42 protein-coding genes (1 of these 42 running past the window's edge) are annotated in these 57671 nt (G+C 70.7%); 22 read left to right on the forward strand and 20 right to left on the reverse strand.

Annotated features, from left to right (window positions below; genetic code table 11):
• On the reverse strand, nucleotides 1–1713 hold a 1713-nt coding region (locus PPSIR1_RS07540; RefSeq protein ID WP_157595296.1), incomplete at its 3' end, for a tetratricopeptide repeat protein.
• Nucleotides 1714–2015: 302 nt separating this feature from the next.
• Between PPSIR1_RS07540 and PPSIR1_RS07545 the strand changes: the two genes are divergently transcribed.
• Nucleotides 2016–2882 (forward strand): decaprenyl-phosphate phosphoribosyltransferase, encoded by an 867-nt coding sequence (locus tag PPSIR1_RS07545; protein WP_045115584.1) that lies wholly within the window; start codon nucleotides 2016–2018, stop codon nucleotides 2880–2882.
• A 17-nt stretch (nucleotides 2883–2899) separates the two neighbouring features.
• On the opposite strand, the gene PPSIR1_RS07550 is transcribed toward PPSIR1_RS07545, so the two are convergent.
• On the reverse strand, nucleotides 2900–4114 hold the full coding sequence (locus PPSIR1_RS07550) for a succinylglutamate desuccinylase/aspartoacylase family protein (protein WP_006970424.1): 1215 nt from the start codon (nucleotides 4112–4114) through the stop codon (nucleotides 2900–2902).
• Nucleotides 4115–4168: 54 nt separating this feature from the next.
• Entirely contained in the window at nucleotides 4169–6088 is a 1920-nt protein-coding gene (locus PPSIR1_RS07555) for a CBS domain-containing protein (RefSeq protein WP_006970425.1), read from the reverse strand.
• A gap of 162 nt (nucleotides 6089–6250) precedes the next feature.
• On the opposite strand from PPSIR1_RS07555, the gene dtd reads away from it, so the two are divergent.
• The 5 genes from dtd to PPSIR1_RS07580 all read left to right on the forward strand — a co-directional run bounded on the left by dtd (nucleotide 6251) and on the right by PPSIR1_RS07580 (nucleotide 10997).
• A complete protein-coding gene (dtd, locus tag PPSIR1_RS07560) occupies nucleotides 6251–6703 on the forward strand; it encodes a D-aminoacyl-tRNA deacylase (protein ID WP_006970426.1) in 453 nt (150 codons plus the stop codon).
• 170 nt (nucleotides 6704–6873) lie between these two features.
• Nucleotides 6874–8277 (forward strand): right-handed parallel beta-helix repeat-containing protein, encoded by a 1404-nt coding sequence (locus PPSIR1_RS07565; RefSeq protein WP_157595297.1) that lies wholly within the window; start codon nucleotides 6874–6876, stop codon nucleotides 8275–8277.
• Nucleotides 8278–8282: 5 nt separating this feature from the next.
• Nucleotides 8283–9080 (forward strand): formylglycine-generating enzyme family protein, encoded by a 798-nt coding sequence (locus PPSIR1_RS07570; RefSeq protein ID WP_006970428.1) that lies wholly within the window; start codon nucleotides 8283–8285, stop codon nucleotides 9078–9080.
• Nucleotides 9081–9121: 41 nt separating this feature from the next.
• Nucleotides 9122–9445, forward strand: a complete 324-nt coding sequence (cutA, locus tag PPSIR1_RS07575) for a divalent-cation tolerance protein CutA (RefSeq protein ID WP_006970429.1) — start codon at nucleotides 9122–9124, stop codon at nucleotides 9443–9445.
• Nucleotides 9446–9464: 19 nt separating this feature from the next.
• On the forward strand, nucleotides 9465–10997 hold the full coding sequence (locus PPSIR1_RS07580) for a metallophosphoesterase family protein (protein ID WP_006970430.1): 1533 nt from the start codon (nucleotides 9465–9467) through the stop codon (nucleotides 10995–10997).
• A gap of 80 nt (nucleotides 10998–11077) precedes the next feature.
• Here PPSIR1_RS07580 and PPSIR1_RS07585 read toward each other — a convergent pair whose 3' ends face one another.
• The 5 genes from PPSIR1_RS07585 to PPSIR1_RS07605 all read right to left on the reverse strand — a co-directional run bounded on the left by PPSIR1_RS07585 (nucleotide 11078) and on the right by PPSIR1_RS07605 (nucleotide 16332).
• A complete protein-coding gene (locus tag PPSIR1_RS07585; RefSeq protein WP_006970431.1) occupies nucleotides 11078–11350 on the reverse strand; it encodes a hypothetical protein in 273 nt (90 codons plus the stop codon).
• Between the two features lie 8 nt (nucleotides 11351–11358).
• A complete protein-coding gene (locus PPSIR1_RS07590) occupies nucleotides 11359–13626 on the reverse strand; it encodes a prolyl oligopeptidase family serine peptidase (protein ID WP_006970432.1) in 2268 nt (755 codons plus the stop codon).
• Nucleotides 13627–13754: 128 nt separating this feature from the next.
• A complete protein-coding gene (locus PPSIR1_RS07595) occupies nucleotides 13755–14750 on the reverse strand; it encodes a cation diffusion facilitator family transporter (protein ID WP_006970433.1) in 996 nt (331 codons plus the stop codon).
• Nucleotides 14751–14812: 62 nt separating this feature from the next.
• The gene (gluQRS, locus tag PPSIR1_RS07600; RefSeq protein ID WP_006970434.1) at nucleotides 14813–15754 is read right to left on the reverse strand and encodes a tRNA glutamyl-Q(34) synthetase GluQRS; all 942 of its coding nucleotides are present in this window, start codon (nucleotides 15752–15754) and stop codon (nucleotides 14813–14815) included.
• Nucleotides 15751–16332: a hypothetical protein gene (locus PPSIR1_RS07605; RefSeq protein WP_006970435.1), complete on the reverse strand. Its 582-nt coding sequence runs from the start codon at nucleotides 16330–16332 to the stop codon at nucleotides 15751–15753. Before PPSIR1_RS07605 ends, gluQRS begins: the two co-directional genes overlap by 4 nt.
• A 323-nt stretch (nucleotides 16333–16655) precedes the next feature.
• Here PPSIR1_RS07605 and fni point away from each other — a divergent pair, with 323 nt between their 5' ends.
• The 9 genes from fni (at nucleotide 16656) to PPSIR1_RS07650 (ending at nucleotide 28105) form a co-directional block, all read left to right on the forward strand.
• Nucleotides 16656–17714 (forward strand): type 2 isopentenyl-diphosphate Delta-isomerase, encoded by a 1059-nt coding sequence (gene fni, locus PPSIR1_RS07610; RefSeq protein ID WP_045115597.1) that lies wholly within the window; start codon nucleotides 16656–16658, stop codon nucleotides 17712–17714.
• Between the two features lie 7 nt (nucleotides 17715–17721).
• On the forward strand, nucleotides 17722–18684 hold the full coding sequence (mvk, locus tag PPSIR1_RS07615) for a mevalonate kinase (protein WP_006970437.1): 963 nt from the start codon (nucleotides 17722–17724) through the stop codon (nucleotides 18682–18684).
• Between the two features lie 37 nt (nucleotides 18685–18721).
• Nucleotides 18722–19756: a diphosphomevalonate decarboxylase gene (mvaD, locus tag PPSIR1_RS07620; RefSeq protein ID WP_006970438.1), complete on the forward strand. Its 1035-nt coding sequence runs from the start codon at nucleotides 18722–18724 to the stop codon at nucleotides 19754–19756.
• A gap of 27 nt (nucleotides 19757–19783) precedes the next feature.
• The gene (locus PPSIR1_RS45775; protein ID WP_006970439.1) at nucleotides 19784–22216 is read left to right on the forward strand and encodes a hydroxymethylglutaryl-CoA reductase, degradative; all 2433 of its coding nucleotides are present in this window, start codon (nucleotides 19784–19786) and stop codon (nucleotides 22214–22216) included.
• A gap of 59 nt (nucleotides 22217–22275) precedes the next feature.
• Nucleotides 22276–23262 (forward strand): squalene synthase HpnC, encoded by a 987-nt coding sequence (gene hpnC / locus PPSIR1_RS07630; protein ID WP_086001102.1) that lies wholly within the window; start codon nucleotides 22276–22278, stop codon nucleotides 23260–23262.
• A gap of 29 nt (nucleotides 23263–23291) precedes the next feature.
• On the forward strand, nucleotides 23292–24251 hold the full coding sequence (locus PPSIR1_RS07635) for a phytoene/squalene synthase family protein (protein ID WP_006970441.1): 960 nt from the start codon (nucleotides 23292–23294) through the stop codon (nucleotides 24249–24251).
• Nucleotides 24252–24333: 82 nt separating this feature from the next.
• Nucleotides 24334–25638 (forward strand): FG-GAP repeat domain-containing protein, encoded by a 1305-nt coding sequence (locus PPSIR1_RS07640; protein WP_157595298.1) that lies wholly within the window; start codon nucleotides 24334–24336, stop codon nucleotides 25636–25638.
• A gap of 9 nt (nucleotides 25639–25647) precedes the next feature.
• Nucleotides 25648–26637: a hypothetical protein gene (locus PPSIR1_RS07645; protein WP_157595299.1), complete on the forward strand. Its 990-nt coding sequence runs from the start codon at nucleotides 25648–25650 to the stop codon at nucleotides 26635–26637.
• Between the two features lie 85 nt (nucleotides 26638–26722).
• Nucleotides 26723–28105 carry a transposase gene (locus tag PPSIR1_RS07650; protein ID WP_006970444.1) on the forward strand — a complete coding sequence of 461 codons (1383 nt, stop codon included), beginning with the start codon at nucleotides 26723–26725 and terminating at the stop codon, nucleotides 28103–28105.
• 85 nt (nucleotides 28106–28190) lie between these two features.
• On the opposite strand, the gene PPSIR1_RS07655 is transcribed toward PPSIR1_RS07650, so the two are convergent.
• A complete protein-coding gene (locus PPSIR1_RS07655) occupies nucleotides 28191–30077 on the reverse strand; it encodes a hypothetical protein (protein ID WP_157595300.1) in 1887 nt (628 codons plus the stop codon).
• 146 nt (nucleotides 30078–30223) lie between these two features.
• Nucleotides 30224–31567 (reverse strand): hypothetical protein, encoded by a 1344-nt coding sequence (locus PPSIR1_RS07660; RefSeq protein ID WP_157595301.1) that lies wholly within the window; start codon nucleotides 31565–31567, stop codon nucleotides 30224–30226.
• Nucleotides 31568–31669: 102 nt separating this feature from the next.
• Here PPSIR1_RS07660 and hpnE point away from each other — a divergent pair, with 102 nt between their 5' ends.
• Together hpnE and PPSIR1_RS51045 are read left to right on the forward strand one after the other, a co-directional pair.
• A complete protein-coding gene (hpnE, locus tag PPSIR1_RS07665; RefSeq protein ID WP_086001103.1) occupies nucleotides 31670–33061 on the forward strand; it encodes a hydroxysqualene dehydroxylase HpnE in 1392 nt (463 codons plus the stop codon).
• An 81-nt stretch (nucleotides 33062–33142) separates the two neighbouring features.
• Nucleotides 33143–34165, forward strand: a complete 1023-nt coding sequence (locus PPSIR1_RS51045) for an FKBP-type peptidyl-prolyl cis-trans isomerase (protein WP_006970448.1) — start codon at nucleotides 33143–33145, stop codon at nucleotides 34163–34165.
• A gap of 43 nt (nucleotides 34166–34208) precedes the next feature.
• Here the strand turns inward: PPSIR1_RS51045 and PPSIR1_RS47505 are convergent, their stop codons facing one another.
• The 3 genes from PPSIR1_RS47505 to ygfZ all read right to left on the reverse strand — a co-directional run bounded on the left by PPSIR1_RS47505 (nucleotide 34209) and on the right by ygfZ (nucleotide 36587).
• The gene (locus PPSIR1_RS47505; RefSeq protein ID WP_157595302.1) at nucleotides 34209–35000 is read right to left on the reverse strand and encodes a hypothetical protein; all 792 of its coding nucleotides are present in this window, start codon (nucleotides 34998–35000) and stop codon (nucleotides 34209–34211) included.
• Nucleotides 35001–35014: 14 nt separating this feature from the next.
• Complete coding sequence (locus tag PPSIR1_RS07680) at nucleotides 35015–35476, reverse strand: hypothetical protein (RefSeq protein ID WP_006970450.1); 462 nt, start codon at nucleotides 35474–35476, stop codon at nucleotides 35015–35017.
• A gap of 133 nt (nucleotides 35477–35609) precedes the next feature.
• On the reverse strand, nucleotides 35610–36587 hold the full coding sequence (gene ygfZ, locus PPSIR1_RS07685; protein ID WP_157595303.1) for a CAF17-like 4Fe-4S cluster assembly/insertion protein YgfZ: 978 nt from the start codon (nucleotides 36585–36587) through the stop codon (nucleotides 35610–35612).
• Nucleotides 36588–36663: 76 nt separating this feature from the next.
• On the opposite strand from ygfZ, the gene PPSIR1_RS07690 reads away from it, so the two are divergent.
• The 3 genes from PPSIR1_RS07690 (at nucleotide 36664) to PPSIR1_RS07700 (ending at nucleotide 40068) form a co-directional block, all read left to right on the forward strand.
• Nucleotides 36664–37692: a TolC family protein gene (locus PPSIR1_RS07690; RefSeq protein WP_006970452.1), complete on the forward strand. Its 1029-nt coding sequence runs from the start codon at nucleotides 36664–36666 to the stop codon at nucleotides 37690–37692.
• A 96-nt stretch (nucleotides 37693–37788) separates the two neighbouring features.
• Nucleotides 37789–38370 carry a TolC family protein gene (locus tag PPSIR1_RS07695; protein ID WP_006970453.1) on the forward strand — a complete coding sequence of 194 codons (582 nt, stop codon included), beginning with the start codon at nucleotides 37789–37791 and terminating at the stop codon, nucleotides 38368–38370.
• Between the two features lie 45 nt (nucleotides 38371–38415).
• Complete coding sequence (locus PPSIR1_RS07700) at nucleotides 38416–40068, forward strand: WGR domain-containing protein (protein ID WP_006970454.1); 1653 nt, start codon at nucleotides 38416–38418, stop codon at nucleotides 40066–40068.
• A gap of 31 nt (nucleotides 40069–40099) precedes the next feature.
• Here the strand turns inward: PPSIR1_RS07700 and PPSIR1_RS07705 are convergent, their stop codons facing one another.
• The gene (locus PPSIR1_RS07705; RefSeq protein WP_006970455.1) at nucleotides 40100–41668 is read right to left on the reverse strand and encodes a vWA domain-containing protein; all 1569 of its coding nucleotides are present in this window, start codon (nucleotides 41666–41668) and stop codon (nucleotides 40100–40102) included.
• A gap of 280 nt (nucleotides 41669–41948) precedes the next feature.
• Between PPSIR1_RS07705 and PPSIR1_RS07710 the strand changes: the two genes are divergently transcribed.
• A complete protein-coding gene (locus PPSIR1_RS07710; protein WP_086001105.1) occupies nucleotides 41949–44618 on the forward strand; it encodes a cytochrome c biogenesis protein CcdA in 2670 nt (889 codons plus the stop codon).
• A 213-nt stretch (nucleotides 44619–44831) separates the two neighbouring features.
• Here PPSIR1_RS07710 and PPSIR1_RS42090 read toward each other — a convergent pair whose 3' ends face one another.
• From PPSIR1_RS42090 to PPSIR1_RS07730, 4 genes are all read right to left on the reverse strand, one after another.
• Nucleotides 44832–46331: a Vgb family protein gene (locus PPSIR1_RS42090; protein WP_232296446.1), complete on the reverse strand. Its 1500-nt coding sequence runs from the start codon at nucleotides 46329–46331 to the stop codon at nucleotides 44832–44834.
• A gap of 113 nt (nucleotides 46332–46444) precedes the next feature.
• Complete coding sequence (locus PPSIR1_RS07720; RefSeq protein ID WP_157595304.1) at nucleotides 46445–47923, reverse strand: NHL repeat-containing protein; 1479 nt, start codon at nucleotides 47921–47923, stop codon at nucleotides 46445–46447.
• Between the two features lie 32 nt (nucleotides 47924–47955).
• Nucleotides 47956–49587 (reverse strand): hypothetical protein, encoded by a 1632-nt coding sequence (locus PPSIR1_RS07725; protein WP_045115586.1) that lies wholly within the window; start codon nucleotides 49585–49587, stop codon nucleotides 47956–47958.
• Nucleotides 49588–49596: 9 nt separating this feature from the next.
• Nucleotides 49597–52431: a BamA/TamA family outer membrane protein gene (locus PPSIR1_RS07730; protein WP_006970460.1), complete on the reverse strand. Its 2835-nt coding sequence runs from the start codon at nucleotides 52429–52431 to the stop codon at nucleotides 49597–49599.
• A gap of 843 nt (nucleotides 52432–53274) precedes the next feature.
• Between PPSIR1_RS07730 and PPSIR1_RS07735 the strand changes: the two genes are divergently transcribed.
• Entirely contained in the window at nucleotides 53275–55644 is a 2370-nt protein-coding gene (locus PPSIR1_RS07735; protein WP_157595305.1) for an OmpA family protein, read from the forward strand.
• Between the two features lie 65 nt (nucleotides 55645–55709).
• On the opposite strand, the gene PPSIR1_RS42095 is transcribed toward PPSIR1_RS07735, so the two are convergent.
• Both PPSIR1_RS42095 and PPSIR1_RS42100 read right to left on the reverse strand, forming a co-directional pair.
• Nucleotides 55710–56999: a M23 family metallopeptidase gene (locus tag PPSIR1_RS42095; RefSeq protein WP_006970462.1), complete on the reverse strand. Its 1290-nt coding sequence runs from the start codon at nucleotides 56997–56999 to the stop codon at nucleotides 55710–55712.
• 238 nt (nucleotides 57000–57237) lie between these two features.
• On the reverse strand, nucleotides 57238–57671 hold the 3' portion of the coding sequence (locus PPSIR1_RS42100) for an FHA domain-containing protein (protein ID WP_157595306.1). It continues 325 nt past the right edge of the window; the window shows 434 of its 759 coding nt (coding positions 326–759); its start codon lies beyond the right edge, outside the window; its stop codon occupies nucleotides 57238–57240.

The raw sequence follows: 57671 nt of genomic DNA on the forward strand, positions 1-57671 counted from the left end.
CACGCGGCCGACGGCGAACAGGCGGTTGGCGTGCTCGCGCATCACCGTCGCCGAGTGGGGGTAGCGGCCGCGCAGATCCTCGATCCACGCCAGTGCGGCCAGGGCGAGCCCGTCCTGGCCGAGCTCGTCGAGGCGCGCGAGCTCGATCAGCGCGTCGTCGGGGGCGAGCTGGGCGGCCTCTTCGACCAAGGCCTCGGCGCGCCGGTTCAGGCCCAGGTTGGCGTTGGCGTAGGCCAGCTCGATGAGCATCTGGGCCACGAGCGCGGCCTCGTGCCGGGCCTGCTCGGGCGAGGCGGGCTGCCCGGGCCCCTTCCCCGCCAGCCGCTCGCGGCCCCGGGCGACGCCCGCCTCCAGGGCCTGGCGGGCCCGGGCGGGGTCGTCCTCGGCGAGGGCCAGGAACAGGGCGCTGCGCGTCGAGGCCGAGGCCGCGTGGGCCGCTCGGGCGGCGTCCCGGGCCGTGAAGTCGTCGGCGCCGAAGGGCGCGATCCAGTGGTAGAGCTCGGTCAGAGCGACAGCGTCGGCCCCCTGGCGACCGTCGCCGCTGGGCAGGGCGAGGCGCTCCTTGTTGGCGTAGGTCCGCTTGGCTTCCTTTTCGGCGGCGGCCTCGAACAGCTCGAGCAGGGACTCGGGGGCCTGCTTGCGCAGGCGCTCGGCGTCGGCGTCCGGATCCTCCTCGATGCTCACGTCGAGGCCCTTGGGGTTGACCGCGGCGACCGGCAGGGCCCCCTTGGCCACGGCCGGCGAACCGACGATCTGCGCGCCCTCGAGGGGCGCCCCCTTGGCGTCGCTGACGCGCGCGAACAGCCCCCAGGAGCCGAGCTCGCAGCCGACCTTGACCAGCACGCGGTTCCAGCCCGCGTCGAGCTCGACGGCGTAGGCCTCCTGCCAGGGCGTGGGTCGGCGGTAGGCCCTCCCCTCCCCGACCAGCGCCTCGTTCACCCACACCTTGTGGGCCCCGCCGGTGCCCATGTGGAGCACGGCGCGGGTCTTCTTGGGCACGCGGATCCACGTGGTCGCGTAGGCGGTGACGTACTCGTTGGGGCGCAGGAACTCGTCGAAGGACAGGTAGCCCCCGGCGAGGGTGTTCTCGGCCTCGTAGGCCTGCCAGGCCACGGGCTCGCCCACGCGCTTGCCGTCGGCGAAGCTCTGGCCCACTTCGTAGGCCTCGCGCTCGGGCCCGTAGGCCTGGCCGTGGCCCCCGCGGTTGCCGTTGTCGAAGGGCCCCGCGACCTGCCACGAGAGGATCCGACCGTTGTCGGCGTAGGCTTTCCAGGCCTGCTCGAGCTCGCCCGCGTCCTCGTGGAGCTGGGCGCGCCCGTCGGCCGCCACGGCCCGGACCAGCGGGTGGCGCTTGCGGTCGTCGCGGACGCCCTCGACGAAGGCGACGAGCTCGTCCCGGGGCAGCTCCCCGCCCAGGGCCGGGACCAGGCCCAAGAGCGCGAGGGCTGCGCGGTGGTCCTTGCCCTTGGCCTCGTCGAGGATCGCCTGGCGCCGCTCGAGCTCGCGTCGCCAGCGGCCGGGATGGCCCGCCTCGGCGTCGAGCACCCCTGGGGTCCACAGCGGCGCGGCGAGGTCCGTAGTCGTGGCGGAGGGAGGTCCCGAGTCCCCCGTCGTCGGGGGCTGGGCGCCGAGCAGGGAGAGGCAGGCCAGGCTGAGGAGGCCGGCGGCGCTGCGGGGGAGTCGAGGGCGTGCGGGATCTGCGAAGGGGCTCACGGGCGCGGTTCGTCTCGGGTGGGCGCCGCGCAAACGCTCGAACCCCGCCATTCTTTCTACCGGGGTTCGCCGTCGACGCGGCGAGCCATGATGGAGGATCCCAGCCCAGCTGTGTAGGGCGGCGAGTGCCAGGGATCCGCCCGGGCGCCCGGGCGGCTCGGGAGATCCCCCACTTTGGGCCCACCAACGAGAGCAAAAGGGGTGATGGAGAAGGCCGCGGATCGCCCGTGACTGGCGAAATGCCCCGCCCAGACTCGGAAGGCGTCGCCTTCGCCCACGCCGGCTGCTAGCCTCCGCCGACCGTGTTCCTTGGCTTGCTCAAGACCTTGCGGCCCAAGCAGTGGATCAAGAACGGGGCCGTCCTTTTCCCGCTGATCTTCGGTCAGCTGCTCTTCGATCTCGACGCCCTGTGGCGCGCCTTCGCGGCCTTCGGCCTATTTTGCCTGGTCTCGGGCTGCGTCTACGTCATCAACGACATCGTCGACGTCGAGAAGGACCGGGCGCACCCCAAGAAGAAGCACCGCCCCATCCCCTCGGGGACGCTGCCGCCGAAGGTCGCGCGCAACTTCACCATCGGCGCGGTCCCGCTGGCCCTGGTCGCCGCCTTCTTCCTGGCGCCGTGGTACGCCGCCGCCCTGGGTGGCTACTTCACCCTGAACATCCTCTACTGCTTCTACACCAAGAAGATCCCCTACCTGGACGTGGTGTCCATCGCCACGGGCTTCGTGCTCCGGGTGCTCGCCGGGGCCCTGGTCATCGCCGTGCCGGCCTCGCCCTGGCTGCTCATCGTGACCGCGCTGCTGGCCATGTTCCTCGGCTTCGGCAAGCGCGCCCACGAGCTGGCCCAGTCCGGCGCCAAGACCCGCTCGGTCCTCGCCCACTACTCCGAGGGCGCGCTGCGGTGGATCCTCCACACCCTGGCCCTGCTGACCGCCGTGGTCTACGGGCTCTACACCCAGAGCGACCACGTGGCCGCGACCTTCGGGGACGCGCCGCTGATCTACACCCTGCCCTTCCCGATCATCGGCATCCTGCGCTTCATCCACCTGGTGACCTCCCGCCCGGACGCGGAGAGCCCCACGGAGGAGATGCTCAAGGACTGGCTGTTCATGGGCAACTTCGTGATCTGGCTGGTGATCACGGTCGCCGTCCTCTACTGGTTTGGTTAGGCCGGCGCGACGGGGCTTCAGTCGCCGTCGCCGAAGCGAGCGTTGGGGCGCTTGCCGCGGGCGCCGCTCTCGATCTGCCGCCGCCGAGTCAGGCGCATGCTCCCGCCGTCGCTCAGGTCTCGGCGGAAGCCCATGAGCCGCAGGGCGTCCTTGATGGGCCCGCGCTCGGCGAGCTGGCGGGCGAGGCCGTAGACCTCGACGGCGTCGCCTCCGGACTGGGTGGGATCGCCGTCGTGGGCGAGCCCCGGGACGTAGTCCAGCAGCCGATCGACCCCGAGCTCGCGCAGACCCGCGGCGAGCTGCATGCGCCGGGGGCTCAGGTCTCGGGCCAGGAAGAAGCCGTCCTCGCCCTGGCCCTGGTACAGCGGCATCAGCATGCGCGCGGCGTAGGGCGAGTGGATGTGCCCCTCGCCGTCGGCGGCCAGGCGCTGGCCCCTGCGCACGGGCTGGAAGTTGTGGAAGCCCGGATCCATGCGGAAGCGGTCCTCGGGCACGATGGCGTGGCGGTAGACCAGCTCGACCGCGGCCGGCAGCCCGTCGGCGGCCTCTTCCAGGCGCGCCTCGAAGCTGCGCAGCTCGGGCACGTCGGCGCGCTCGAGCACGCCCGCGCGGACCATGGCGATCCACACCGCCGCGGCGTGGTTCTCGACGGTCCGCGGGTCCTCGTGCTGGCCGGCCTCGAAGCCCACGGCGATGTGCCCCCGGTCGGCCAGGTAGCCCAGCAGCGTGCCCTGCACGGCCTCCTCGAGCCCAAAGATGATGGGCGCGCGGAGCTCGAGGGCGATGGGGCGGTTGCGCAGGGTGTCGGCGATGACCGAAAAGGGCGGGCCCTCGGCCGAGAAGCTGTGCAGGTCCATGACCACCAGGGGGTGGTCGTAGGCCTCGTCGAGCTGGTTGAAGATCCGCAGCAGCTCGCGCTGCTCGATGTCCTCGGGGCTGCCCTCGTCGTCAGCCTGGGCGAGCAGGGCCTCGAGGTGATCGGGGTACCAGCTGCGGTTGAGGTCGCGGTCGAGGAAGCGGACGTCCTGGCGCAGGGCCCCGAGGTTTCCGCCCAGGGCGATGAAGCGGCCGCGCAGGCGTTCGCGCAGACCCGGGCGGCTGTCGAGCTCGGCGAGCACGCGCTGGAGGGCGAGCACGCCCGAGGGCTCGTTGCCGTGGATGCCCCCGACGACGACCATGGTGGGTCCGGGCAGCCCGCCCTCGACGACCCCCAACCAACGATCGACCGCCATGCCCGAAGGCACGGCGACCCTGTCTGCTTGGCTCGGAGAGCTCGAGTCCAGCACTCACCCTCCCCGCAGGTAGTTCTCGAGCAGCTTGCTCGACACCGCGATGAGGTCGTGCTCGGTCACGATACCCACCAGGCGGTCGCCCTCGACCACCGGCAGCGCCGCGATGTTCTTGTCCCGCATGATCTGGAGACACTCGAGGGTCGAGGTCTCCGGCTTGATCGTGATCGGGTCGGCGCGCATGATGTCTCGCACAGCCACCTTCTCCGAATCTGCCCGACTCAGGTGGCCGCGAGCTACCAGACGTAACACGGCCCGGTGAGAGATCAAGCCGACCAGCTTGCCCTCGTCCTCGACGGGGACGTGGCGGATCCGCTCCCAGTCCATGAGGCTCGCCGCGAGATCGACCAGATCCTCGGGGTGGACCGTGAGCAGGTCCGTGGTCATGAATTGGCCGACTTGGAGGTAGTTCTCGCGGACGTCGCTGACCTTCTCGTAGGCGGCCAGATCCCACGCGGAGACCGGCGACTTGGCCTGCTGCTGCTCGAGCATGGCGTTGACCAGCGCGCGGGACCGCGTGTCACGGGGCGCGTTGGGCGGCATGGTCGAGATCGAGCGCATGGCCCAGCTCGCGCCGGTTTGGTCGCGCCTAGTGCGCTCTTCGACCACGCCGAGGTAGCGGTCGATGTCCGCCGAGGCGATGTTCGATCGCTCGAGCCCCTCGCGGGCCATGGGCAGGAGCTCGGCGAGGATCAGATCGCGGACGCTGTGCTCCTTGCGATCGAACCAGGTCACCCGGGCGTCGAGGCCGTAGCGCGCGGCCGAGAAGAAGTTGTGCTTGCAGTCGTCGAAGTCCATGGCCTCGCGGACGTCGCCGACCTGGTCGCTGACCGAGGCCATGAGCCCAAAGTAGAACGCGGCGCTGCCGACCTCGTCCGCGGTGCTCGGCCCGGCCGGGAGCACGCGGTTCTCGATGCGCAGGTGCGGGATGTTGTCGGCGACGCCGTAGCAGGCCCGGTTCCACCGGTAGACCGTGCCGTTGTGCAGGCGCAGGGCCTTGAGCTCCGGGGCCTTGCCCTGGCGCAGGGCCTCCATGGGGTCGCCGTCGAGGGCCGTGGACAAAACCACGCGAAAGCGCGCGATGTCTTCGCGGAAGATCTCGACGACGCCGTCGTCGACCCAGCGCTCGCCAAAGCCCACGCGCGGCCGGGCGTTGCGGGCCTTGTGGGCCTCGTTGCGGGTGTCGACGGAGTGGTGGAAGAGCGCGACGCGGGTCTCTTGCCACAGCCGCTTGCCCATGAGCACGGGCGAGTTGACCGAGGTCGCCAGGATCGGCGCGGTCACGATCTGGGCGAGGTTGTAGAGCGAGGCGAAGTTCTCGGCCGAGACCTGGAAGTGGACCTGGAAGCTGGTGTTCGCGGCCTCGAGCATCACGTTGTCGTGGTGCAGCTCGAGCTCGTCCTTGCCCTTGATGAGCACGTGGAAGTCCTGCCCGCCGCGCATGCGCTGCATCGCCCTGTTGAGGGCGTAGTAGCGGGGCATGGGGGTCATGCTGTCGAGGCCCAGATCGGGCTTGCGCAGGGTCGGGAGGATGCCGCACAGCACGATCTTGGCGCCGTGCCGCGCCGCGGCCACGCGGGCCACGTCGACGACCTCGTCGAGCTCCGTATGCATCTTGCTGAGGCAGTCGCCGTCGAAGGTCAACGGCGAGAGGTTGGCCTCGAGGTTGAACTGGGCGAGCTCGGTGGTCAGCCGGTCGTCCTTGGCGGTCTCGAGCACCTGGGGGCCGACGCAGGCCGCCGAGAGCGTGTCATCGACGAGGAACATCTCCTGCTCCGCGCCGATGCGGCGGATGCCCTTTTCGATCATCCCGCTCTCGATCATCTCTTCGAGCGCATGCAGATCGGCGAGGATCGCCCGCATGAAAGACCTGAGCGCCGCGTCGTCGCCCGCTTCCTTGACCTTGTGTTCGCCCATGCTCGATTACGGTACGCACACGGGTGGGGGCCGTGCAAGCTGCGAGATTGGGCCTCCCAAACAATTCTCTGACCTGTCGCACGCCCCTCGGGATGAGCTCGATTCACCCGTAGAGCCAAGGCCAGTGGCCTGTCCCAATGACCAGCGCGTACCATTTCGACCATGAAGACCGTGCTCCAGCGGGTCACGAGGGCGGCCGTCCAAGTCGACGGCGAAGTGGTCGGCAGCATTGACAAGGGCATCGTCGCTCTGGTTGGGGTCGAGCGCGGCGACACGGAGGCCGACGCCCACATCACCGCCCGCAAGATTGCCGGGCTGCGCATCTTTCCAGATCGCAAGCCCATGGACCTCAACGTCATGGAGGTCGGCGGGGGCGTCCTGGTGATCAGCCAGTTCACCCTCGCGGGCAACGTCCGCAAGGGTCGGCGGCCGAGCTTCGACCGGGCCGAGGACCCCGCGCGGGCCGAGCCGCTGTACCTGGCCGTGGCCGAGGAGCTGCGCGCTCGGGGCATCCCGGTGGCCACGGGCCGCTTCGGCGCGAACATGGCCGTGGACCTGATCAACGACGGGCCCGTGACCTTGATGATCTTCACCGAGGGCGGGGCCATTGTCTGACTCCGCCTCTCCCCTGCGCGGCGTATGGACGCGGGTCTTTGGCGTGGCCCTGGTCGTCGCGGCTTGCTCGCGACCCCACCGAGGCTCGTCTGATTCCCGACGAGTCGTGGTGAATGTGATGCCAGTTTTTCGAACTGTGCACTTTCGTGAACGAGGGCATATTGTTCGGCGTGACTGCAGTACTGGGTTCACGACGGGGTCCTGGGGGCAGCGGGTGCCTGTTGCTGTGCGCCTTGATCGGGTCGGCGTGCGCGGGTGCGCGAGACGAAGGGGGCACGGACGAGGCCGACGGCCAAGGGGACGAGTTTGGGGGGTCGCAGGAGTGCGAGCCGGATCCGCGAGGAACCGAGCCCGAGGTCGCGCTCCCGAGCCCGCACGAGCAGCTCTACGAGCTCGAGCTCGACACCTGGGGAATCTCGAACGCGGGGGGCGACCCCGTGGAGACGCGGACCCGCATGAACGAGGCCCTGGCCTGGGCCCTCGACAACGGCTTCGAGGGGGTCCGCATCCCGGCGGGCACCTACCGCGTGGGCGAGAAGACCTCCGACATCTACACCGCGGGCATCGAGCTGCCCGGCAGCATGGATCTGATCCTCGACCCGGGGGCGACCCTCGAGATGGCGCCGAACGACACCTGGAACTACTGCGTGGTCGCGGTCCGTGGCCTCGAGGACGTCCGCATCGCGGGCGGACGCATCGTCGGGGATCGGGACGAGCACAGCTACGGCGGCGCCGACGACGAGGGGCACGGCGTCTGCGTCGAGGGGGCGAGCAAGCGGGTGCTCATCGAAGACATCGAGCTCACCAAGCTCACCGGGGACGGCGTGCTCATCGTCGGTCAATCGGAAGCGGGCAGCTGCGAGGACATCACGATCCGCAACAGCGAGCTCCACGAGAACCGGCGCCAGGGGGTCTCCATCGTCGGCGGTATCCGGGTGCTGATCGAGGGCAACGAGATCCACCACATCCACGGAACCGCGCCGCAGTTCGGCGTGGACATCGAGAGCCTCTCGTTCACGTCGAAGGACATCATGATCCGCGACAACAGCTTCCACGACAACCAGGCCGGGGACTTCGTCAACACCGACGGGACCAACGTCTGGTTCCAGGGCAACACCCTCGACCAAGGCGACGTGACGGATCAGGTCGACGGCCCGATCGTGTTTTGGAAGCGGACGGATCAGACGATCCGCGACAACGTCGTGATCATGCACTCGCCCACGGTCAACGGGCTGTGGGGGGTGATCGGCTACACCAACGACGACGAGCCGCGGGCCAACCCCGTGCCCAACTACATCGAAGACAACGTGTTTGAGGGCGGCGGGATTCACCTGGCGCGGAACCACGGCAACGCGGTGATCCGCGCCAACCAGATCGACGGCTGGATGATCCTCGGCAGCCGGCTGTCCTGCCTGAGGCTGAGCGACAACGCGGTCAACAAGGCCGAGGGCGAGTCCTACAAGTTCCGCGAGGTCCAGGGCGTGGCGTCGGGCAACCTGCTCAACGGGGCCCCGGTCGCGCTCCCGATGTCGGATGACGCCCCCTTCACCAACTCCCCTCCGCACCTGTGGTGAGGCCGATGACGCGCAAACTGAAGGTCCTGGTGGTGAGCCTGGTGCTCGCGGCGTGCGGGCAAGACGGCGCGGCAGGCTCGGGGGACGAGGCCACGCTCCCCCCCGAGGGGGGCCTGTGTCCGGCGGGAGACGGCCCCGCCATGGTCCGCATCCCCGAGGGGTGCATCGACTCCACGGAGGTGACCCGAGCCCAGTACCAGGCCTGGCTCGAGGCGGGGCCCGGGACGGACGGCCGCGCCTCGGCGTGCGACTGGAACCAGAGCTTCGAGCCCACCTGCGGCTGGCCGCCCGGGTCGAACCCGGACAAGCCCGTGGTGTGCGTGGACTGGTGCGACGCGGCGGCCTACTGCGAGGACGCGGGCAAGCGGCTGTGCGGGGCGATCGGCGGCGGCGCCTACGACTGGGAGGCCTACGACGATCCGCTGGTGAGCGAGTGGCACGCGGCCTGCTCTTCGGGCGGGAGCTACGACTACACCTACGGCAACGACCACGATCCCGCGGCTTGCCGGGGCGCCGACGAGGACATGTGGGCCTGGGTCGACGTGGGCAGCCTGTCCGGCTGTCAGTCTCCGGATGCGGCCTACGCGGGCGTGTTCGACCTGAGCGGAAACGTGCTCGAGTGGGAGGACGCGTGCGCGGGGTCGGGCTCGGCCGCCGACGCTTGCCGGGTCCGCGGCGGGGGCTTCAACTACGGGGGCCCCGGCCTGCGCTGCGACATGGGCGGGGGGCTCGAGTGGGCCCGCAGCGAGGTGCACGTGGGCCTCGGCTTTCGCTGCTGCGCGACCCCCGAGCCGCCCGAGTAGCGCGAGTCGCCTGAGTCGCGCGAGCTGGTAGGCTCCCCGCCATGCCCGACGCCGCGCTCCGCGTACTGCTGTGCACCGCCCCGGAGGCCGAGGCCCCTGCCCTGGCCCGGACCCTGCTCGAGGCCCGGCTGATCGGCTGCGCCAACTTGCTCCCCAAGGCGCGCTCGCTGTACTGGTGGGAGGGCGCGATCCAGGACGACGCCGAGGTCCTGATGGTCATGGAGACACCCGCAGACAAGGCGCCAGCGGCCATGGAGGCCCTCGCGGCCGCCCACCCCTACGAGGTCCCCAAGATCCTGTGCCTGCCCGTCGAGGCCGTGAACGCGCCCTACCGCGCCTGGCTCGAAGCAGCCTGTTCGTCCTAGTTCGGGCTATGCTCTGGGCGTGCACGACATCGTCGTCGTCAGCGATCTGCACCTCGGCCGGGGCAAGAACGCCGAGACCGGGCGCTACCACGAGCTGGAGGCTTTCTTCTACGACGAGGACTTCCACAGCTTCTGCGCGTGGCTGCTCGACGACGCGACCAAGCGCAACGTCAACCTGCGGGTGATCCTCAACGGCGACGCCTTCGACCTGCTGCGCATCGATCGTCCCCCGCGCACGCCCGAGGCGACCATCGTCGAGCGCCGCTTTGGCCCGGTCATGACCCCCGATCGGGCGGCCCGGGACATCACCGAGATCCTCGACGGCCACCCGGTGTTCGTCGACGGCCTGGCGATGATCCTGGCCGCGGGCCACGAGCTGATCATCTTGCCTGGCAACCACGACGTCGAGATCCAGTGGGCCCCGGTGCGCCGGCAGATCGAGCGGGGCATCCTGCGCCGCGTGGCCGAGCGCGTCGCCTCGCAAGAGGGCGACCGCGAGGTCGAGGCCGCCCGGGCGCGGCTGCGCTTCCCGCCGTGGTTTTGGCACGAGCCCGGCCGCTGCTGGATCGAGCACGGCTGCCAGTACGACCCCGAGAACGCCTTCCACTACTACCTGCGCGGCGACCTGGCCGACGCCCCCCGCAAGGTCCACGAGGCCGAGTACGACATGCCGCTGGGTAATTTTTTCCAGCGCTACCTGTTCAACGGCTTCGGCGCGATCACCTTCATCGTGCCCAGCACCCGGGCGCACACCCGCTACGCCAAGTGGCTGGTCAGCAACACGCCGCACCTGATCACCCGGGTGGTGCTGAGCCACGCCCGCTTTTGGCCGCAGGTCATCCGCCGCATCGCCCGGAACCAAAAGTACGCCCGCAACGCTCACCGCGAGGCCCACGAGCAGGCCCTGGCCGAGCTCGCCGAGTCCTCGGGGCTCGGCGATGACCTGAAGGCCATCGACTCCTTCAAGGAGCGGGGCGCGAGCGCGGTCGAGGCCGTGTCGACCCTGACCCGCCAGGTGCTCTCGGTGCTGCTCGGCGTCGTCGCCCTGGCCGGGTTGGCCTTTGGGCTGTGGTTCGCGGGCTTCCACGCCATCGCCGAGATCAAGGGCGGCTTCATGTTCAAGGCGATGCTGTTCCTGATGCTCGACTTCGCGTTCTTGATGGCGGCGATCTTCGGCATTGGCTGGGGCCTGTTCCGCTCGCCCCGCGAGGCCTCGAGCCCCCTGCGCCGGGCCGCCCAGCGCATCATCGAGCGCATCGACGTGCCCATCGTCTGCTTTGGCCACACCCACGACGAGGTCCTGTGGCGCATGCGTCGACCCAGCGGCGGTCCGGCCTGGTACTACAACACCGGGACCTGGCTCGCGGTGTTCACCCACGACGTGCTCTTGCCCCGCGAGCGCGTGCAGTTCACCCACCTGCGCATCCACGGCCACGAGGCGGAGCTGCTGTACTGGAGCCCCGGGCGGCACAAGGCCGTGCCGGTGATCTTGCTCGACGAGCGCAACCCCCAGGCCGAGCCGCGGCGCCAGGCCAACGTCGAGCCGCGCTAGGGGTCGCTCCGTGAGCTCCGAGGACCCTCGCCAGCGCCTCGCCACCGAGCGCGAGGCTGCCCGGGTCGAGGCGAACAGCTCTACTCGGACCGGCTGAGGCGCCAGTGGCCGACGAGCTGGATGGCCACGCCCGTGGGCACGAGCAGGATCATCACGCACAGCAGGTAGGCCAGGAGGTGACGAAGGTCGGCGCCCTCCCCCGCCATGGAGGTGATCCAGGCCAGGGTCCAGTCGAAGATGTTGTCCTCGCCGATGACCCACACCAAGGGCACGACGAAGACGGCGGCGACGCTCAGACCGGTGAGAGCCTTGGGCACCGCCGCGGCCCGTCGCTGCATCTGCTCGACGCCCATGGGGCTGCTCAGAAGCCTTCCGGCAGCTGGAAGTCGAGCTGGGCCTGGAGGAAGCCCCACAGGTCCGCCCACTCCTCGATCTGCTTGGCCGTGGGCTTGCCCGCGCCGTGGCCCGCGTCGGTGTCGATGCGGATCATGACGGGCTTTTCGCCCACGTGGTTGGCCTGCAGCTGGGCGGCGAACTTGTAGCTGTGCGAGGGCACGACGCGGTCGTCGTGGTCGGCGGTGTAGACCAGCGTGGCCGGGTACTCCGTGCCCGCTTTGATGTTGTGGTAGGGCGAGTAGGCGTGCAGGGCCGCGAATTCCTCGGGGTCGTCGGCGCTGCCGTAGTCGCTGACCCAGGCCCAGCCGATGGTGAACTCGTGGAAGCGCAGCATGTCCATGACGCCGACGCCGGCCAGGGCCGCGCCGAACAGGTCCGGGCGCTGGGTCATGGTCGCGCCCACGAGCAGGCCGCCGTTGCTGCGCCCGCCGATGGCCAGGTGGGGCGCGCTGGTCCAGCCCTCGTCCACGAGGTACTCGGCCGCGGCGATGAAGTCGTCGAACACGTTTTGCTTGTCGAGCTTGGTGCCCGCGACGTGCCACTCCTCGCCGTACTCGCCCCCGCCGCGCAGGTTGGGCTGGGCGTAGAGGCCCCCCATCTCGAGCCAGACCAGGTCCGGCACGCTAAAGCGCGGGGTCAAGGAGATGTTGAAGCCGCCGTAGGCGTAGAGGTAGGTGGGCGTGCTCCCGGACGGCTGGAGGCCCTTTTTGTGGACCAGGAACATGGGCACCCTGGTGCCGTCCTTGCTGGTGTAGAACACCTGCTTGGTCTCGTAGCGGCTGGGGTCGAAGGCCAGCTTGGGCTCGCGCCACAGCTCGCTCTTGCCGGTGGCGATGTCGTAGCGGTAGATGGTGTAGGGCCGAGTGAAGCCCATGAGCCCGTAGAAGGTCTCCTTGGTCTTCTTGGGGTCCCCCTTGCCGCCGAAGCCGTAGACCGTGGCGATGGACTCGGGCAGGGTCAGGGTCGACTCGAGCTTGCCGTCGAGGCCGTGGACGCGGACCTCGTGCTTGGCGTCGACCATGTACTTGGCGAACAGCTTGCCGCCGGTGTAGTTGGCCGAGGCGAGGGTGTGCTCGGTCTCGGGGATGACGTCCCTGGCGGTGAAGCGGGCCTTGGGGTCCTTGGCCCGGGCCTTCTCGAAGGCGTCGACGTCGATCTCGATGACCTTGCCCTTGGGCGCGTCCTTGTTGGTGAAAAAATAGAACTTGCTGCCGACGTTGGCGATGAAGGCGTAGGTCGCGTCGAGCTCGGGGATGAGCTTGACGACCGCGGACTCGGCGATGGGCTTTTTGCCCGTCAGCTTCTTGGGCAGCTTGGCGTAGTAGAACATCGTCCGCACGTCGGTTCCGGCGGACACGTCGATGAGCAGGTACTTGCCGTCCTCGCTGACCCCGCCGTCGAACTGCCAGTCGGGCTGGCTGGCGTCGGCGTAGATCAGCGCGTCCTGGCGCTGCTTTTGGCCCAGGCGGTGGTAGTAGAGCTTGGGGCTCTTGTTGACCTGCTCGTACTCGTCGCCGGCCTTGGGCGGGTCGTAGGCGCCGTAGAAGAAGCCCTCGTTGTCGGGGCTCCACGACACCCCGGTGAACTTGCTCCACTCGATGAGGTCGGGCAGGTCCTCGCCGGTCTCGACCTCGCGCACCTTCCAGCGCTTCCAGTCCGAGCCCGCGTCGGACAGGCCGTAGATGACGTGCTCGCCGTCGTCGCTGACCGCGAAGCCGGACACGGCGGTGGTGCCCTCGGCGTTGAGGGCGTTGGGGTCGAGGACGACCTTGGGCTCCCCGTCGAGGCTGTCGGCGTAGTAGTAGACCGACTGGTTTTGCAGGCCGTCGTTGCGGGTGAAGAAGTAGCGCCCGCCCTTGACCCACGGGGTCCCGTAGCGCTCGTAGTTCCACAGCTCCTCGAGGTGCTTGGCGATGGCCCCGCGGCTCTCGATGGTCTCGAGGTAGCCGAAGGTCACGGCGTTCTCGGCCTCGACCCAGGCCCGGGTCTCCTCGGAGTCGATGGACTCCATCCACCGGTAGGGATCGGGCACGGCGACGCCGTGGAGCTCGTCGACCTGCGCGGACACGCGGGCCGCCGGGTAGTCGTAGGCGGGCTTGGGGGCTTGGGACACGGGGGTCTCGGCGACGGGCTGGGGCTCGGGGCAGGTCGTGGTCCCGGAGTCGCAGCTGGCCAGCAGCGCGAGGGGAAGAGCGAGGACGAGGGAGCGAGAGCGGGGGCGGCGCGAGGTCATGGGCGAGGGGCCGCGAGCGGGCGCGGTGACCTTGTGTATCGCTGCCGCGCGTCCAGGCGCAAGCCAGACCGACTTGAACGGTTGTTCGAGGTTCTGAGGGCGGCGGCCCCCTGCCCCTGCCCTCTGTTCTAGTCCGCCTCGATGTCGACGTGCACGAGCTCTGGGTAGCGCTTTCGCAGCTCGCGCTCGATCTCGTCGACCTCGTCACCCACCAGCGTGACGAGGCGTTCGCCAAACTCTCCGGCGAAGGCCTTGCGTCCGGCGACCTCGGCCAGGGCGTCGTTGGCGACGTGCTCGTCGACCACGCCCACGAGCTTCTCGCCGAGGTAGCGGCCGTCAAACTCGATCTCGGCGGCGAAGCGGAACTGCCCCGCCCCGACCACGCGGCTCTTGGGCTTGCGGACCTTGCCCACGGCCGGGTGCTGCTCGAGGTAGGCCATCACGCCCTCCCAGATCCGCTTGGGGATGGCCGGGCCCAGGAGCAGCTCGCGGTTCTTGACGCCCAGCCAGATGGCGACCAGGCCGAGCATGCCGCCGATGGCGATGGCCCCGATGGCGTCGAAGAGGCTGTTGCCGGTGACCTCGGTCAGGGCGATGGCCCCGGCGGCCACGAGCACGCCGAGGGTTGCGACGGCGTCCTCGAGCAAGACCGCGGCGACGGTCGGATCGCTGGTCGTGCGCAGGTAGGCGAACAGGCTCTGGCTGCCCTTCTTGGCCCAGATCGCCCGGACCGCCCCCGCCAGGACCACGCCGTCGACGAGCAGGGAGATGCCGAGCACGGCGTAGCTGATCCAGCTGGACTCGACGGGCTCGGGGTGCAGGGCCGAGTGCACGCCGTGGTAGACGGTCAGGCCGCTGCCGAACACGAAGATGCCGACGGCCGAGAGCAGCGAGAACAGGTAGCGGTCGTAGCCGTAGCCGTAGTGGAAGGCGTTGTCGGCGGGGCGCTCGCTCGAGCGGATGCCGACGAACAGCAGGCCCTGGTTGGCGGCGTCGGCGGCCGAGTGGATCGCCTCGGAGAACATCGCCCCCGAGCCGGTCAGCCAAAAGGCGGTGAACTTGATCACCGTGAGCACCGAGTTGCCGATCAGCGCTCCGAGTACGGCACCCTTGGACGAAGCCATGGGTCGCGATTAGGCGAGGATGCAGCCTGCGGTCAAGCCCCAAGGCTCCCTCGATTTGGCCGTCACAGCACGAGCACGCCTGGCTCCCGGGGGACCTGGGCGAGATCGAAGTCCGGAATCAGCTCCTGGGCGGACACGCGCTCGACCCCCGGCCCGACCAGGCCGGCAGACCGGGCCAGGGCCGCGACGACCCGGCGGGGATCCTCCCCGCCCTCCCGCAGGGCGCTGAGATCGGGGGCGCCGTGGCGCTTGTTGAGCTTGTTGCCGTCGGGGCCGACGACCAGGGGCGCGTGGGCGTAGCGGGGCGTGGGCAGGCCCAGGGCGCGCTGGAGCAGGATCTGGCGGGGCGTGCTGGCCCACAGATCGGCGCCGCGGAGGACCTCGGTGATGCCCATGGCCCCGTCGTCGACGACCACGGCGAGCTGGTAGGCCCAGGCCGCTGGCGCCCCGCCCGTGGCCGAGTGGTCTGCCCGCAGCAGCACGAAGTCCCCGACCTCCGCGGAGACGTCCTGGCTGCAGGGGCCGAGGATGCGGTCCTCGAACGCGACCGCGGCGTCCTCGGGCAGGCGCCAGCGCGTCGAGGCCGGTCGCTCGGGGTGGCAGGATCCGTCGCGGCAGGTCCCCGGGTAGACCGCCCCGCCCATGCCGTGGGGCGCCGAGGCGGCCTCGCGCAGCTCCTTGCGGGTGCAGGTGCAGGGGTAGGTGTCGAGGCCCTCGAGGGCGGCGCGGTAGAGCTCGAAGCGCTCGGACTGGCGGTAGGGCCCGTGCGGCCCGCCCACGTCCGGGCCCTCGTCCCAGTCGAGGCCCAGCCAGCGCAGATCCTCGAGCTGCCGGCCCTCGAGGGCGGCCTTGCTGCGCTGGGGGTCGAGATCCTCGACGCGCATGACGTAGGCCCCGCCTTGGGCGCGGATCTGCAGCCAGCTCAGCAGCGCCGTGCGGGCGTTGCCGAGGTGCAGGCGCCCCGTGGGGCTCGGCGCGTAGCGTCCGCGGACCCTCGCGGTCATGAGCGCGGCTGGTAGCGGGAGGGCAGCGGCCCGTCGTCGGTCTCGTCGGTCCACGACAGCGAGACGATCCACCAGCGCTCGCCGTCCTTGACCATGGCCATGGAGTTGACCCCTCGGCGCACGCCTTCGGCCTCGGCGCTGCGCTCGTAGGTGCTGAACACCTGGGCGACGTCGGCGAACACCTCGGTGCGCCGGGTCAGCTCGCGCTCGGTGAAGCCGCGCAGCGCCCCGCCCTCGATAGCCGCCGTGGTCCGGGCGATGTAGTCGTCGATGGAGCTGACCCGCAGGGCCTCGGGCTGGTCGTCGGAGTGCGGGGACGCGCCGCCCTCGTCCGCGCCGGTCTCCGAGGTCGCCGGGCGTCCCCAGCTGCCCGAGCGCGCGGCGACCTCGCGGGTCACCCGCGGGTTGACCCGGACCATCACCGCGCTCGGCTGAAACAGGCTGCGAAAGCGCTCCCAGGTCGGCCGCTCGCCCTCGGCGAAGGACACCGAGTCGTAGAGCGCGTTGACGATGCCGTCGATGGAGTCGACGTCGTGGGGATCGGCAGGGGGTACAGCAGGAGGTGGGTCGTCGGCCATCGTTCGAGGAGCGGACGCTCAGGCTACCACGAGGGCGCGGGCGCTCTCCTCCCCCGTCTGGCCCACCGCGCCTGGCACCCTCCCGACAGCGTGTGCGCCGTTGCACGCCCCCCGTCGGCGTCGCTCGGGGTGTGGCGTAGTGCACGAGGGCGCGGGCCCGAAGTCACCAGGCCCCCGATCGCGCGCTGGCGCCCGAGGCGGACGCTGCCCGTCGCCAACGGGCGTCTCGGCCCGAACGCGGGTGGACCCAGGCGCGCCCTGTCGTGAGCCGGCTGGCTCGCCGGGGGATTGTCGCGGCCCGCGAAAGGTGGCACATGCCGGCCATGGCGGACCGGCTCGACATCTCGCAACGCAAGAAGGACCACCTGGCGCTGTGCGCTGGCGACAACGTCGGCTTCCGCGAGAAGTCCACCCTGCTCGAGCAGGTCGAGCTGGTCCACGACGCCCTGCCCGAGATGCACGCCGACGAGGTCGACTCGCGGGTCGAGCTGCTCGGCAAGACCCTCCAGGCGCCGGTGGTCATCTCGGCGATGACGGGGGGCACCGACGAGGCCGCGAAGATCAACCAGGACCTGGCCCAGGTCGCCGAGGAGCTCGGCCTGGCCATCGGCCTGGGCAGCCAGCGGGCGATGTTCGAGCGCCCGCACACCGCCTGGACCTTCCAGGTCCGCGAGCGCGCCCCCAAGGTCCTGCTGTTCGGCAACCTCGGCCTGGTCCAGGCCCGGGTGATGACCACCGACCAGATTCGCCAGCTGTGCGCCGACGTGGGCGCCGACGCCCTGTGCATCCACCTCAACCCGGCCATGGAGATCGTCCAGCCCGGGGGCGACCGCGACTTCAGCGGGGGCCTCGACGTGTTCCGGCGCCTCGTCGCCGAGCTCGGCATCCCGGTGATCGCCAAGGAGACGGGCTGCGGCATCTCGCGGACGGTGGCCAAGAAGATCCTCGACACGGGCGTGACCCACTTCGACGTGTCGGGCTCGGGCGGGACCAGCTGGGTGGCCGTGGAGGCCCACCGCGCCGCGGACGACCAAAAGGCCCTGGCCGAAGAGCTGTGGGACTGGGGCATCCCGACGGCGGCCTCGCTGCTCCAGCTCGAGGGCCTCGGCGCCAAGGTGATCGCCACCGGCGGCCTGCGGCGGGGCTCGGACGTCGCCCGGTCCGTGGCCCTGGGCGCGACGGCCGGCGGCCTCGCGGGCGCGGTCCTCAAGGCCTACCGCCACGAGGGCGGCATCGACGGGGCGCGCCGCTTCCTGACCCGCGTCGTGGCCACGGTCCGCGCCATCATGCTGATCACCGGCTCGCGCACCGTCGCCGAGCTGCAGGGCGCCGAGCGCATCCTCGGCCCGGACCTGAGCCGCTGGCAGCCCAAGCAGGACTAACGAGGCGATGACGCTCGAGCTGCGATCCGAGGCCGAGGCATGCGGCAAGATCATCTTGCTGGGTGAGCACTCCGTGGTCTACGGCCACCCGGCGCTGGCGGCCGGGCTGAGCCGCGGGCTGATCTTGCGCGCGCGTCCCCTCGACGGGCGCGGGGGGGCCATGGAGCTGAGCATCCCGGCCTGGGACCTGGACCTGCGCCTGACCGCCGACAGCGAGCACCCCGTGGCCCGGGCCTGCCTCGAGGTCCTGGCCTACTGCGACGGTCCGGTGACCGGCTGGCGCATCGAGGGCGAGGCCAAGATCCCGGCGCGCGCGGGGCTGGGCTCGTCGGCGGCGCTGTCCGTGGCGCTGGCCCGCCTGGCCCTGCCCGAGGCCGACGCGCGCACCGTCGAGACCGTCGTCGCCGCGTCCATGGCCGGCGAGCGGGTGTTCCACGGCGACCCCTCCGGCATCGACAGCGAGGTCGCGGCTCGGGGCGGGGTCATCGCCTTCGCCCGGGGCGAGGGCGTCGAGGCCGTGCGCCTGCGCAGCCCCCTGCACCTGGTGGTCGTGCCCAGCGGCATTCCGCGTCAGACCGGCGTCCTGGTCGCTGGCGTGCGAGCCCGGCGGGACCGCTTCCCCCAGGTCATCGAGCCCGTGCTCGAGGCGCTGGGGGCCCTGGTCGTGCGCGGCCGGGCGGCCCTCGAAGCCGGAGACACGGCCGCCCTCGCCGAGCTCATCGCCGTCGCGCACGAGCTGCTCGGCGCCCTCGGAGTCTCGCGTCCGCCCCTCGACGCCCTGGCTGCCCACGCCGTGGGCGAAGGCGCGCTGGGGGCCAAGTTGACCGGCGCGGGTGGAGGCGGCTGCCTCTTCGCGCTGTGCGACAATCCCGGCGCCGCGGCGTCCGTCATCTCCGCCATGGCCGAAGGCTTCCCCGAGCTGGCCGCCTCTCCCCGCACGCGGGCCTTCGCCGTCGAGGTCGAGGCCTAGCCCCACTCCCCGCCGCCCTCCTCCTCGAGGCCTCTCCATGCCCAAGCTCCGCGCTGCCCGAGCCGTCGCTCACTCGAACATCGCCCTGGTCAAGTACTGGGGCAAGCGCGCGGGGGTCGACCCGGCGCTCAACCTCCCGGCCGTGGGCTCGCTGTCCATGACCCTCGGCGAGCTGCGCACGGACACGACCGTGGCCCCGGCCCCCGCGGGCGGCAGCGACCGCTTCGAGCTCGACGGCGCCCTCGTCGAGGGCAAGCCGGCGGCCAAGGTCTTCGCCCACCTCGATCGCCTGCACGCCCTCGCGGGCCTCGAGGGCGCGCGCCCGGCCTGCGTCGTCACCTCCATCAACCACCTGCCCACGGCGGCCGGGCTGGCCAGCTCGGCCTCGGGCTTCGCCGCGCTCACGGTCGCGGCCGCGGGCGCCTACGGCCTCTACGACAGCCTCGATGGAGCCGCGCGCACGCGGCTGTCGGGGTGGTCGCGGCAGGGCTCGGGCAGCGCCGCCCGCTCGCTGTGGGGCGCCTTCGTGCGCCTCGACGCGGGCGCGGCCGAGGACGGCAGCGACTGCATCGCCCGGCCCCTCGAGGTCCCCGCGGCCCTGGCCGCGGACCTGCGCCTGCTCGTGGTCCACACCGCCCGCGGCGCCAAGAAGGTCGGCTCCACCGGCGGCATGGAGTCCTCGCGGCTGACCTCGCCCTACTACGGCCCGTGGGTCGAGAGCTCCCCGGCCGACCTCGACGCCGCCGAGGCGGCCCTGAACGCCCAGGACTTCGACGCCCTCGGCGCGGTCATGGAGCACTCTTGCTTCAAGATGCACGCGTGCATGCTGGCCACCGTGCCGCCGCTCATCTACTGGAACGGCACCACCCTCGAGGTCATCCGCGAGGTCCAGAGCGTGCGCGCCGACGGAGGCCCCAAGGGCTTCGTGACCTCGGACGCGGGCCCCCACGTCAAGGTCCTGGTCCGCGCCGCCGAGGCCGAGGACCTCGCCGCTGGTCTCGCCGCCGTCCCCGGGGTCCACGAGGTCCAGGCCGTCGCGCCCGGGCCCGCGGCCAGCCTCGAGCTCCTCTGACTTCTCTCCTCCCGTGACGCCCCTGCGATGAGCCACGCCGACGACGACTTCTTCAAGCCCACGGACGTGCCCGAGCCCGGCGCGCCCGTCCCGCTCAACCGCGACGACTCTGGCGCGCGCTCGGGGGTCTGGCCGTGGCACGCCAGCCAGACCTACACCGGGACCGTGTCCGCCCCGGGCAAGGCCTTCCTGATCGGGGAGTACGCCGTGCTCTACGGCCACTCCGCCATCGTCACCGCCGTCGATGTCCGCGCCCACGCCCACGCGGCCCGCAAGCAACACGGCGAGCGGCCCATGCCCGACAGCCCCTTCGTCGCCGCGGCCGTCGAGGTCGTCCGCAAGTGGCTGCTCGACAAGGGCTACGACATCAACCTGCCCGGCCCCGAGGTCCTGCCCGTGGTCACGACCGTGGGCTTCACCGCCGGCAACCGCAAGCTCGGCCTGGGCTCGAGCGCGGCCGTGACCGCGGCCGTGGTCGGCTGGTACTTCGCCGCCGTCGGCCTCGACCCCGAGCTCCCGAGCCTGCGCGCCGCCGCCGAGACGCTGGCCCGGGACGCCCACGCCATCGCCCAGCACGGGCGGGGCAGCGGCGCCGACGTGTCGACGGCCTGCTTTGGCGGGACCGTGCGCTTTTCCAGGCCCGGCGGGGTCGAGCCCGTCGAGCTGCCCGAGTGGCTCGCGGTCGGCTTCTTCGACGCGGGCGCCCCGGCCAGCACGGGCTCCTTCGTGGCCGCCGTCGAGGCCGGCGCCGCCCGGGACCCCAGCACCCACGCCGCGGCCATCGACGCCATCGCGGGGGCCAGCGAGCGCTTCCAGGCCGCCATCGCGCCCGGCTTTGCCGGGGGCAAGGACGCGGTCTTCGCCGAGATCGCCGCGGCCTGCAAGCAGCACAACGCCGGCCTGCGCAAGCTCGAGGTCCTCGGTGACATCACCATCTTGCCGCCGCGGATCCAGACCATCATCGAGACCGCCGAGTGGGCGGGCCTGGCCGCGAAGCCGTCCGGGGCCGGCGGCGGCGATCTGGTCGCCGTGTTTGCCAAGGACGCGGCGGCCCTCGATCACCTCGGCGTGGAGCTCTACTACGAGCACCAGATCGCCTTCATCCGCAAGCTCTCGATCCGCGCGCCGGGCCTGCGCTCCGAGGCCCGGCCGCCGGTCAACTCGCGCATCCGCGGGCTGTTCAAGCGCTCCATCGCCGAGCGCCGGGTGGCCATCTCCGTGGCCTCGGGCCTCGATCACGCCCGCTTCTCGGCGGCCGAGGCGACGGCCCTCGGCTCCGAGCGGGCCGACCACATGATCGAGAACGTCATCGGCGCCCTGACCCTGCCCCTGGGGGTCGCGACCAACTTTTGCATCAACGGCCGGGACTACCTGATCCCGATGTGCGTCGAGGAGGCCTCCGTGGTCGCGGCGGCGTCCAACGCCGCCAAGATGATCCGCTCGGGCGGCGGCTTCGCGGGCTTCTCCGACCCGCCGTGGATGATCGCCCAGATCCAGCTCGTGCGCGACGCGGCCTGCGACCAGGGCAAGTCCCAGGCCGAGGTCATCGCGGCCATCGAGGGCGCGAAGGCGGAGCTCCTGGCCATGGGAGACGAGGCCCACCCGCGCCTGGTCGCCCGCGGCGGCGGCAGCCGGGACGTCGAGGTTCGCCGTCTCGACGAGGACACCCTGGTGGTCCACGTGCTCGTCGACTGCCGCGACGCCATGGGGGCCAACCTCATCAACACCGTGGCCGAGGTGGTCTCGCCGCGCCTGGCCGCGCTCTCGGGCTGGCGGCCGGTGCTGCGCATCCTCTCCAACCTCGCCGATCGCCGGGCTTCGCACATCAGCGCCCACGTGCCCGTCGAGGCCCTCGCCACCGGGAAGCTCGACGGGCCGACCGTGGCCTCGCGCATCGAGGAGGCCTCGCGCTTCGCCGAGCTCGACCCCTACCGGGCCACGACCCACAACAAGGGCATCATGAACGGCGTCGACGCGGTCGTGCTGGCCACGGGCAACGACTGGCGGGCGATGGAGGCCTCGGCCCACGCCTACGCCGTCAAGGACGGGCGCTACGGCCCCCTCGCCATCTGGCGCACCGAGGCCGACGCGAGCGGGGCCATCGTCAGCCTGCGCGGCGAGCTGAGCCTGCCGACGGCGGTCGGTGTCGTCGGCGGGGCGACCCGGAGTCACCCGACGGCGCGCCTGGCCATCGAGCTCCTCGGCCACCCCTCGGGCACCGAGCTCGGCCTGATCATGGGCGCCGCCGGGCTGGCCTCGAACCTCGCGGCCCTGCGCGCGCTCGCGACCGAGGGGATCCAGCGCGGGCACATGTCCTTGCACGCACGCGCCGTGGCCGTCGCCGCTGGCGCACGGGGCGCGGAGGTGGAATCCATCGCACAGCGCCTCATCGATGTGGGAGAGATCAAGCCTGAGCGGGCCAAAGCTCTGTTAGACGAACACCGCGCACCCAAGCGCTGATCGCTGGCCTACCCTAGCGTTGTCGCCCTGCGCCCACCGCCGCGTCGAGACCTGTCCCAATGGCCACTGGAAGTCCGCCCCTCACGACCCGACTGTTCGCCGTCCCCCCCATGGACGACGGTCAGGACGAGTTCGACCGCCTGCCCGATCCGCCCGACGGCGCCCCGCCGGGGCCGTGGACCAAAGAGGCCGCCTACCGCTACTGCGAGCGCCTGGCGACGAGCCACTACGAGAACTTCCCGGTGGCCTCGCGCTTCGTGCCCGCGCCGCTGCGCCCCCACGTGTGGGCCATCTACGCGTTCGCGCGCACGGCCGACGACTTCTCCGACGAGCCGCGCTTCCAGGGCCGCCGGCGCGAGTGCCTGGACGGGTGGGAGCAGTACCTCGAGGCCGCGTACCACCGCGACGTCGACCACCCCATCTTCCTCGCCCTGCGCGACACGGTCCGCCGCCACAACATCCCCATCGGTCCGCTCAAGGCCCTGCTCACGGCCTTCCGCATGGACCTGACCAAGCACCGCTACGCCTCCTTCTCCGAGCTGCGCCACTACTGCAAGCACTCGGCGAACCCCGTGGGCCAGCTGGTGCTGTTCGTCCACGGCCACCGGCAGACCGAGCTGCACCGCTTCTCCAACGAGATCTGCACGGCCCTGCAGCTCGCCAACTTCCTCCAGGACCTGAGCGTCGACATCCCCCGGGGCCGCTGCTACCTGCCGCAAGAGGACCTCATCCACTTCGGGGTGACCTGGGACCAGCTCCAGGCTGGGCGGCACACCACGGAGTTCAAGGAGCTGATGCGCTTCGAGATCGAGCGGGTGCGGACCATGTTCCTGCGCGGGCAGCCGCTGATCCGCAAGGTCTCGCCGGGCCTGAGCCTGGAGCTCGAGGCGACCTGGCGCGGCGGCATGAAGGTCCTGGATCTGGTCGAGGCCCAGAACTTCGAGGTCCTGTCCTACCGCCCCACCCTCGATCGCCGCGACGTGGTCAGCCTGGCCGGTCGCTCGCTCGTCTCCTTTGGTCGCCGCTTCTTCCGCGGCGAGGTCTGAACCGGGGAACCAGGGAAAGGGAGGCGGCCATGGCCCACAGCCTGTCCAAGACCATGGCGCAGCGCTTCGAGCAGCTGCGCTCGGCCAGCGTCAAGCTGGTCCGCAAGCGATCCAAGCGGTCGAGCTCCAACTTCAAGTTCGCGTTCTTGTTTTTGGCCGCGAACCAGCGCAAGGGGCTCGAGTACGTCTACAAGTTCTGCCGGGTCGTCGACGACATCGTCGACGAGCGCCCCCCGGGCGAGGCCGGCCGGGCCCAGGCCGAGCGGGAGCTCGACGAGTGGATGGCCGAGCTCGCGCGCATCTACGACCCAGAGCAGCGCCCGACCTCCAAGCTCGGCGTGGGCCTGCAGCAGACCGTGGCGACCTTCAACCTGCCGCGCTTCGCCTTCGAGGAGATCGTGGCGGGCTGCGCCATGGACCTCGACACCTCGACCTACGCCGACCTCGAGTCCCTCGAGCTCTACTGCTACCGGGTGGCGTCCTGCGTCGGGATCTTGTGCATCGGCTTGTTCGGTGACCAGAGCCCCGCCGCCCAGCGCTACGCCCGGCACCTGGGCCTGGCCCTGCAGTACACCAACATCCTCCGGGACATCGGCGAAGACGCGTCCCGGGCTCGGGTCTACGTGCCCCGGGACCTCCTCGCCCGCCACCGCCTCAACGAGCGCGACATGCTCGAGTGCCGCTACGACGCGCGCTTTTTGACGATGGCGGAGGAGTTTGCGGATATTGCAGAGGCCGAATACCAGCGCGCCTGGGCCGAGCTACCCCACGTGGAGAACCGCCGGGCCCTGCTGCCCGCCGAGGTCATGGGGCGGACCTACTACGAGCTGCTCGGCGAGGTCCGAGCCCACAACTACAACGTGTTCACCCACCGGGCGGCGCTGCGACGCGTGGACAAGCTCAAGGTCGCCGGGGTGTCGCTGGCGCTCACGGCCCTGCCCGTCGATCTGCCTGGGCCCTTCGGGGCCATGCGCTCGGCGCTGACCTAGACCTAGACCTGGAGCGGGGGCGCGCGCTCGACCGCGCGGGCAAAGCGGGGCGCAGGGCCGCGGACTCCGGTACCATGCGGCCGTGCGGCGCTCGCGTTGGCCCATCCCCATTCTACTCGCCGGAGTCGCCGGGCTGTCCTGGGGCTGCTTCGTGGGCGAGGGCACCCTCGGCGCGATCTGCCTCGACGACAGCCAGTGCGGGACGGACCAGCGCTGCCGGGACTCGGTCTGCGGCCAGTGCGGGGACAACGTCGTCCAGCCCGGGGAGCTGTGTCTTGGCGACTCCTCCGAGGAGAGCGTGTTCGGCGAGGTCTCGGACCTGGAGAGCTTCCAGCCCTCGGACGACTTCCCGCCGCGGATCGGCGCCGTCGCCAACGGCGATTGTCCCAACGACCCCGATAACCCGTGCTGGGGCCTGTTCCTGCTCGAGCTCGACGAGGAGGGCAACGGGGGCCTCGAGACCATGGCGCCGCTGGGCGTGGATGAGCCGGGGACCGTGCCGCAGATCGCCCAGGGCAGCTTCGACGGCGAGGACACCCGGGACGTGGCCCTGGCCGTCATCCCGCCCGGGGACGTGCCGGACATCTCCTTCATCGCGGTGCTGCACAACTTCCCCTTCGAGGGCTCGTCCTTCGACATCGACGTCAGCTTGATCGCCGAGACCCTGCACGCCGCCGACCTCAACGGCGACGGCCTCGACGACCTGATCGCGGGCGGGCGGGTCGCGGGCTTGATGTCCGTCAACTTCGCCGAGCCAGGGGTCGGGTTCGCGGCCGAGCAGCTCATCGTGACCGACCCTGGGCCGCGCCTGGCCCCCCCGGCGGACATGGACGGCGACGGCGACCTCGATCTCATCATCGCCAGCGCCGCCGATGCCACGGTCGGCGTCAACCTCAACGACGGCTCGGGCTCCTTCACGCCCCTGGGCCGCGTCGCCCTCGACGAGCAGCTGACCCCCTCGGCCGTGGAGACCGCAGACTTCGACGGCGACGGCAACCTCGACGTCGCCGTGTTCGCGCCCTCGCGGACCACCGGCGGCCCCGGCAACCTGATGTACCTGACCACGCCCTCGGTCGTCGTGCTGTATGGCGACGGCGCGGGCGGGCTGACCCTCGGCGCCTCCTTGGCCGCGGGCGAGTCCCCGGTCTCGGGCCTGGCCACGGACATCAACAACGACGGCGCGATCGACATCGTGGTCGCGGACGCGGGCGAGGACAAGCTCCCGGTGTTCCTCAACCGCGGGGGCGAGTTCCCCGACCAGATCAACATCGACGTGGCGGCTGGGCCCCAGACCCTGCTGCTCGAGGACTTTGACGGAGACGGCGTCGACGACATCGTGGTCGGCAACGCCAACGGGGTCGTGGCCGTGGTGCCGACGGAGAACTGAGCGATGACCATGCGCACGACTGCACTCGAGCTCGGCTCCCGGGCGACCAGCCTCACCCTGGCCGCCGCTTTGCTGGCCCCCTCCCCCGCGCTGCTGGGCTCGTCGACGGCGCGAGCGGCCGCCCCCGCTCCCGAAGCCGAAGCCGAAGCGCCCGCCGAAGGGGCAGAGGAAGCGCCGGCGGGGGAGGACCCCACCCTCGCCGAGGCCAAGGCCAAATTCGAGGCCGGAGCCGCCCGCTACACCGCCGCGGACTACGGCGCCGCCATCGACCTGTGGCTCGAGGCTTACGCCCTGCTCCCGGCCACCGTCGACAACCAGTTCATCAAGGCCCAGCTCATCTACAACGTCGCCCGGGCCCAGCAAAAGTGGTTCGACATCGACCAGGACATCAAGCACCTGCGCCAGTCCCGGGAGATCCTGGTCCGCTACGCCGACGAGCTCGACGCCCTCTACGAGCCCAGCCAGGCGGCCATCGAGCGCGAGAAGATCGAGGACCAGATCGGCGAGCTCGACGCGCAGATCGCCGAGTGGGAGGCGGAGCAGCGCCGCCGCGAGGCCGAGCTCGCCGAGCGCATGCGCCCCACCTTTGACTTCGAGGCCGACGCTCGGGAAGAAAAGCGCAACAAGGCCATGCTCGGCGCGGGCGCGACCTTGACCCTGCTCGGCCTCGGCGGCGGGGTGATGATCCTCGGCGGCTCGCTCATGGCCAAGAACGCCGAGGAGCAGATCGGCAACTACCCCACGGAGGCCGACGTGCTCGAGCGCGAGGGCTACCTCGAGCAGGGCGTCGCCGGCAACGCGCTGATGATCGTCGGCACGCTCTCGGCGAGCATCTTCTTGACCGCGGGCCTGCCCCTGGTCGGGGTCGGAGCGGCCGCGGAGAAAAAGCGCCGCCAGCGACGGCGCGACGCCGGGGTCGAGGACGTGGCCCAGGTCCGCGCCGTCGGGCCCATGCTCCTGCCCCAGGGCGGGGGCCTCTCGCTCTCGGGCCGCTTCTAGCAGCCCGTGGTGGAACGCGCGGCAACCACGCCGGGCGACAACCACGCATGGCGACGAATCCACGAAGACCACGTAGTCTCCGCCCATGTCCATGGGCCACAAGGGTGACGACCAGGCCGGCCTCTTCCTGACCTACAAGGACGTCCCGCGCTCCGCCGGACACCCTTTCTATCAGGCCCTCGACAAGGTCCTCCACGCCAAGGGCTTCGACCGCTTCGTAGAGCGCGAGTGCGAGCGCTTCTACTCGCCCATCGGCCGGCCCTCCCTCGCCCCAGGCGTCTACTTTCGCTGCCTGCTCATCGGCTACTTCGAGGGCATCGACAGCGAGCGCGGCATCGCCTGGCGCGTCGCTGATTCCCTGAGCCTCCGCGACTTCCTCGGCCTCGGCATGACCAAGTCGCCGCCCGACCACTCGACCCTCTCGCGCACCCGTCGGCTCCTCGACGTCGAGGTCCACCACCGCGTCTTCACCTGGGTCTTGACCCGCCTCGCCGAGGCCAAGCTCGTCCGCGGCAGGACTATCGGCGTCGACGCGACCACGCTCGAGGCCAACGCGGCCCTGCGCTCGCTGGTCAAGCGCGACGACGGTCAGGGCTACCAGGACTACCTCGTCGAGCTCGCCAAGGCCGAGGGCATCGAGAACCCGACCCAAAAGCAGCTCGCGCAGCTCGACCGCAAGCGGCCCAAGAAGGGCTCCAACGCGGTCTGGGTCAACCCCAACGACCCGGACGCGACCATCTCGAAGATGAAGAGCGGGGCGACGAAGATGGCCCACAAGGCCGAGCACGCCGTCGACATGGAGGCCGGAGCGATAGTCGGAGTCACCGTGCACGGAGGAACGACGCACGACACGAAGAGCCTCGATGCGACGCTGGAGATGGCGGCCACGAACCTCGGCGAGGTCCAAAAAGAGGTCGAGCGCAAGCGCGATAATGACGACCATGACGGCCCCGGCTCACCGGTGGTCGAGGACATGAAGGAGGTCGTCGCGGACGCGGGCTACCACAGCAACAAGGTGATGACGGACCTGGTCGAGTCGGAGCTGCGCAGCTACATCGCCGAGCCCAAGCGAGGGCGCCGAAACTGGAAGGGCAAGGCCGAGGAGAAGAAGGCCGTACACGCGAACCGGCGACGGACGAAGGGTGCGCGAGGACGTCGGCTGATGCGTCAGCGTGGAGAGCTGCTCGAACGACCCTTCGCGCACCTGTACACGACCGGCGGGCTGCGACGGGTGCACCTGCGCCGACACGACAACATCCTCAAGCGGCTGCTGATCCATGCGGGCGGCTTCAATCTGAGCTTGCTGATGCGAAAGCTGGTGGGGGTCGGGAGCCCGCGAAGCCTCCAAGGGAGGCTCGCGGCCTTTTTGTGGCCGCTGCTCGGGCTCTTGGACGCAGTCGTCGCTCGCGTGTGCCTCGAGGTCGGAGCTGGGCGCCTTCAAACGGTGGAGCTCGCCGCGGTCGGCTGAGCTGTACTTGCCGACCTCGGCTCGCTGCGGCCGCCCAAGCGGAGCTTTTCACCACGGGCTGCTAGGCGTCTGCTCGCGCCTGCCCTCAAAGCCCCAGCGCGGTGCGCTGGGTCTGGCTCAGCTTGGGCACGATGTGGTTGGTGAAGTTGCTGTTCGACGCCTCCCGACGCAGCTCCCGAAGCTGCTGCGGGCTCATGTTGCGGACCAGGGTCGTCAGCTCGAGGACCTTGTCGTCGGCGCGCCAGCTCAGGTGCTTGGCCATCTTCCACAGGCGATCGCCGGTCAGCGCCGCCGGGAGGGCCTGGGTCGTGTCCACGCAGGAGTAGATCGCCGCGCGCGAGGCTCCGCCGCGTCGAACCATGTAGTCGAAGGCCGCGCGCGCCGAGCCCTGGCGCGCCCAGTCGATGGTCGCGTTGGCGTCGACCCGCCAGCTGTCGAAGGCGGCCTGGACCCGCGCGTTGGGGATGCCGCGGGTCAGCTCCCACAGGCGCGCCGCGTCGACGTGCTCGACGTGGGTCTGCTTGACGCGATCGAACTCCCAGACCTGCGAATTGTCCTTGTCGAGGCCCGAGCGCTTGTTGTCTTCGTAGATGGTCCTCCTGTCGGAGGGGTACTCTTTCCGCCTCATCTCGGCCCTCAGGGCCGCCTGCGCGCCGTTCTTGATCGCGCGGATCAGCGTCTGCGGGAACAGACCTGCGTGGGTCTGGGCGCCGTGGGACTGCACGACGTTGTAGATCTTGATGTCGCCGTAGCGGAAGTTGCGTGCGTAGTAGTTCTTCCCCTGACGCAGGAAGCGATCGATGCTCATGATCTTGTGGCTGTCCCAGGGGTCCATGACCGTGACGTCCTGGACGTTGACCTGCGCGTCGAGGTTGTTCGGGAGCATGAGCGGGCCCCTGCCGAGGAGCCCGCCCGCTCGCACGAGGGGAAGCTGCACCGGGCTGGTCAAGGTCCACCCGTGGTCGTAGTGGGAGACCCCGACCCCGCTCTCGTTGGCGATGTAGCCCTCGACGCCGGCGACGTAGACCCACTGGTTTTGGGTCGTCTCGACGTGGCGCGAGAGCGTCATCTCGGCGAAGTTGCGGCAGGTCCCGGCCTTGATCTTCTCGAGGATGTAGCGGTTGATGTGCAGGGCGTGCTGCCCCATCCACCGGTCGGCGTCGGCGTTCGTCGTGACGGTGTCGTGGGCGTCCTTGATCGCCTGGCGCACCGGATCGAGGAACTCGTCTCGGCCGACGAGCGCGCCCACGAAGATCCTGTGCTTGGCGTAGGACTCGCCGTGGGTGGCGTCGACGGAGGCGCGCCGGTTGGCCACGCGCATCTTTTGATTGCGCACGTACTCCATCGTCTCCCCCTCTTTCAGGAACTGGAGCGAGCCGCCGCCCTCGCTGGCCCCGCCGCTCGCGCCAGCCGCTCCCAGGGGCGCGAGCGAGCGGCTCACGTCGCGTCCCTCGGTCACGGCGAGCGCGACCTCGTTGGCCTGGGCCTCGTAGCGGTCGCCCGACCGGCCGCCCCCTTCGGGCTGCTCTCCGCGGGCGCGCTGGAGCTCGTGGACGGCCTCGTGGGTCGCCTCGAACAGCGAGGGGGTGGAGCTGGCGAAGGCCACGTGGCCGTCGAGGGAGAAGCCCCGCGACCCGAGGGCCGCGTTGGCAGCCCTCGCCCGGCCGTCGAGGTGGGCCTTGGGCGCGACCCGTCGCTCCCCGAACGCGGCGTTGATCGTCGACAGGTGGGGATAGGCGCTCGCGGAGCCGCTGATCCCGAGGCTCGCTCGTTCGCGCGTCGCGTCGGCACCGCCGCCTCGATCGGCGTCGGCCTGGCGCTGCATTGCACCGAGAGACTCGACCTGCGGGCTGCGATCGGCGAGCAGCTGGAGCTCGCCGATCGTCCCCCCCGGATGCGCCGCGCTCGGCCCCTGCTCGGAGCCCCTGCGAGCGGTCTGGACTTCGGGTTCGCGTTGCTTTCGCTGTGGCATCGCTCCGGGGTGAAGCAATTTTCAGACCGGCGCCTCGACACGCCCCGAGGCGCAGCGGCGCTCTCGATCGGCGCCGCTGCGAGGCGATCCGCGATCGGGAAGCTGCGCGATCGGCAGCGCGGGTTTGCGAAGCTAGCGACGCCGAATCAAGTGGGATCGGAGGCCTGGTTCAGGGCGCCCTGCTCTTCGAGGGCCTCGACCGCGGCGAGGTGGTCCTTGGTCCGGGCGATCTCTCCCATGATGGTCCCGCCGCACTTGGGGCACTCGGTCACGCCAACCTCGAGGACCACGCCGCAGCGCGGCCCCGAGCACAGGCTCGGGCGCCACGAGTAGCCAAACAGCGCGCCGATGCCCCCGCCGACGGCCCCGCCGATGGCCCCTCCGAACAGGACGCCGACGACGGAGCCGATGAGGGCCCCCTGCCAGGTCCGGCGCGGGCGGGCGCGGAACACCGGCTTGCCGAGGTTGGGCAGGCGCAGGCGCTCTTGGTAGCGCTCCTCGGCGTCGACGAGGGCGTCGTCGTGGGCGTCGAACTCGAGCTCGGCCAGGGCTGGCTCCCGGGTCGCGGGCTCGGGCCAGGAGTCTGGCGCGCCCCAGCGCAGCTGCTCGCGCAAGGCCGCGGCCTCGTTCGGCCCATCCTCTTCGAGGGCCGCCCAGGCCTCGTCGAAGACCTCGCGCTGGGAGGGGTTGAGGGCCCCTCGGCGACCCTCGACGAATTTCGCGTCCCGGGCCCCGGCGGCGTAGAGGGTGGCCAGGAGCTCGGCGGCGACGTCGGGCGGGTAGCGCAGGCTCGCGGACACCCAGGCCGTGGTCTGCATCTCGCCCATGCCCTCGGCGACGCTGCGCGGATCGAGGCAGGCGTTGGTCACGGGCACGCCCCAGCCCAGGGCGAAGCAGGCCAGGAAGCCCTCGACGGCCGTGGGCAGCTCGGCGCCCTCCCCCTCGGCCTCCTCGCCGCGGTAGCGCGGGCCGTCCGGGTTGCGCCCGCGCTCGAGCCGGGCGCGGTGGACCAGGGCCCGGGCGACCTCGACGCAGGTCGGCCCGAGCATGGCCCGCAGGTCCCCGAGGCTGGACACGACGAAGCCCGCCGCGCGCTGGTCCTCGCCCGAGAGCCCGGCGAAGCGCAGCTCGCCCGCGAGGTGCTCGGCGATCACGTCCTTGTCGGGGCGCCGGCCGTCGACCACGCGGACCCCGAGGCTCTCGTCGTCCTCGCCGGCGTAGCGGAGCAGGCGGCGGATCAGCGCGCGCTGATCGACCAGCTCTCTATCCCAGCTCTCGGGCAGGTCCTCGGGGGTGTAGAGCTGGTAGGCCGTCGCGCAGCGCGGGGCGCCGAGGAGCTCGGACAGCTCGCCGAGGGTGTCGAGGAGCACGTCGAAGTCCGGCAGCGGCTCGGGCTCCTCGTCGACGGCGCGGACCCGCAGGTTTCCGGCCGGTCCCAGGAGCGGGCCCCAGATCCCCGCGGCGAGGTCGCCATGTTCGGGCTGTGGCATGGGTCGCACCATGGTCGACGCCAGGCGCCGTCCGTGCAATGCCTGTGATCTGGACCAAGGGTGGCGCCGCTGGGCCAGCGTACTCTCCCGCCGCAGGCCGCCATGACGACTTCTGCTCCCACTCGCCGTCCTCGCACCCTCGTCGTAGGCGGCGGCTTCGCTGGCCTCGCCGCCGCCGTGCGCCTCGCCGACGCCTACGCCGGGGAGGGTTACTCCGGGCGCGAGGTCCTGGTCGTCGAGGCCGCCAAGGTCGGAGGCGGGCGCTCGCGCTCGTTCCACGACAAGGTCACCGGCCGCGAGATCGACAACGGCCAGCACCTGCTGATGGGCTGCTACTACGAGACGCTCGCGTTCTTGCGCAGCATCGACGCGCCCATCGACGAGGCCATCCACTTCCAGCGCGACCTGGCCCTGACCATGGTCAAGCCCGGCGGCAAGACCATCGACCTGGCCTGCCCCGCCCTGCCCGCGCCCTTGCACCTCGCCGCCGGCTTGCTGCGCATGCGCGGCCTGGGCCTGCTGCACCGGGCCTCGGCCCTGCGCGCCGGCGTGATGCTGCGCGGGGAGATCGAGCGCCCCGACGACGGGGAGACCTGCGACGCCTGGCTGCGCCGCCTGGACCAGACCCAGGCCGTGCGGGCGGCTTTCTGGGAGCCGCTGATCTGGGCCGTGCTCAACGACGACCCCCTCGTCGCCTCGGCGGCCATGCTCGTCGCCGTGCTCGAGCGGGCGTTCATGTCGACCCGCGACGCCTCGCGCCTGGGCGTGCCCAAGCGCCCGCTCTCGGACATCTACGTCGGCCCCGCCGTCGACTACATCCGCTCCCAGGGCGGCGAGGTGCGCTTCGCCAGCCCCGCGCGCAGCTTGGATCTCGACGCCGACGGCAAGATCGCCGGCGTGACTCTCAAGTCGGGGGAGCAGCTCGAGGCCGACACCGTCATCACCGCGGTCCCGCCCCACGCCCTGCTGGCCATGCTGCCCGAGGCCGCCACCGAGCACCTGGTGTTCCGGGACGTCGCGCGCCTCGAGGCCTCGCCCATCGTCAACCTGTGGGCGACCCTCGACCGCCCCATCCTCGGCCCCCTCGACCGCGACTTCGTCGGTCTGGTGGCCAGCCCGCTGCACTGGCTGTGGGACCGCGACCGCATCACCGGCGAGGGCTCGAAGGACACCAACTTGCTCTCGGTCACGATCTCCGGCGCCCGGGCCACGGTCCACGACCACCCCGAGGCCCTGCGCGAGGTCTTCGTCCAGGAGCTGGAGCGCTTCTTCCCCGGCCACGGCGCCAGCGTGCGCAGCTTTCGGGTGGTCAAGGAAAAGCGCGCGACCATCAGCCACGCCGCGGGCACCTACCGCCGACGTCCGCCCACCCGCAGCCCCATCCCGGGCCTGTTGCTGGCCGGCGACTGGGTGCGCACGGGGATCCCGGCGACCATCGAGAGCGCGGTCCAAAGCGGCCACGACGCGGCCAGCATCGCCCTCGGCCTGCGCTAGCAAGGGGCGCTGTTTTCGCGCTTTCCCTTCTCATTTCGGGGGCTCGTCAGGATCGCTCCGGGGGTTTATATCTTCGCGCCAATGACCCGCCGCCGCCGGACCGCTCGCGCCCTGCTCCTCGCCCTCCCCTGCACGCTGCTCGCCCTCTTTGCTGCCTGCGTCGAGCCGCCTGCGGCTACGCCCAGCGAGGGAGAAGCCGAGCAGGCCGAGGCGCCCGCCAACGCCGAGGCCAAGGCCGTCAAGCCGATCTCGCCGGCCGAGCAAGCCGCCAAGCAGCGCCAGAAGAACAACCCCCACGCCCGAGGCAAGCGCGAGCCCCTCGACCCGGCCAAGTTCCCCGAGGATCCCGCCTTCGCCGGGGCGCCCCTCGCCTCGAACACCCTCGCCGGCGGCCTGCTGTCCGAGGACTACGTCATCGGCGAAGGGGCCGAGGCCGTCAAAGGCTCCGAGGTCTCCGTGCACTACCGCGGCACGCTCGCGAACGGCGACATCTTCGACACCTCCAAAAAGCGCGACAAGCCGTTCACCTTCACCCTCGGCCAGGGCCGGGTCATCAAGGGCTGGGACCAGGGCGTGGTCGGCATGAAGGTCGGCGGCAAGCGCAAGCTGGTGGTTCCCGCGGACCTGGCCTACGGCAAGCGGGCTCGGGGCATCATCCCCGCCGACGCGGACCTGACCTTCACCATCGAGCTCGTCGAGATCATCCCGCCCCTGCCCCCGGCCAGGGGCCCCGAGGCCTTCGAGGGCAAGCCGGTGCGCACCCTCGAGCTCGACGGCGGCGTGGTCGTCGAGGTGTTCGGCGAGGGCACCGGCGAGGCCGTGGCCAAGAAGGGCGACACCGTCTCCGTGCACTACACCGGCACGCTCACCGACGGCACCGTGTTCGACACCTCCAGCAAGCGCGGCAAGCCCATCGAGTTCCCCCTCGGGGCGGGCCGGGTCATCAAGGGCTGGGACATGGGCATCGACGGCATGAAGGTCGGCGAGCTGCGCCGCCTGAAGATCCCCGCGGACCTGGCCTACGGCGCCCGGGCCAAGGGCAAGATCCCCGCCAACTCCGACCTGGTGTTCACCGTCGAGTTGATGCGGATCAAGGCCAAGTAGGCCGAGCGGGCCAAGCCAGCCCGGGGCGCCGCGTTCGAGGGCGTCAGCGCACCGTCACGCGGCTGCGCGTATAGGCCAGGCCCACGCCCGTGCCGCCAAGGGCGAGGCCCAGGGTGATGCCGCCGATCTGCGCCGCCCGGGCGTTGGCCTTGGGCATGTCGACCCAGATCGGCATGGTCGCCAGCAATACCCCCGCCGTGGGCCCGACGACGGCCAGGGCGAAGCCCAACCAGCCGACCCAGCGCGGGATGGGCTTGACGCTCAGCTCGTAGTGGGAGCGGTAGCCCGGCAGCTCGAAGGCGCGGCTTGGCCGGGCGGTGCTGCTGGTCAGGAAGTAGCGCCCCGTCGCGGGCACGGGCACGTTGCAGGGCGTCGCGCACAGCTTCCGGTAGTGGATCATCCGGACGTAGCCGTTGGGCACGAAGTGGGTCGTGTCCGACTCGATGCGGTTGAGCACGAAGGCGTCGTCGCCCTTTTCGGTGACGAGGGTGACCGTGGGCGCGCGCGGGTCCCCGACGGGTGGGTCCGCGACGACCCCTCCGGGCACACCTCCCGGCACGCCCCCCGGCACCCCTTCGGGCGGGCTCTGGGCGGAGGCGGAGCCGCCGGGGGTCCCGGCTGGGTGGTCCGCCTGCTTGGTCCCCCCGGGCCCTCCAGGCGCGTCGTTGCCCGTGGGAATGGCCGGAGGCTCGGCGGGCCGCTGCGTGCCCTCGGGAATGCCAGGCGAGGCGCCTGGATTGGCGCGGGCCAAGCCCGGCCCGAAGGCGAGGAGCAGGCCGAGGACGCTCGCGCAGGTCCGCGCGGCCCCTCTAGAGCGGAGTGTGTCGATCGTCATGGCGCGTGTCATGGTCAGTAGCCCACCCGCTGAAACAAGCTGAATTCGAAGTTGCTGAACTCGACGGAGGCGTCCTCGTCGAGGGCGTCGACGAGGGGCGCCGCGCAGCTGAGGGTCCCGGACATGCGCGCCCGGTCGCCCTGGCTCCACTCCTCCGTGGCCAGGGTGTCGAGCACGAGGGTGCAGGCCACGGGGTCGCTGAAGTCCCCGCTGTCGAACCACGTGCCCCCCGATCGCCACTCGACGTCGACCTGCTGCGAGCCCTCGACGAAGCCCCCGCCGGCGGTCGAATCGATCTCCACGCTCATGCTCGAACCGGGCACGGCGAGGTCGACCTGGTAGGGGAAAATGGTCGTGCCACAGGTGGCGTCGGTGCTCTCGTAGGTGCCGCTGAGGGCCCCCGAGATCTCATATTGGAAGCTGCAGTGCTCCTCTTCGAAGCTGCAGCCTCCGCCTGCGACCACGGCGGCGAGCACCAGGCACGCTCCCAGGGTCGATGGTCTAGGTGTCCACATGGGGCCGGTCTAACACGCAGGGGCGAGACCGAGCAATCTGGCTAGAACACCCCCCTGCCCCGCTTTCGAGGCCTTTGGGGGCTTTGGGGGCGACTCACCTCCCGCCGAGCTTGACCGTCGCCGTCTGCTCGTTGCTGTCCCCGCCCGGATCGTCGCCCAGGGGCCCCGACCCGACCTCGACCAGGCCACCGCTGGCCGTGCGCAGCTGCGTCCCCGGCTTGGCGTGGGCCCGGCGAATCACGGCCAGGCCCACGGCGCTCGAGCCGTCGTTGCTCGGCGCCCAGCTGGTCCACGCCCCGACCTCTTTGTCCTCGGCGAGGAGCGCGATGGGGCCGTCGGCCATGGCCTGACTCGGCGGCTCCATGGCCATCACCCGAACCATCACGCGGTTGACCTGGCCGCGGTTGTGGATGCGGGACAGGGGCTCCTGGCCGAGGTAGCAGCCCTTGGCGTAGGACACCGCGTCGACGAAGCCGATCTCGGGGGGGAAGCGGTCGGGGGTCAGCTCGAAGCCCCACGCGGGTCGGGCCTGGTCGACGCGGGCGCGGGTGAAGGTCGGCGCGTCGGCGACCTGGCTGCCGGCGGCCGCGAGGGCGGCGGCGGCCTCGGCCAGGGCGCTCGTCGAACCCAGCCACAGCTCCCCCGCCAGCGGGTGGGCGCAGGTGAAGCGGGCGACCCCCGCGGGCGCCTCGACCTTGGCCTCGCTGAGGCTCCCAAAGCGGAGCAGCAAGGCGGCCGCCCCGGGCTCGGGGGTCTCGAGCTCGACGTCGTCCATGATGATGTGGTCGTCGAGGGCCTTGGTGACGGACTCGGCGAGCTCGGCGGGGAGCGCCAGCGCCAGGCGGGTCTCGTCCTCGTCGTCCGGATCGACCGTAGCGAGCACCCACAGCTCGCTGACGAGCTTGCCCTTGACGGTCAGCAGGCCCGCCGGGATGGCGCGGCCGGGCGTGAGCGCGCTGACGTCGGCGGTCAGCAGGCCCTGGAGGAAGCGGGCGGCGTCCTCTCCCGCGACGTGGACGACGGCGCGATCTTGGCGGGGGAGCGCGGACAAGAGGACGTGGCGGGCGGGCACGAGCCAAGCAAACACCGGGGCCGTGGCATCTTGCAACCCTTGCCGAAGCCCGCCTGGACAGGTAGCTCTGTCGGGAATGCCCGTGCGTCGCCTGCCGCCCCTCGTCCTCGGCCTGAGCCTCGGTCTGAGCCTCGCGCTCACCAGCGCGTCGGCGCGGGCGAGCGGGCCGGAGGAGGGCCCCGCCGGGCTCGTGGAGGGCCCGTCGGAGGCACCTTCCGTGGAGGGGCCCCAGGGTGAGGGTGCGCAGGAGTCCCTGCTGCGCGCCGAGGATCCCGTGCGCGCGCTGTTCGAGATGCCGCCGTCGAGCCGCGACGACGCCTACGGGCCGCGGCCGACCGGCGTCCCCACCATCACCCGGGAGCAGATCGTCCGCTACGGAATGGACAACCCCTACGTCCGGGCCGCCGACGAGCACGTCGACGCCATGGAGGCGCAGCTGCGCAAGGCCAACTTCGCGTGGGTGCCGATCGTCCGGACCTCGGCCGTGATCGCCCCGGGCGCGGCCATCGACTGCGACGACGTCACCCTCGACGGCGCCGACGGGCCGTTCTCCTTCCAGTACTGCCGGGCCGCCGGCGACCCCTCCGACGGCACCGACCCCGTCGACCTCCAGACCGTCCAGGGCTACTTCGAGCGCATCGGCAACGCCGGCATCGCGCTGAGCCTCAAGGCCGAGTTCGTCGTCCCGATCACCACCTTCGGCAAGATCGTCACGGTCCAAAAGCTCGCCAAGGTCGGCGTCGAGCTGGCCGAGCTCCAGCGCCTGGCGACCCAGCAAGAGACCACCCTGCGCATCTACCAGGCCCACGCGGCGCTGATGCTGGCGCGGGAGACCATCGCCATCCTCGACCGGGCCTGGGACATCATCGCCGGGGAGCGGGGCAAGATCGCCGCCGAGCTCGGCCTGGGCCCCGACGGGCTCCCCGCCTTCGACGCGGACCCGGACTCCATCAACCCCGACCGCGACCCCGACGACTTCGTCCGCCTCGAGCTCGGGGAGGTCGAGCTGGCCACGCGCATGCGCGAGGCTCGGGCCATCGAGGCCGAGCCCTGTCGACCCTGTGGGCCATCGCCGGCAGCGCGGCGCCCCGGGGCTTCGACGTGAAGGAGCGGCGCCTGGTCCCCGACCGCATCCCCGGGGGCCTCGCCGAGCTCGAGCACTACCAGAGCATGGCCCTGGCCCACCGCCCCCGAGGCGCGCATGGCCGACGCGGGCGTCAAGTTCCGCCAGACCCAGGAGAAGCTGGCCCGGACCAACTTCCTCCCGGACCTGGGCGCCGTCGTCCGGGCCGAGCTGCGCTACGCCAACAAGGCGACCACGGAGATGCGGACCCTCTACTACACGGGCCGCCTGAACACCTCCAGCATCTACCTGGGCCTGGCGCTGTCGTGGAACCTCGACTTCCACAACGACGCCTTCGACCTGCAAAAGGCCCAGGCCGAGCGGCGCGAGGCCGAGTACCAGCGCGAGGCGGCCCGCCGCCTGCTGCTGCTGGAGGTCGAGCAGGCCTACCGCGACGTCCTCGACGCCGAGCAGCAGATGGCCTTCATGACCTTGGCCCGGGACAAGAGCTGGAAGCTCGTGGTCTCGGAGCAGGCGGCGGACAGCGTGGGCACGGCCAACTTCAACGATCTGCGCAAGGCGCTGGAGAAGTGGGCCGGCTTCGAGTTCGCGCTGTTCGAGGCGATCATGAACCGCAACGCGGCCATCGCAGGGCTGTCGCGGGCCGTGGGCGCCCCCCTGGTCGAGCCAGCCCCCGCGAGCTTGGCCGTAGACGGCTAGGCCAAAAGCCCCTCAGCTTTGTCCTCGGCCTTGGTACGGTCGGGCATGGCGCGCTACGAGGTGTCGAGCAAGTTCTGGGCGATCGAGGTCGACGGCAAGTCCTTCACCACGACCTACGGCAAGATCGGCTCGGACGGCCGGTCTACGACCAAGAGCTTCGCCTCGGCCGCCGAGGCCAGGCAGGCCGCCGACAAGCTCATCGCGCAAAAAGAAAAGAAGGGCTACGCGCTCGTCGACGACGGCGAGGAGGCCGAGGACTCCCCGGCCCGCCCCGGCGCCCGCTACTTCGAGTTCGTCGACGGCAAGTCCAGCAAGTTCTGGGAGGTGCTCGTCGACGGCAGCGCGCTCGAGACTCGCCACGGCAAGATCGGGACCGACGGCCGGATCACCCGCAAGTCGCTGGCGTCGCCCAAGGCCGCCGAGGAGCAGCGCGACAAGCTCATCGCCCAGAAGAGCAAGAAGGGCTACGTCGAGCGCGGCGGAAGTGGAGGAAGTGCAGGCAATGGAGGCAGTGCAGGCGCAGGCGCGGCGGCCCCGGCCCTGGACCCCCGCAACCCCGCCCTCGAGGCCGCGATCCACGAAGACCCCGACAGCGACGACGGCTTCGCCGTGCTCGCCGACTGGCTGCAGAGCCAGGGCGACCCTCGGGGCGAGCTCATCTCTCTCGAGCTCGCCGGCAAAAAGCGCCGCGCCAAGGCCCTGTTCGCCAAGCACGCCGAGACCTTCCTGGGCCCTCTCGCAGCGCACCAGGAGGTCCGGGACGAGGGCTGGAACAACGCGAGCTCCAGCCTTCGCACGAACGCGCAGGCCAAGGCCTGGGAAAAGACCCACCGCCAGGCCTTCCTGTGGCACAGGGGCTACATCCGGCGGGTCCGCCTCAGCCACGACGCGTACTCGGTGACCTGGGACGGCCGCTGCGTCGACGTCCTCGACGAGGTCCTGCGCCACCCCTCGGGCCGCTTCATCGTCGAGTTCGCGTTTCACTCGAACGGCGACCCCAACGACGACGACCTCCAGGAGCTCATCGACCTGCTGGCGAAGAAGGCCCCCGCCTCGACCCGCAAGATCACCCTGGGCGACAACGTCGACCAGATCAGCTGGCACCACACGGGCAGCCTCGCCAAGCTGTGGAAGCGGGTCCCCAAGCTGCGCGAGCTCGAGATCGAGAGCGGCGACTTCGAGGTGGGCAAGATGGTCGCCCCGGGGCTCGAGCGCGCCGTGTTCGTCACCGGCGGCTTGTCCAAGGCCTGCGGCCGGGCCATCGCCAAGGCGACCATGCCCAAGATCCGGCACCTCGAGGTTTACTACGGGGACAGCAACTACGGCGCGGGCTGCTCGATCGCCGATGTTCGCCCGCTGCTCGCTCGCACGGACCTCCCGGAGCTGCGCTACCTCGGCCTCGAGAACGCGGAGTTCACCGATGACATCGCCCGCGCGCTCCCCAAGGCCAAGGTCCTCGCCGGTCTCGAGACCCTCGACCTCTCGCAAGGAACGCTGACCGACGCGGGGGCCGCAGCCCTCGCCGCGGCCAAGCCCGCGCTGGCCCACCTCGAGTGCCTGGATCTGTCGGACAACTTCCTGACCAAGGACGGGATCAAGGCCGTCAAGGGGTTGTGCGCGAAGGTCATCACCAAGAACCAGCGCGAGCCCTTCGACTGGGACGACGAGGACCGCTACTACGTCTCCGTAGGCGAGTAGCGGGCCCCCAGTTTCAGCTCGAGCCCCAGCCCTAGCCCCGCGACAGCGCCGTCGCCTTGCGGACCAGGTCGACGAACTCCGCCCGGTGGCCGTGGGGATCGCTGCCCACGGAGTCCTCGGCGAGCTCGCGGACGTGGGTCCAGCTGGCCTTCCCGCGAAACAGCGAGCCCCCGAGCAGCATGCCGTACTCGGCCACGGCGGCGGCGAAGCGGAAGTCCACGGAGCTCTCGTCCAGACCCGCGCCCTCGTCGTGGACGGCCAGGCTGCGCTCGCGGCTGGTCGCACCCTCGGGTGCCTCGTAGCGCAGGCGCAGCCACATCAGCTCACCCGAGCCAGCCTGCGCCGAGGGCTGGCGCGCCTCCTGGTAGCGCAGGCTGGTCGCGCCCTCCCCTTCGCCCTCGGGCTCGGGCCCGGCCCCGTGGGGCACGACCTCGTAGAGGAAGGTGACGCTGTGCCCGGCCCCGATGTCGCCGGCGTCCTCGCGGTCGTCCTCGAAGTCGGCGTCGCTCAGGAGCCGGTTCTCGTAGCCCAGCAGGCGGTAGGACTGGACCTCGGCCGGGTTGAACTCGACCTGCAGCTTGACGTCCTTGGCGATGGTCACCAGGGTCGAGCCGGCCTCGGTGCCGAGCACCTTGCGGGCCTCGGCCAGCGAGTCGATGTAGGCGTAGTTGCCGTTGCCCTTGTCGGCGAGCATCTCCATGGTCCGGTCGCCGAGGTTGCCCCGGCCAAAGCCGAGCACCGTCAGGAACACCCCGGACTCGCGCTCGCGCTCGATGAGGTTCTCGAGCCCGGACTCGGTCGTGGTCCCGACGTTGAAGTCGCCGTCCGTCGCCAGGATCACCCGGTTGATGCCCTGGGGGTCGAAGTGCTCCCGGGCCAGGGCGTAGGCCTTTTGGATGCCCTCGCCGCCGTTGGTCGAGCCCCCCGCCCGGAGCTCCGAGATGGCCGCGAGGATGGTCCCCCGGTCCGAGCCGCGCGTGGGAGGCAGCACGACCCCTGAGGCCCCGGCGTAGACGACGATCGCCACGTGGTCCCGCTCCCCGAGCTGATTGACGAGCACGCGCAGGGAGTCGGTGAGCAGCGGCAGCTTGTCCTGGTCGTGCATCGACCCGGACACGTCGAGGAGGAACACCAGGTTGCGCGGCGGGAGCTCCCGCTCGGGGATGCTCTTGCCCTGGAGGCCGATGTGGACCAACCGGGCCTCGTCGCTCCACGGGCACGGGCCGACCTCGGTGGTCACGGAGAAGGGCTCGGCGACCCCCTCGGCGTCCGCGGCCGGCTGGGGGTAGTCGTAGTCGAAGTAGTTGATCAGCTCCTCGATGCGCACGGCGTCCGAGGGCGGGAGATGCCCGTCGCGGAGGAAGCGGCGCACGTTGCTGTAGGCGGCGGTGTCGACATCGACGGAGACCGTCGACAAGGGGACACGGGCTGCGTCGAAGTAGGGGTTCTCGCGGCGCGGGGCGTAGTCTTCGCTACCGACCTCGAGCAGCGGGCTCGAGTGGGTTTGGTAGCTCGATCCGCCCTTGTCGCAGGCGGCGAGTCCCAGGCTGAGACCGAGGGCGGTGAGGGCGAGGACGGGTGCGTTTCGCTGGAGCCACATTGGAATTGAACTGAGCGAAGACTTTCACACGCGCAATTGGATTCACGTATCCCATGATCTGAATGTCGTACCAGCCCGTTTAACAGCGGACGCGGAAGTCACGCCGCGATAACCGGGTGAGGGCCTTTCACTCGGTCAGGATCGGCCGCCAGCTTCGAATTGGGGTCTATGGGGCTTGTGGGAGCAATGCTGCTCAATATTTTTCCCAGGATCATGGTAGGAAACAGCGACGTCGAGCCGGCGTACTGTGGCTGAAGCCCTCGCTCGCTCCCCTCGTGCCATGCGTGTTCAACCCGATCTTTCCTCTCTCGTTGGCAATCGGGCGCTCCGGCGCCGGTGGGCTGCCGGCTTTGCGGTCTTCTTCGCGTTCTTCGTCGGCTTTTTGGTCACGGGGACTCCGCGAACCGGCCTCGCCGACGATCCCGTCGTCGAGTGGTCGGTCAAGGCCACCCCCGAGCAGGCCCGCTCCGGGGAGCACCTGCGCCTCGAGCTCTCGGCCACCGTCCCCGAGCACTGGCACCTGTACTCGATGAACAAGGTGCCCGACGGGCCCAAGCCCCTGAAGGTCAGCGTAGAGGCCGAGGGCCTCGAGGCCGCCGGGGAGTGGTTCGCGCCACAGCCCAAGACGGAGTTCGACCCCAACTTCAAAAAGGACGTCGAGTTCTACGAGGGCACCGTCGTCCACTCCCGGGCCTACAAAGTCTCGGGCGAGGCTGGCGAGCGCACGGTCAAGGTCGTCGCCAAGGGCCAGATCTGCGACCCGCACACCTGCCTCCCGGTCAAGGAGGAGCTCGAGCTGACCCTCGACGTGGCCGCGGGCGAGGCCCGGGCGGACTACGCCGCGGCGCCGAGTTTCGAGGGCATCGGCTTCGGTGAAGGCGACGGCGAGCGGCTCATCGGCGGGGCCGAGGGCGCGACCGCGGCCGACGCGGGGGTCGAGTCCGAGGGCGATGGCATGAGCGCCGAGGACCGCCTCGACCCCGAGAAGGCTGGCCTGTTCCAGTTCCTCGTCGGCAGCTTCATCGCGGGCCTGCTGGCCCTGCTGACGCCCTGCGTGTTCCCGATGATCCCCATCACCATCAGCTTCTTCGCCAAGCACGCCGAGGCGTCGCGCAAGAAGTCGCTGATCATGGCGGGGACCTACTCGGGCGCGATCGTGGTCTGCTTCACGATCCTGGGCGTGGGCGCGTCGGTCATCTTCGGCGCCAGCGCGATGCAGCAGACCGCCGCGTCGATCCCCTTCAACATCTTCATGTTCCTGCTGCTGTTCGTGTTCGGGCTGAGCCTCATCGGCCTGTTCGAGATCAGCGCGCCGCGCTTTTTGATCGAGAAGAGCTCGGAGATGGAGCAGAAGTACAGCGAGGACGAGGAGGCGCCCCTGGGCCGCCAGCTCCTCGGGACCTTCTTCATGGGTCTGACCTTCTCGCTGATGTCCTTCACCTGCACCGTGGGCCTGGTCGGCATCCTGTTCGCCCAGCTCGAGGGCGGCGAGCACTGGCTCTACCCGACCCTCGGCCTGTTCGTGTTCGCGGTCGCCTTCGCCCTGCCCTTCTTCCTGCTCGCGCTGTTCCCGGCCGCGGCCGCGCGCCTGCGCGGCAAGGCCGGCGACTGGATGGACGCCTTCAAGGTCACCCTGGGCTTCCTCGAGATCGCGGGCGCGTTCAAGTTCCTGTCGAACATCGACCTGGTCATGGGCTGGTTCATGGTCACGCGGCCCCTGGTCCTGATGATCTGGGTCGGCCTGTTCCTGGCCTGCGGCCTGTTCCTGTGGCGCATCATCAAGACCGACGAGTACAGCGAGACCACCCACATCGGGCCGCTGCGCATGCTCGCGGGCGCCTTCTTCGTCAGCTTCGCGCTCTACTCGGCCTCGGGCTTCTCCCACGGCCGGTCCATGGGCGCGTGGATCGACGCCTGGCTGCCCCCCGCGGTCATGCCCGACGGCTCGGGGGCCTCGAGCGGTGACGGCGAAGGCGGCGGCGAGCACTTCGTGTGGATCAAGGACGACATCGACGGGGCGCTGGCCGCTGGCCGCGAGGCCAACAAGCCCGTGTTCGTCGACTTCACCGGCTACACCTGCACGAACTGTCGGATGATGGAGGCCTCGATGTTCCCCCGCCCGAACATCAAGAGCCGCCTCGACCAGATGGTCCTCGGCCAAGCCTACACCGACTGCGACGAGCCCGTGTGCGAGGAGCAGCAGACCCGGCAAAAGGAGTCCTTCCAGACCGTCGCCCTGCCCTTCTACGTCGTCTACGACCCGTTCACGGGCGAGGCCATCGAGACCTTCGCGTCCTCGACCAACGATCCCTCGGAGTACGAGGCCTTCCTCCAGCGCGGCCTCGACGGCTTCGAGAAGCTCCAGGCCGAGCGCGGGCCCGCTGAAGCCCAGGCCGACGCCAAGCCCGAACAGGCCGCGGCCGAGGGTGAGACCAAACCCGACGAGGACCACGGCGACGCCACCGAAGAGGGCGAGAGCGCCTTCGCCGACGTGTCCGTGGACCACGAGCCCAAGGGCGAGCCCGTCGACTTCACCCTCCCCCGGCTCATCGGCGAGGGCGAGTACTCGCTGTCCGAGGAGCGCGGCAAGTGGGTGCTGATCAACTTCTGGGCCTCGTGGTGCGCCCCCTGCAAGCACGAGCTCGAGGAGGACTTCCCCGGGGCCTTCGAGGCCTTCCCCGAGGTCCAGCTGGTCACCGTCGCCTTCGACGGCGAGGACACGGCGGAGCTGTCCAAGAGCTTCCTCGAGGGCATCGAGCTCCGCGAGCACCCGGCCCTGCTCGGCGGCGAAGAGGCCGACGAGGCCGGCCTGCCCGAGGTCTTCGAGGTCGGCTCGGGCATGCTCCCGCAGAGCTACTTGCTCAACCCCGAAGGCGTCGTGGTCTGGGGCCGCTCGGGCTCCGTCGACCAGGCCTTGCTGATGCGCCTGCTCGAGCCCACCAAACCCTGAGTCGGGCACACCCCCGAGGCTGGAGGCCCTCTGCGCGACGCGGAGGGCCTCCCTTCGTTTGCGGTTGGAAACTCAGAGGGGTGGCCACCCCTCTGTCTACTTGAGCCGTCGTGGACGACGCCACGCCCTCCCTGCCCCACGTCCACAACTCAGAGGCTGCGAACGCGAGTCCATGCCCCCGGTCCTCAGCTGCCTGTGGGGGTAGAGCAGCCCTCAGCCCTGGGGCTCGTTGCAGGCCACGTTGATCAGCTGCCCCCCGGCCATGTCCGAGTAGGTGTAGGGCGAGTCCAGGCCGTCGTAGGTGAACACCTCATAGGTGTCCGGATCGATCTTGTGGGCCGTCGTGCCGTTGAGCGGGACGGCCCAGATGAAGCCGTCGACGTCGACGCCGATGCCCCGGTGGTTGCCCGTAGTCGGCAGGTAGACGACCTGCCCGGCCTCGAGGGTCTCCATGTCGACCCAGCCCACGCCGCCGCCGGCCACGGACTTCCAGATGCGCCCCTGGTGATCCTGGGCGACCCCCGATCCGCCCGCGCCGGGGAGGTCGGGGCTCGTGGCGCTCTCCCACTGCAAGGTGTCGAGGTTCAGCCGCGCGGGCGCGTCGGTCCACGGCCGGCCCTCGCTGTCGACGGTGATGCCGTAGGAGCTGCCGTTGACGACGGTGTGCTCGAGGGTCTCGTAGTTGATCCGGATCGTCCGGCCCTGGCCGAAGATGTGGAACCACAGGTTGCCCTCGTTATCGACGGCGGCGCCGTAGGGCCCGAGCCCCCAGGTGGCGCTGCCGAAGGTGCACGGCGCGACGGAGTGGGGCAGATGCACGGTGTCCTCGACCTCGCCGGTGTCGCCGTTGAGGCGATGGACCCACACGCCCGTCTCCCCGCACTGGCCGGGGGTGCCGCTGTCTCCGGTGGTGGTCCAGATCTTCTGGTCCTCCCACAGGCAGGTCTCCTCGTTGTAGGTCCCGGAGGTCCACGCGATCGGGCGCTGGACCGTCATGCCGGGGAACTCGGTGTGCCAGGCGATGCACTCGTCCTCGGCGAAGGGGCGGATGTCGTCCTTGCCGGTCGAGCTGTCGATCACCCCGTTCGTATTGGCGTCCACGCAGTCGTCGTGGTCGGCCCAGATCTTGGTGATGCCGACGTGGCGGTTGGCGACGGCCACGGCCCGCCCGTCGACGCTGACCGAGGTCCGCGAAGGGTTCCCGCCTTGGTCCGGGCGGGTGTAAAAGCGCGACTCCTCGACCATCGTGCGGGTGTTGATCTTCGACACCGTGTTTTGCTGGCTGTTGGCGATCCAGATGTAGCTGAACTCGGCCTCCCCGCACAGCTCGCCGCCGACGCAGTTGCCGTTCCCGCCGCCCGCGTCGACGTCGGCGAGGGTGTCGAACTTGGTCGTGCCGTCGTCCATGCCCTCCCCGGACGCGGTGCTCTCCTCCTCGCCCTGGTCGCCGGCGGAGCTCGTGTCCGGGCCGGCGGTGCTGTCTTCTTCCTCGCCCTGGTCGCCGGCCGAGGTGGTGTCCTGGCCCTCGCCCTGCTCGGCGTCGGTGTCCTGCTCGTCTTCGCCCGGATCCTCGCCCTGGTCCGCGCCGAAGTCATCGCCGTTGGTCCAGGTCTCGGGGGTCCCGTCGTCGCCGCAGCCGACGGCGAGCAGGGCGAGGGCGCTGAGCAGACTCGAGACGTAGAGGGAATTCACCGAAGCGCAACGCGAGACCATGGAGCTAGGCTACGCAGGTGGCCGACGGGGGGTCAACGCGAAAGCACGATCACCTGGAGCGTCCCGGTCATCCCCCGTCCGGCCCTCGATGCAGGGCTCGACGCCGGGTTCGGTCAGCCCTGGGGCTCGTTGCAGGTCACGTTGCTCAGCTGGCCGCCGGCCATGTCCGAGTAGGTGTAGGGCGCGTTGAGGCCGTCGTAGGTGAACACCTCGTAGGTGTCCGGGTCGATCTTGTGGGCCGTCGTGCCGTTGAGCGGCACGGCCCAGATGAAGCCGTCGACGTCGACGCCGATGCCCCGGTGGTTGTTCGTCGTGGGCAGGTAGACGGTGTCGCCGACTTGCATGGTCTCCATGTCGACCCAGCCCACGCCGCCGCCCGACACGGACTTCCAGATCCGTCCCTGGAGGTCCTGGGCCACGCCCGAGCCGCCAGCGCCGGGCAAGCTGCCGCCCTGGACGTTCTCCCACTGCATGGTGTCGAGGTTCAGGCGCCGCGGGACGTCGTCCCAGGGCCGCCCCTCGCTGTCGACGGTGATGCCGTAGGAGCCGCCCTGGATGACCTGGTACTCGAGGGTCTCGTAGTTGACGTTGACGACCTTGCCCTGGGCCCAGATGTAGAACCACAGGTTGCCCTCGTTGTCGACGGCGGCGCCGTAGGGCCCCAGGCCCCACTCGATGTTGCCGATGGTGCACGGGGCCTCGGCGTGGGGGATGTGGATGGTGTCTTCGACGTCGCCGGTGTCGCCGCTCAGGCGGTGGACCCAGATGCCCGTGGTCCCGCACTGGCCCGGGGAGCCGCCGTTGCCCGTGGCGGTCCAGATCTTTTGGTCCTCCCACACGCAGGTCTCTTCGTTGTAGGTGCCCGAGGTCCACGCGACCGGGCGCTGCACGGTCATGTCGGGGAACTCCTTGTGCCAGGCGATGCACTCGTCCTCGGCGAAGGGCCGCACGTCGTCCTTGCCCGTCGAGGTGTCGATCATCCCGTTCGTGTTGGCGTCGACGCAGTCGTCGTGGTCGGCCCAGATCTTGGTGATGCCGACTTGGCGGTTGGCGATGGCCACGGCCCGCCCGTCGACGCTGACCGAGGTCCGCGAGGGGCTCCCGCCCTGGTCCGGGCGCGAGTAAAAGCGCGACTCCTCGACCATGGTCCGGGTGTTGATCTTGGACACCGTGTTCTCGCTGCTGTTGGCGATCCAGATGTAGCTGAACTCGGCCTCGTCGCACAGCTCGCCGCCGACGCAGTTGGGGTTGCCGCTGCCTGCGTCGACGTCCGAGAGGGTGTCGAACTTGGTCGCGCCCTCGTCCATGCCCTCCTCGGACGCGCTCTCTTCCTCGCCCTGATCGTCGCTGGTGGTGTCCGGACCGGCGGTGCTGTCTTCTTCCTCGCCCTGGTCGTCGGCCGAGGTCACGTCCTGGCTGTCGCCCTGCTCGGCGTCGGTGTCTTGCTCGTCGCCCTGCTCCGCGCCGATCTCGTCGCCGTTGGTCCCCGTGTCGGGGGTCCCGTCGTCGCCGCAGCCGGCGGCCATCAGCGCGAGGGCGCTGAGCAGACTCGAGACGTAGAGGGAACCCGCCGAAGCACCACGCAAAACCATGGGCTCAGGCTACGCAAGCGGCGAAGCTGGGGTCAACGCGAAATGCGCGGCATGTCGGCAATTCCGTGTTCTGCGTCGACCCAACTGTCGTCGAGGCGCCGCCAAAACTGCACCCGGCCAATGCGCGGCGCGCTGCGATCGAGACGGTAGTGGGCGCGCAAAAAGGTCTGGAGCGCGCCGAACTCCCGGCGAGGAACGGTGGATCCGAGCACGATGAAGCGCGGCCGGGTGCGCTCGAGATCGTCGAGCAAGGTCTGGGCGTGCTCGGTCTCGACGAAGCGCAGCGGCGTCGAGGGGCGCCGCCAGGTGTCGTCGTTGGGCTGGCTCAGGATGCCCAGGGACTTGTAGACGCGGCTGGCCGAGAGCTGACCCGTCAGCGGGTAGACGTCCCACAGGTGCCAGCCCCACACCCACACCCGGTCGCCGGGCTCGCCATGCTCGATCAGGTGGGCGGCGATCCGGCGGCCGCCGGTGTCGTGGGCGCGGGCCCGGCTGCGCCGCTCGGCGTCGAGCAGCAGGCCGCAGCGGAGCACCAGGCCCAGGGCGAGCGCGCTGGCCACGACTCGCGGAACCCAGTGCGCCCGGCAGCGCCTCCCCCACAAGCCCCATGGGGCCGCGGCGGCCAGACACGCCGGGGCGGCGCAGGCCAGGAAGTAGCCCTTGTAAAAGCGAAGGCCGAGGCTCGCGGCGAACAGGGTGGCGCCGAGCCAGGCCAAGACCCAGGCCAGCTCGCGGCGCTCGGCCTCGCTGGCGGCCGTGTGCTTGGGGAGCGCGGCCGCGCCGGCGAAGGCGGCCAGGGCCAGGGGCAGGCCCAGGAAGTGCGCGCTGGCGAGGAGCCCCTCCCCCACTCCCGAGCCGGACCCCGGAGCGGACGCGGACCCAGCCAGCTTGGCGTTGACGTAGCGCAGCCCCCAGCGGTTGACGACGTAGCCGTCGAGCAGCGCCCCGAGCTCGCCGCGACCCAAGTAGAGCGCGGCGAGGGGCAGGTGCGCGAGGCAAAAGCCCGCCAGCACCCACGCCGGCTCGCGCCAGCTCGCGCGCCGGGCCTCGCTCGAGGCCTGCGCCTGAGCCCGGGCGCCCATGGCCAGCAAGACCACCAAGACCACGCCGTCGGGTCGCTTGCACAGCGCGGCACAGCCCGCGGCGGCCCCGGCCGCGAGCCACAGCGTCGGCCGCCAGCGCGGCGACTGGCTCCGCCAAGCCTCGATTCCGAGGCCGAAGGCGAGGATCTGCGGCAGGTTCGCCCACGTGACGTAGTTGGCGTCCATGGAGTCGAGGAAGGCGTCGTGCAGGCCGTAGAGCCCCGCCGCGACCACGCTCGCCAGCCGCCCCCAGCTGCGCCAGGCAACGGCCGCCACCGCGGCCAGGCTGCCCAGCGCCCACAGGTTGGCGAACACCTGAAAGCGCGCGATGTCTCGGCCCTCGGGGCCCGCGAAGGCCCGCGCCAGCCAAAAGCTCCCCGGGGCCTTGAGCTCGAGGGTGTCGACGTAGGGCAGCCCGCCCGCGTCGAGGACCATGGCGTTGTAGAGCATGCCCGCGACGTCGTGGGACACGAAGCCGCCCTGCACGAAGGCCGGCCAGCGCAGCCACAGCGAGGCGAGCATGAGGAGGGCGAGCGCGACCAAGGTCGCCGCCGTGCCCATCGCTTGCTTCCGCGCGTCCATGGCGTGCACTCAAAAGGGCTGGGTGAAGTTGATGTAGATGCTGTACGGGACGAGGAAGCCCTGGGCGTCCTCTGGGGGGCGGCCCTGGACCTCGGCGAGGTAGCCGGGGAAGGTCTCGCCCAGGCAGGTGCGCCCGGTCTTGCGCCCGATCGGCACGGCGACGTCGAGGCGGAAGAACTGGGGCGTGACCCCGAGGATCTGCAAGCGCGCCGTCAGGCCGTAGCCGACCTGCCCGTACCAGGTGCCGCGCCCAAACCAGCCCGCGATGCGCTCGCACGGAGACACCGTCGCGACCCCGCCAAACAGCGCCCCGCCGATGGTCCGCAGCCACATCAGGTTGAGCGCCGGGATGCGCAGGTCGTCGACCCACACGTGGCGGTACTCCATGCGCCCCATGGCCACGGCCCGACCAAACAGCTCGTTGCCGCCAAAGCCCGCCAGGCCCCCGTTGCCGCCAGCGCGCTGGAGCGAGCGGAACTCGAGGTCGGAGCGCAGCGGCAGGCCCATGCTGGCTTGCAAGCGCGTGGCGATGACGTGGTGATGGGCGATGCGCCACAGCTGCGACCAGCCGGCGTCGAGGCCGAGGACGAAGCGGTGGTCCGTGGCCCCGTCGACGCGCACGGTCTGCGAGGCCGACACGCCCACGCTGATCGAGTGGCCGCGCTCGGGCCACAGGGTGAACTTGCGGTTGTCGTGGATCAGCCGCAGGGACTCGTTGAGCCGGACCCCGCCGGACTCGTCGAGGCCGCTGCGGTTGAGCCACGAGACGCTCAGAGAGTTGCGCACCCGCAGCTTGCGGCGCTGCCGGTTGCGCTTGCCGCCAAAGTAGACGCTCGACGCGATCGACCCGCCGAAGTTGGTCTCGCGGTCGGTGAAGGTCGAAAAGTGCAGCGTGTGGCGGAGGTCCCGGCGCAGGCTCGCCTCGAAGATGGCGAAGGCCGAGACGGCGTTGATGCGCGCCTGGGGGGTCGTGGCCGTGGCGAACTCGGACGCGGCGAAGGTCAGGCCGAAGCCGTTGTAGAGGAAGCGGGCCTTGGCGGGGTTGCGGTCGTTGAACAGCGGGTCGTTGTTGTCGCCGCGGTTGAAGCGGCCCACGGGGACGCGCGAGACCTGGGTCAGGCGGCTGCGCGGGTCGAGGCGGACGACCTCGAGGTCGCCGTCGGTCTCGAGCACGAAGGTGTGCCGGTGCCAGGCGGGCTGGTCGAGCAGGCTCTCGCCCGGGGCCGCCTCGCCGTTCCAGACCAGGTAGTGGTCGCCCCCGCCCCGCTCGGCCACGTAGACCTGCACCGGCTCGATCACCGCGTGCTCGCCGTCGCGGACGATGTCGATCTCGTGGCGCCAGCGCCCGTCCGCGCCCTTGGTCGAGCGGACGTCGGCGATGGCGTAGTCGACGTCTGGGTAGGGCCCGAGCCACTGGTCGAAGAACCACCCGAGCTCCCGGCCCCAGGCCTGCTCGGCGAGCTGCACCGGGTCCTGGCCCGGGTCCGCGACGGCGGCGGTGTAGAAGTCTGCCAGCGCCTGCTCGCCGATGAGGTCGACGAGCTTTTCATGGATCCGCCGCCCCGTGGGCAGCTCGTGGGCGAAGTAGAGCGGGTGGTAGCGCACCGGCATCTTGTCTTCGCTGCCGCGAAAGTAGGCCGAGGAGAACGCGGCCTGCCCCGAGTAGAGGAAGTGGTCGATGGCCGGGACGAAGGTGAAGGACGCGAGCAGGTCCGCGGCGAACTCGTCCCGGAGCTCGCGCTGGCGCTGCCACAGCTGGGCCAGGCCCACGCCCAGGGCGCTCGACAGCCACAGGTCCACGGAGCCGTCGCGGCCCCCGACGAAGTGCCCGTAGGCGATCAGGTCCGCGACCGCGCGGGCGACCTGGATGTCGTGGAACTTGGCCAGGCGATCGGTGGCGATGAGCTCGAGGTACTGGTCGCTGACCATCACCGCGGTCGGATGAAACTGGGCCACGTCCGTGCGCAGCGGCCCCTGGACCACGGTCAGCTGGGCGTCCGGGGCCGGCTCGATGCCCGTCGCGCTGGCGATGTCGAGGCTCTCCTTGGCGATGGCGTGGACGTGGCCCGCGATGTCGCGCAGCGGGTGCAGCAGGCTCTCGTCGGGGTAGCGATCGCCCGGGCGGCGAGTGATGCTGAGCACGCGGACCTCGACGCCCCGGTGCCAGATGGTCTCGTGGTGCCAGCGCGGGCCCCAGAACACCGCCGGGTAAGCGATGGGCGCGTCGGGGTTGGTCGTCTCGCGGGTGACGACGAGCTCTTGCCCGCGCAGGCCCTTGTCTTGTTCGCGGCTCGGCTCGGTGCCCGGGACCCAGTCCGGCACAGCACCAAAGCGGGCCCCCGAGACGGTCCACCGCGTCGGCGCGACGACCCGGCCCTCGCTGGGCAGCCACGCCCCGCCGCGGGCCGGCTCGCTGGGCAGCGGCGCGATGGCCCCGGACAAGCTGCAGCGCCGCCACACGCAGCCCAGCGGCCAGTAGCGATGGGGCAGCTCGACGCGGTAGTCGAGGGTGACCGCGAGGGCGCCGGCCGGCACCGGCACGCTCAGGTCTCGGCGTCCGCCGACGCGCTCGACCTCGACCTCCACCTCGCTGCCGTCGCCGAGGCGAACGCGGGCGCCGGTGAGCTCGAGGCGCGCCCGCTCCGAAGCGCCGGCGACGTAGGTGGCGAGGGCAATCTCGTCGAGGTCGCGGGGCTCTTCGGCCATGAACTCGGCGAAGTCGAGCAGGCGCAGGGTCCGGTCGGCGCCGGCGCTCGACTCGAGCTCGTAGGTCGCGGTGCCGTCGACCCGCGCGCGGCGTCGCGGGATGCGACGGCCCTCGTCGCCCGCGCCCGCCGTCGCCACGGGACGATCGCCCCCTCGCCACACGGTCAGGTCGACGTCGACGGAGGCGACGCGCGGCTCGCCGTCGGTCGCGTCCGAGACAACCCCACGGCTACCCGCGGTGTCCTCTGACGCATCCGAAGGCGCGCGCTCGGGGGAGACGGGGGAGATCGGAGGCGTCGATGCGGGCGCTTGCGCGAAGGCTCGACCGGCGCTCGCTCCGAGCCCCAACACGAAGCACAGAGCGAGCACGAAGGTCCCGAATGCGGCCGTCCGATTCCTCCGCCACGGCGCCGCGGCGGCCCCCGACCCCGCGACGCGAATGCGACGAATGGGCCCGTGCTCTCGCAGCGAGTCCGTCGACTTCGTCGTGTTGTCGTTCGCGTTCAAGGGCCCGGCGCGGAGCGTAACGCGTGCGCTCGTCCGCGTCGCCTCCGCCTTGTGCGCGAGGCGTGGCGATGGGTCTTCCCGAGTCGATGACCAGGCGTCGAGTTTCCTTCACGACTTTTTTGTGAATCCTCGAAAGCTGGCGATTTCGCGGCTTTATTGCCGAGCAGAGCGAGTCATGCCTACCCGCCCCGACCCCTGGACGGGCGCGTGGCTCCAGCCACACGGCTCGCTTTTTCCCACCAGCTGGGCAGCTGCCCAGCGCTTGGCGGCGCGAGGGTGAACGGACAGGCCCGTTTCGCCCCGCCCTGTTCGTGGCGCTTCGTACCAACCCTGGACCGGGCCAGGACCGGGCTCGGACTTCAGGCTGGAGCACCTGGATGCGCGTCCGGTACTGGCCAAATTTTTGGCGACTCAATTCTTCACGCGGAGTTTGACAGGTGCACTCCGACGTAAGACGCTCAAAGCATGCGCCGTATGTCCACTCACCTGCTCGCGTCGGGTTTGGTCGCCAGCGCCGTGCTGGCGCTCCCTGGTCTGGCCCACGCGGCCCCGCCCTCTCTGCCCGAGGGCGCCGAGGCTGACGAAGCCGCGCCGGCGGACGACTCGATGACGACCGCCGACGGTCAGCCCATGCCCACGGATACGCAGCCGGCGGGTCCGGGCGAAGATGTGGTCGCCGACGACGGAGCGGAGGCTGGCTTCGAGGGGGACGCGAGCGCCGAGGGCGAGTTCGAGTCCGACTTCGACACCGACTTTGGTGACGACTCCTCCGGCGAGTTCGAGTCCGACTTTGGCAGCGACAGCGCCGGCGAGGGCGACTTCGACTCGAGCTTCGACGACGGCAGCAGCGGCGACGTGTCCATGGGCACCGTCGGGCTCGACACCGGCAACGACGGCCCGGGCATGGTCGCCGGTCGGCGCGAGCCCATGGCCAACTCCCTGCGCGGCGGCGTCGGCCTGCACCACACCTCCCTCGCGGAGGTCGGCGGCAAGTACACCTTCCGCTTCCGGCTGCACACCGACTTCTTCGTCAAGAACGACTTCTTTTGCTGTGAGGGCGGCGGCGAGGGTGACCGCCACGCTCGCATGCGCGGCGCCGTCAACCTGGGCTTCACCTTCACCGAGTGGACCGAGGTCTACTTCGCCGTCAACTCGTCCTCGAACCGCAACACCCGGGACCAGGGCGCGCGCCAGGATCCGCCGACGGTGTTCGCCCTGGGCGACATGCAGTTCGGCGTCAAGGGTGCCTACGGCTTCAAGGACGGCGGCATCCGCCTCGGCGGCCAGCTCGGCCTCGGGCTCATCGCGGGCAGCGAGCGCCTGCGCACCGACCAGGTCAACTTCGACATCGCGGCCATCCTCGGCGTCGACCTGCGCTACCTGACCGACAAGGAAATCCCGGTCCGCTTCACCGGCAACATCGGCTGGACCCTCGACAACTCGATCAAGCTGACCGAGTGGAGCGCCATCGACGACCAGCTGTCCCGCGAGGTGCTGCGCTTTAGCTCGGGCGCCAACCACAGCCGCGTGAACACCCGCCTGGCCGTGGACTTCCCCCTGCGCCTGGGCAAGGACAAGCAGTTCGGCATCGATCCCTTCCTCGAGTACGCGTGGGACATCGCGACTTATCAAGAGGATGATTTCCTCGACCTGACCGAGGACTTCGGCGCCTCGCCGCTGCAGCGCTCCCAGGCCTGGCTGACCCTCGGCCTGCGCGCCAACGTCTACGACGGCCTGTTCGTCGACGCGGGCGTCGACGTCGGCACGACCTCGCCGAGCTACGAGTTTGGCCCGCCGGTCGCCCCCTACCAGGTCACCCTCGGCCTCGGCTGGAGCTTCGATCCCAAGCCCCGCGTCAAGGAGGTGCCGGTGCCCATCGACGACGGCTCGTCCGCCGAGCCCGTGCTCGAGGGGCGCCTGCTCGGTCGCGTGACCGACACCGAGGGCAACCCCATCGAAGACGCCAAGGTCAGCTTCCCGGGCCTCGCCAGCAACGTGATCCTGACCGACGCCAACGGCATGTTCACCAGCTTCCGCTTCCCCGAGGGGCCGGTGAGCATCAGCGTCGAGCTGCCCGACGGCAGCTTCGTCGAGCAGACCGCCGAGGTCCGCAACGGCGAGGACGCCTCCGTCGACGTCATCGCCGAGGTCGTGGCCGCCGAGGACCCGGTGTTCGACGGCACCTTCCTCAACGCCGACGGCGAGGGCGTGCAGGTCAGCGTCGCCCTCGACGGCATGGGCATCCAAGAGAGCTTCGACTCTGACGAGAACGGGCGCATCGCCATCGCCCTGCCCATGGGCGAGTACAAGGCGACGCTCACCGCCGAGGGCCTGCCGCCCAAGGACATCACCTTCAGCGTCACCGAAGAGGGCGCGATCGTGACCGAGACCCTCGGGGCCGAGTCCGCCGAGGGCGGCGACGCGGCGGCCGGCGGTGGCGCGGCCGATCCTGGCATGGAGACCCCGCTGATCAGCGGCAACAAGTACCGCGTGCGCGTCAAGAAGAAGCCGCGCTACTCCGGCGGCGAGCTCAACGAGGACAAGAGCGCCGAGGGCCTCGACCAGCTCGCCGCCTTCCTGCTCGCGCACCCCGAGTACGGCAAGGTTCAGGTCCGCGTGCACACCGACGACCGCGGCAACCCCAAAAAGCGCAGCCAGGACCGGGCCGACGCCGTCGTCAGCTACCTGGTCAAGAAGGGCGTGCCCGCCGGGCGCCTCGAGGCCAAGGGCTGGGGCGCCAAGGACCCGGTCGCGGTCAACATCACCTCCGACGGCCGACGCAAGAACAACCGCACCGAGTTCCGCGTCCGCGAGTACGACGAGAGCAAGGCGCCGGCGAACTGAGCCAGGCGATCACCCACGAAAAAGCCCACCTTCACCGGTGGGCTTTTTCGTGGGCACCTCTCCCGTCACAGCCCTTCGTCGACGTTGAACTCCGTCGCCGCGTAGTGGTCGCTCCACGGCGTCCACGCGCTTTGCAAGCTCGCGCTGGGCACCTGCAGGGCCGGCTTGTCCGAGCTCAGGCAGCTCATCATCAAGAAGGGATCGACGCGCCGGCCCTTCATGCTCGGGCCGGTGGTCGACTCGAACTCGAGGACGTCGAGGCAGTGCTCCTGGAAGCTCAGCGCGAAGCTGTCGCCGGCGTCGTTGGGGCTGTGGTTGGACGAGGCGTGGGACTCGGACTGCGCCGCGCCGAGGCTCCCGTGGATGGCCAGCTCGAAGTGCACGTGGGGGTTGATGGTCGCGGACCCGGCGTTGCCGGTCTTGCCGACCGTGCCGATGCTCTGCCCGGGCTGGACCTCCTGCCCCGACTGCACCGCGAGGGTGTCGAGGTGCGCGAACAAGATCGAGGTCCACAGCTCCTGCTCGGGGGCGAGGGTCTCGGGCACGGGGCAGCTGAGCTGGACGTAGTTGCCGTAGCCGCCGTCGTAGCCCGTGAACACCGGCCCGGCACAGGGCGCGAGCAAGGGCGTGCCGACCGGCGCGAGCACGTCGATGCCCGAGTGGCCGCCGGGGTTGTTCAGGCGCGGCGCCGAGAAGGCCCCTCCCCCGCCGGAGTCGTCGCGCAGTCCGTAGTCCTCGGGCAGGATCCACACCCAGTCGGCGCCCAGCGTCGAGGGCAGCAGGTTCTCGGCGAAGTCCCGGGCCCAGCGCATGGACTCGCAGGTGAGCTCGCCGCCTCCGCCGGCCTTGCAGTCGGCGACCATGGCCGGGAGGAAGGGCCCCCAGGCGTGCTCGTCGTCGACGCAGATCAGCCCGTCCTCGTGTGCCGTGGTCCCCGGCCAGCACGGCAGCTCGCTGGCCGCTCCGCGTAGACCCCGGGCCTGGTCGGCGGGCCAGCTCCCGGCCTCGCAGTCGACCCCGCCGCAGGCTTCGCAGGCCTCGACCATCGCCGGCGGGAAGGGGCCGAGGGCCAGCCCTTCGGCCTCGTCGACGCACAGCCGGTAGCTCGCGTCGAAGGCGAAGCCGGGCTTGCAGAACACCTCGGGGTCGTCGACGAGCTCGGGCGCGACCGGGGGCGGCGGGCAGCTCGAGCCCGTCTCGGACTCGGTCTCGCCGCTCTCCCCGCTCGTCTCCGTGCCCGAGTCCTCCCCGCTGCTGTCCGTGTCGGCCTCGCCCTCGCTGCCTTCGCCCAAGGTCTCGCCGGCCTCGTCCTCGCCCTCGGGGCGGGTGCCAGGCTCGTCGAGACAGCCCGGCATGGAAATCAGGCTGATGGCAGTAAAAAGAGTCGGGTAGAGAGGCTGAATTCGGATCCGAGGCATGATGTGGGCTCCAAACGCTGTACGGAGAGCTTTTTCGCTCTTCCTTCCGACATCATCCTACACCGGAACACATCCTCGTTTTCCACGCGAGATTGGGCGACGAGACACACGTCCAGGCGTTGGGCGAGCTCACTCGTCCAACAGCTGGGGTGCTCCCCCTCGAACCCAGGTCGCGTCAGGCGTAGGTATCGGCGAGCTCGCCGATCGCCGCCATCAGCCGCGGCGAGACCTCTTGGCCCTCGCGGCTGAGCTGGCGGAGCAGGCGCTCGTACTCGCCCAGCCCGCTACCCGGGATCCGCGGGATGCGGTCCAGGGCTCCGCGGAGCTGCTCGAGCACCTCGTCCTGCATGATCCAGCGGTTGGCCACGTGGATCTTGAACAGGCGGTCGACCCACTCGCCCTTGGCGCTCTTCTCGGCCAGGGTCGTGAGGCAGCGGATGCCCGAGACGGCCGTGGGGTTGTCGACGGCCATGCTGCCCCGGGTGCCCGCGAGCTGGTTGGTCAGGGCCAGGGCGTAGCGCTCGGCCTCCTTGACCTTGCCCATGGACAGGCTCTTTTCGATGAGCTGACCGATGAGCGAGGGGAACTGGCTCTGCTCGCTCGGACCGA

The organism is Plesiocystis pacifica SIR-1 (genome assembly GCF_000170895.1).
GTDB classification, from domain to species: domain Bacteria; phylum Myxococcota_A; class Polyangia; order Nannocystales; family Nannocystaceae; genus Plesiocystis; species Plesiocystis pacifica.

Coding starts and splice junctions, on each gene's coding strand:
- PPSIR1_RS07550 (WP_006970424.1), bottom strand. CDS start 4,114: ATGGCGGTCGATCGTTGGTTGGGGGTCGTCGAGGGCGGGCTGCCCGGA.
- PPSIR1_RS07555 (WP_006970425.1), bottom strand. CDS start 6,088: ATGGGCGAACACAAGGTCAAGGAAGCGGGCGACGACGCGGCGCTCAGG.
- dtd (WP_006970426.1), top strand. CDS start 6,251: ATGAAGACCGTGCTCCAGCGGGTCACGAGGGCGGCCGTCCAAGTCGAC.
- PPSIR1_RS07570 (WP_006970428.1), top strand. CDS start 8,283: ATGACGCGCAAACTGAAGGTCCTGGTGGTGAGCCTGGTGCTCGCGGCG.
- cutA (WP_006970429.1), top strand. CDS start 9,122: ATGCCCGACGCCGCGCTCCGCGTACTGCTGTGCACCGCCCCGGAGGCC.
- PPSIR1_RS07585 (WP_006970431.1), bottom strand. CDS start 11,350: ATGGGCGTCGAGCAGATGCAGCGACGGGCCGCGGCGGTGCCCAAGGCT.
- PPSIR1_RS07590 (WP_006970432.1), bottom strand. CDS start 13,626: ATGACCTCGCGCCGCCCCCGCTCTCGCTCCCTCGTCCTCGCTCTTCCC.
- PPSIR1_RS07595 (WP_006970433.1), bottom strand. CDS start 14,750: ATGGCTTCGTCCAAGGGTGCCGTACTCGGAGCGCTGATCGGCAACTCG.
- gluQRS (WP_006970434.1), bottom strand. CDS start 15,754: ATGACCGCGAGGGTCCGCGGACGCTACGCGCCGAGCCCCACGGGGCGC.
- PPSIR1_RS07605 (WP_006970435.1), bottom strand. CDS start 16,332: ATGGCCGACGACCCACCTCCTGCTGTACCCCCTGCCGATCCCCACGAC.
- fni (WP_045115597.1), top strand. CDS start 16,656: ATGGCGGACCGGCTCGACATCTCGCAACGCAAGAAGGACCACCTGGCG.
- mvk (WP_006970437.1), top strand. CDS start 17,722: ATGACGCTCGAGCTGCGATCCGAGGCCGAGGCATGCGGCAAGATCATC.
- mvaD (WP_006970438.1), top strand. CDS start 18,722: ATGCCCAAGCTCCGCGCTGCCCGAGCCGTCGCTCACTCGAACATCGCC.
- PPSIR1_RS45775 (WP_006970439.1), top strand. CDS start 19,784: ATGAGCCACGCCGACGACGACTTCTTCAAGCCCACGGACGTGCCCGAG.
- hpnC (WP_086001102.1), top strand. CDS start 22,276: ATGGCCACTGGAAGTCCGCCCCTCACGACCCGACTGTTCGCCGTCCCC.
- PPSIR1_RS07635 (WP_006970441.1), top strand. CDS start 23,292: ATGGCCCACAGCCTGTCCAAGACCATGGCGCAGCGCTTCGAGCAGCTG.
- PPSIR1_RS07645 (WP_157595299.1), top strand. CDS start 25,648: ATGCGCACGACTGCACTCGAGCTCGGCTCCCGGGCGACCAGCCTCACC.
- PPSIR1_RS07650 (WP_006970444.1), top strand. CDS start 26,723: ATGTCCATGGGCCACAAGGGTGACGACCAGGCCGGCCTCTTCCTGACC.
- PPSIR1_RS07655 (WP_157595300.1), bottom strand. CDS start 30,077: ATGCCACAGCGAAAGCAACGCGAACCCGAAGTCCAGACCGCTCGCAGG.
- PPSIR1_RS07660 (WP_157595301.1), bottom strand. CDS start 31,567: ATGCCACAGCCCGAACATGGCGACCTCGCCGCGGGGATCTGGGGCCCG.
- hpnE (WP_086001103.1), top strand. CDS start 31,670: ATGACGACTTCTGCTCCCACTCGCCGTCCTCGCACCCTCGTCGTAGGC.
- PPSIR1_RS51045 (WP_006970448.1), top strand. CDS start 33,143: ATGACCCGCCGCCGCCGGACCGCTCGCGCCCTGCTCCTCGCCCTCCCC.
- PPSIR1_RS47505 (WP_157595302.1), bottom strand. CDS start 35,000: ATGACGATCGACACACTCCGCTCTAGAGGGGCCGCGCGGACCTGCGCG.
- PPSIR1_RS07690 (WP_006970452.1), top strand. CDS start 36,664: ATGCCCGTGCGTCGCCTGCCGCCCCTCGTCCTCGGCCTGAGCCTCGGT.
- PPSIR1_RS07695 (WP_006970453.1), top strand. CDS start 37,789: ATGGCCGACGCGGGCGTCAAGTTCCGCCAGACCCAGGAGAAGCTGGCC.
- PPSIR1_RS07700 (WP_006970454.1), top strand. CDS start 38,416: ATGGCGCGCTACGAGGTGTCGAGCAAGTTCTGGGCGATCGAGGTCGAC.
- PPSIR1_RS07705 (WP_006970455.1), bottom strand. CDS start 41,668: ATGTGGCTCCAGCGAAACGCACCCGTCCTCGCCCTCACCGCCCTCGGT.
- PPSIR1_RS07710 (WP_086001105.1), top strand. CDS start 41,949: ATGCGTGTTCAACCCGATCTTTCCTCTCTCGTTGGCAATCGGGCGCTC.
- PPSIR1_RS42090 (WP_232296446.1), bottom strand. CDS start 46,331: ATGGTCTCGCGTTGCGCTTCGGTGAATTCCCTCTACGTCTCGAGTCTG.
- PPSIR1_RS07720 (WP_157595304.1), bottom strand. CDS start 47,923: ATGGTTTTGCGTGGTGCTTCGGCGGGTTCCCTCTACGTCTCGAGTCTG.
- PPSIR1_RS07725 (WP_045115586.1), bottom strand. CDS start 49,587: ATGGACGCGCGGAAGCAAGCGATGGGCACGGCGGCGACCTTGGTCGCG.
- PPSIR1_RS07735 (WP_157595305.1), top strand. CDS start 53,275: ATGTCCACTCACCTGCTCGCGTCGGGTTTGGTCGCCAGCGCCGTGCTG.
- PPSIR1_RS42095 (WP_006970462.1), bottom strand. CDS start 56,999: ATGCCGGGCTGTCTCGACGAGCCTGGCACCCGCCCCGAGGGCGAGGAC.